This window comes from Streptomyces sp. NPDC048507 (assembly GCF_043199995.1).
Taxonomy (GTDB): domain Bacteria; phylum Actinomycetota; class Actinomycetes; order Streptomycetales; family Streptomycetaceae; genus Streptomyces.
The window spans coordinates 1-56620 of the sequence record NZ_JBICWZ010000010.1; the positions used below are offsets into that span (position 1 = coordinate 1).

Genomic DNA, 56620 nt, shown 5'->3' on the forward strand with positions numbered 1-56620 from the left:
GGGGGGGGGGGGGGGGGGGGGGGGGGGGGGGGGGGGGGGCGGCCCGGGGGGGCGGGGGGGGGGGGGGGGGGGGGGGGGGGGGGGGGGGGGGGGGGGGGGGGGGGGGGGGGGGGGGCGGGGGCGGGGGCGGGGGGGGGGTGTCGTCCGGGGCGGGCTTCGATGTTCGGCGCCTCGGGGTGGTCGGAGCGGCGGGCGGGGCCACGCGCCGAAATCATCTCGTTTTGGCCCCGGACGACACCCCACCCCGACCCCGGCCTCCTGTGCGTCCCCGGTGCCGAGTGGGCTCCTGCCGTGCCGACGTCATCTCGTTTTGGCCCCGGACGACACCCCGCCCCGACCCCGGCCTCGGGTACGTCCCCGGGGTGACGGGTGCGCCCGTACCGGCCCCGGGCTGGTTACGGCTTGGGGGGCTTCGTCCAGGGCCAGCGGGGCTTCGGCTTTTCGCCCGTCGGGGAGAAGGCGTACTTCCAGCCCTTCTGGAGGCCCAGCCGCTTCGAGTAGCCCGCCGGGACCCGCTCGTACAGCAGGACCGTCGGGGGGCCGCCGTCCGGGTCGGGGACGGGGATCTCGTACCACTTCGGCGGGTGGCCGGTCGGGCCGAGGAGGATCGGGAGGATCCGGCCGTCCATCGGGCCGCCCTCGAAGGGGGTCGCTTCGCTTCTCACCCCACCAGTGTCACAGCAGGTGGGCCGCCTCGGAGACCACGGGGATCACGCGCCGGGCGAGCACGCCGACGGGGCCGTCCGCCGACTCCAGGGCCAGGGCGCCCCGGGCGGCCGCCGCCGTCTCGGGGTCGGTGGCGGCGGTGGCGGTGAGCAGGGCGATGAACTGGTCCAGCAGCCAGTCGCGCAGCTCGCCGGCCTCGGGGTGCCTGCCCTCGTCGATCCAGATCAGCGAGGCGGCCTCGACCGCCGTGATCCAGGTGCGGACCATCATCCGCAGCCGCGGGCCGGGGCTCGGGGTGCCCAGGTGGAAGAGGATCTGCTCGGCCGCCGCGCGGCGGATCCCGTCGACCGTCGCCGTGGTGCGGGAGGTCTCGACGACGCTGCCGCCCTGGAGGAGGGCGGAGAAGCCGGTGTGGTGCTCGTCGACGAAGGCCAGGTAGCGGTCCAGGGCCCGGGAGAGCCGCCGGGTGAGGGGGCCGTGCTGGGGCTCGGCGAAGCAGAGTTCGAGGACGTCCGCGGCGGAGCGCAGGGCGGCCTCGTAGAGCTGCTGCTTGCCGCCGGGGAAGTAGCGGTAGACGAGCGGGCGCGAGACGCCGGCGGCCTCCGCGACGTCGTCGAGGGAGACCTCCTCCGGCGCCCGGTGCGCGAACAGCGACAGGGCCGCGTCGAGGAGTTGGGCCCGCCGCTCCTCGACGCTCAGCCTGCGGTACGCGCGTACGGTCATGCACGCAGGGTAGACGACGCCCCCTCAGGCCAGCAGGCCCGAGCTCTTCCACAGCCGGCGGCCCACACCGCGCAGCACGCCGATGTCGTCGAGGAAGTCGGTGAGCCGCTTGGCGCCGGTCTGCATCACCTCGCGGCGGTGGCCGCTGGCCCGGACCTGGGCGACGGCTTCGCGCCGGTCCAGGCCGATGTTGTCGTAGACCTGGGGGTTGACGAAGGCGAGCGAGAAGACGCGGGCGGCCTCCCCGCAGCTGATCCGGGTGAGTTCCTGCTCCCAGCGCGGGGCCGTCAGCATCTGGCGGCGCAGTTCCTCCCGGGCGTAGCGGACGTGCCGGGCCTCTTCGATGACGTGGATCCGGGTGACGCCGCGCACCAGGGGCTGGATCCGCTCGTCCGGGAAGGTCAGGCGCTGCATCCAGTCGAGGATCTCCTCGCCCAGGAGGGTGCAGGCGAAGGAGCCGGGGGTGGTGGAGACCGTCTTGAGGACGCGGGCGAGGTTGTGGTTGACCCGGGAGACGGGGTAGGCGGGGGTGCCGCTCTCGCGGATCATGCGGGCGAACATCATCGAGTGCCGGCACTCGTCGGCGATCTCGGTCAGCGCGTAGCGGACGTGATTGCTGGTCAGCGACTTGTCGTAGATGTGCCGGACCAGCAGCTGCATGAGGATGATCTCGAACCAGATGCCGAGCGAGCCGAGGGCGGCGGCCTCGTGGCGGGAGAGGTCGATGCGCTGTTCCTCCCCCATCTTCTTCCACAGCGGGGTGTCGTAGAGGGAGAGCAGCTCGGGCGGCCAGTAGTACTTGCCGTCGATCGGCGGGGCGTCCCAGTCGAGTTCGGTGTCGGGGTCGAAGGAGTGCTTCGCGGAGGATTCCAGCAGTCGTTCGGCGATCTGCTCGCGGTCCTTGAGCGGGCCGAGGGCGTCCCTCAGCGCGGCTCGCTGCGTCACGGTCGTCATGGCTTCGGGCACCTCTTGGTCGGGTTACCTGCGGTCACCTCTTATGAGACTGCTTGTCAGCAAGGTCGTCAATCCCTCGCGCACGACTTGTTGACCCCGCGTCTACCAACGTGTGACGCTGCCAACCACCGAGTCCCGCAAGGCAGTCGAGGAGGCGTCAGTGTCGACGCACGAGCTCTACACCACATCCCCGGGCGAGGGCGTCTGGCAGGTCCCCGCCTCCGGCGCGGCCCGCTTCAGCTGGGAGTACGACGAAGGCCGCGAACGGCTCCTCGCGCTCTACCAGAAGGGCAAGGACAAGCAGTGGGACGGCGCCAAGCGCATCGACTGGGGCGTCGAGGTGGACCCGTACGACCCGCTCGGCACGCCCGACGACGTGCTCACGCTGTACGGGACCCGGTACTGGGCCAAGATGACCGACCGGGACAAGGGCGAACTGCGCCGGCACTACAGCGCCTGGAACTTCAGCCAGTTCCTGCACGGCGAGCAGGGCGCGATGGTGTGCGCGGCGCGCATCGTCGAGTCGGTCCCGGACCTGGACGCGAAGTTCTACTCCGCCACCCAGACCATGGACGAGGCCCGGCACGCCGAGGTCTTCGGGCGCTTCCTGCACGAGAAGGTCGGGATGCTCTACCCGGTCAACGACAGCCTCCGGGGACTGCTGGGCGACACCCTGAGCGATTCCCGCTGGGACATGCCGTACCTGGGCATGCAGGTGCTCATCGAGGGGCTGGCGCTGGCCGCGTTCGGGATGATCCGCGATACGACGGACAAGCCGCTGCCCAAGCAGATCCTGGCGTACGTCATGCAGGACGAGGCCCGGCACGTGGCCTTCGGGCGGATGGCGCTGCGGGACTACTACAAGCAGCTCACGGACGCCGAACGGCGCGAGCGCGAGGAATTCGTGATCGAGGGCTGCTACCTGATGCGGGACCGGCTGCGCGGGGTGGAGGTGCTGGAGAACTTCGGGATCCCGAGGCGGGAGGCGGAGGAGTTCAGCGAGCAGTCGGAGTTCCTGCACCTGTTCCGGAAGCTGCTGTTCAGCCGGATCGTGCCCTGCGTCAAGGACATCGGGCTGTGGGGGGAACGGCTCCAGAAGGCCTACCTGGACATGGGTGTCTTCGACATGGGCGACTCCAATCTGGACCTGCTGATGAGCCAGGACGAGGAGATCGCCGAGGCCCTCGACCGCGAACGCTTCGCCGCGGAGGAGCGGGAGCGGGCGCAGGAGGTGGCGGAGGTGATCCGGGAAGGGGCGGGCGGGGAGGGGCCGGCTTAGGAGGGGCCCGGGCCGCGGGTGCGGGGGCTTCGGGCGCGGGGGCTTCGGGCGCGGGGGCGTCAGCGGGGCGGGCCCGCCAGGGCGGCCTGCATCACCGCGCGGGCGATCGGGGCCGCCGCGCCGTTGCCGCTGATGTCGCCGCGGACGGCCGACGCGTCCTCGACCACCACCGCCACCGCCACCGCCGCCTGCGGCGCCTGCCGGGCGCGGGCCCAGGAGATGAACCAGGCGTACGGGGTGCCCGCGTTGCCGACGCCGTGCTGGGCCGTGCCCGTCTTGCCCCCGACGACGGCCCCGGGGATCGCCGCGTTGCGGCCGGTGCCGTTCTCCACGACCTTGACCATCAGCTCCTGCATCAGCAGCGCCGTGGCCGGGCTCATCGCGCGGCTGAAGGTGTGCTCGGCGGTCCGGCGGACCCGGGATCCGTCCGCCTGGGTGGTGCCCTCGACCAGGTACGGGGTCTTGAGGTCACCGCCGTTGGCGACCGCCCCGGCCACCATCGCCATCTGGAGCGGGGTCGCCTTGGTGTTGAACTGCCCGATCGAGGAGAGCGCCAGCTGGTCGGGGCTCATGTCGGTGTCGAAGTTCGACCGCGACACCCAGGAGGGCACGCGCAGCCCGGCGTCGTTGAAGCCGAAGCGGTCCGCCGCCGCGACCATCCGGCGCAGGCCGACCTGCACCCCGATCTTCGCCATCACCGTGTTGCAGGAGAACTGCACCGCCTCCGCCATGGAGGCGTCCTGGCAGCCGGTGCCCGCGTTCGGCAGCAGGGTGCTGGTGCCGGGCAGCGGGTACGGGTCGGGGGTCTGGGTCGGGGCGTCCACATCGGTGACCACCCCCGCGTCGAGGGCGGCGGCGGCCGTCACGATCTTGAAGGTGGAGCCGGGCGGGTACGTCTCGCGCAGCGCCCGGTTGAGCATCGGCTTGGCGGGGTCCGCGTTCAGCCGCTGCCAGGCGGCTTTGACCTTCGTACCGGTCCCGGAGAGCAGGCCCGGGTCGTAGGAGGGGCTGCTGACCAGGGCCAGGATCCGCCCCGTCGCCGGTTCCACGGCGGCGACGGCGCCGCGCTTGCCGCCGAGCCCCCGGTAGGCGGCCCGCTGCACGGCGGCGCGCAGGGTGGTGACGGCGTCGCCGCCGCCGGGGCGGCCGCGCGAGAGCTCGTACCAGAGGGGGAAGGCGGAGAGCCCGGGGTCGGTGCCGGACAGCACGGCGTCCTCGGCGCGCTCGACGAAGCTGGTCCCGTACGTCTGGGAGGAGAAGCCGGTGACGGGCGCGTAGAGCGGGCCGTCGGCGTACGTCCGCTCGTAGCGCAGGAGCTGGCCGCTGTCGCGGGAGCCGGTGACCGGCCTGCCGTCGACGAGGACGTCCCCGCGCGGTTCGGCGTAGCGCGCGACGGCGGGCCGCTTGTTCGCGGGGTTGGCGCCGTAGGCGGCGGCCTCCCAGACCTGCACCCGGCCCACGTTGACCAGCAGGGCCACGAGCAGCAGCGCGCAGAAGTACGCGCACCAGCGGATGTAGCGGATCACGCGGCGGCCTCCTCGGCGGGGCGGGGCCGGCGGGCGTTGTCGCTGAGCCGGACCAGCAGCGCGACGATGATCCAGTTGGTGACGACGGAGGAGCCGCCCTGGGCGAGGAAGGGCATGGCCATGCCGGTCAGCGGGATCAGCCCGGTCACCCCGCCCGTGATGACGAAGACCTGGAGGGCGACGATCGAGGCGAGCCCGGTGGCGAGCAGCCGCCCGAAGGGGTCGCGCAGCGCGAGCGCGGCGCTGAAGCCCCGGGACACGAGGAGCCCGTAGAGGATCAGGATCGCGGTGAGGCCGACGAGGCCCAGCTCCTCCCCGGCGGTGGCGAGGACGAAGTCCGATTTGGCGGCGAAGCCGATGAGGAAGGACTGGCCGTGGCCGAGGCCGGAGCCGAGGAGTCCGCCCGCGGCGAAGGCGAAGAGGGACTGCGCGAGCTGGCCGGGCCCGTCGCCGCGCTCGATGGAGGCGAAAGGATTCATCCAGTCGTCCACGCGGCCGTGCACGTGCGGTTCGAAGGTCCCGACGGCGTAGGCGCCGAGCGCGGCCAGGAGCAGCCCGATGGCGATCCAGCCGATCCGGCCGGTGGCCGTGAACAGCATGATCACGAAGAGGCCGAAGAAGAGGAGCGAGGTCCCGAGGTCCCGCTCCAGGACCAGCACCCCCACGCTGAGCAGCCAGATCGCCAGGATCGGACCGAGGACGCGGCCGGGCAGCAGGCGCAGCTTCCACAGGAGCCGGCGGCCGGTGAGGGCGAGGGCGGTGCGGTTCGCGGCGAGGTAGGCGGCGAAGAACACCGCGAAGAGGATCTTGGCGAACTCCCCCGGCTGGAAGGAGAGCCCGGCGAACCGGATCCAGATGTGCGCGCCGTTGACGGCCGGGAAGAAGACCGGAACCAGCATCAGGACCAGCGCGACGGTGACGGAGAGGTACGCGTACTTCTGGAGCGCCCGGTGGTCGCGCAGCGCCGCCACGACCAGCACGAAGAGGGCCACCCCCAGCGCCGACCAGCGCAGCTGGTCGCCCGCGCCGCTCTCGCCGGGGGTGGCGAGGTCGAGGCGCTGGATCAGGACCAGGCCGAGGCCGTTGAGCAGGACGGCGATCGGGAGCAGGAGGGGGTCGGCGTAGGGGGCCCGGAAGCGGACGGCGAGGTGCGCGAGCAGCGCCGCCCCGCCGAGGCCCGCGGCGTACCGGGCGGCGGGGCGGGGGGTGTGGCCGGTGTCCGCGAGGCCGACGTAGAGGTGGCCGAGCACGGAGATCAGGACCGCGCCGGCGAGCAGTGTCAGCTCGATGCCGCGGCGCTTGGCGGCGCGGACATCGGGGGGCGGGGGCGGAGCGGGCTCCGTCACCTTCGCCGTCAGAGCGGTCATACGGGGAAACGTAGCAAGGCTGAGGCAGGTATGTCCGGTTATGTCATAGTGTGCCGAAGAGTCGTCAGAAACGGTCAGGAGTGGGGAGCCCCGGCTCATGGGACCTGTGGAATTCATCGTCCTCGCCTTCCCGGAGGAGCAGCTCCGGGTCCCGGCGGTCGAAGCCGTGATGGGCCTGCGCAAGACCGGGGTGGTCCGGCTGATCGACGGCCTGGTCACGACGAAGACGGCCTCGGGCGAGGTGAGCGCGGCGGAGTTCGACGCGTACGTGGAGCTACGGGGCCTCCTGGCGGGCCGCGACGTGGCCCGGCTGATCGGCCCGGAGGACGTACGGGAGGCCGCCGAACTGCTGGAACGAGGCAGCTGCGCGCTGCTGCTGGTGGTCGAGCACGTCTGGGCACAGGACGCGGCGCTGGCCGTACGGGCGGCGGGCGGACGGATCGTGGGCTCGGTCAGGATCCCGGCGGAGCGGGTGGAGGTGGCGTGATGTTCATCCGGCCGGTGGGCGCGACGGTGCCGGCGGCCAGCCGCCCGGCGGGACACCCGCTGCTGCGCGGCCTGCTGCGGCGGGCGGCGGGAGCGGCGGAGTGGGCGACGCCGGAGAGCGCGGCGGAGGACCTGGAAGCGGCGCTGGACACCCCGGACCCGGGGGAGGAACCCTTCGGCCGGCCGGTACCTCCCCCGGCGGCCGAACCGGAGCCGGAGCCGGAGGCGGAGTCCCTGGCGGAGCCGCAGGCCGGACCCCCGACCACGGCGAAGCCCCCGTCACCTCCACCCCCGGCCACCCTGGCGGCGGAGCTGACCCAGCTCGCGGACCTGACCACCCGGGGCCTCCTGACACCGGAGGAATTCACCCTGGCGAAGGACCGCCTGCTGCGAGGGTGAGGGACCCGAGCCGATCCGGATCAGGGAGGGTTTGGCGGTCTCCCGTCAGTCTCATCGTCCTTCCGCGTCGGGCCGGCCCCTCAAGGGCGCTCCTTCGTCGCGTCGCTTCGCGATGGCCTTCGGCCACCCTTGACCGACCGTCCCGCCACGGAAAAACGAAGACTGCCGGGAAACCCCCAAAAGAACGTTCACGGGGCAGGACAAGGGGAGGAGCGACCTCGTCAGGGACCCTCGACCCCTCCCCGCCTGGCCCAACCGGGCACCCGGGCCTTGGACGTGGCGATCCGCGCCCGGGCGGCCAGACCACCCGAAACGGCGACCAGGGCAGCCAACCGGCACCTCAGACGCGTCAGATCGCTACGCGCTTCGCTCGGCTTGGCGTCTGCGGTCCGTCTGGGGCCGCGCAGGGACGACTGCTGCGACTCTTGGTTACACGGCTGGATACCCGGCCGTCAGCGAATGGCCGGGCCCTGGGCGGCGCGCCAGTCGTCGATGCGCTTGCGAATGCTCGGCACCATCGCGAGTCCGTCCGTTGCCTCGGGCGCGAACCAGGCGACTTCGAACGACTCGTCCGATGCCCGCAAGGTTCCGCCGACGGGCCGGGCCAGGAAGCAGATGGAGAACTCCTGCCGCACCTCGCCGTCGTCGTACGCGAACACGTGGCCCGGATTCGTGTAGGTGCCGACGATGCCGGTGATCTCGACGGCGATCCCCGTCTCCTCAAGGGTTTCCCGGACCGCGCAGTCGCCGATGGACTCACCCAGTTCCATCTTTCCGCCCGGCAGGGCCCACATTCCGTTGTCGGTGCGGCGCTGCAACAACATCCGCCCCTCCGTATCCACCACGACGGCAGAAGCCGCAGGCACCAAGCTGTTCGCCTTCGGCGCTGCGGGATCGTCCTCGTAGTCACGCCTGGCCATCGCCGCTCACCTCCCTGATGTCGCGGCCCCGACCCCACAACTCTTCGACATGCGCGGCGAACCGATCGAACATGCCGTCCGCCTGGCGTCGTCGGAGATGCATCATCGGGGAGTCGTGCCCGATCTTTCGGGCCAAAATCGGCGTCACGATCATCTCATCGTCGAAGCGGAAGACCGAGAGGTTCACGTGGCCGGTCTCAAAGCGCCCTTCGATGCCCGTGACGTCGCGCAGCTTCTCCAGTTCGCTCAACGTCACGGCTATACGGGTCGAGACCGTCAGGGGAACGCCCTCCTCGGCTTCCCTGGCCGCAGTGACGGGGCTTTCCGGATCGCCGACAAGGAACCGGATGCGGCAACCGCTCTGCGCTTTGCGGCGCAGAGCGCTCCCCAGGTTGGCCTGCTCAAGCCACAGGAAGTAATTGGTGTATCCCGCGAACACCAGCTCACGCTGTGCCTTCGTCACCAGTGAGCGCCAAAGGCTGGCTGGTGCTGCCGATCTATAGGGGAAGACCTGCACGATCTCCCGATCCGGCCCGGTGGCGAGGGCGGCACTGACTGCGTTGGGCCACATGTTTCCCTCCTCCCCTAACGCCTCGCAGACCGCCCACCGATGGCGGGCGTGCGGGACGCGATGGGGCTCGGTGATCCACCGTCCCACTGTCTTCGCGTCGACCCCGCAGTGCTCTGCGAGCTGCCTCTCGGTCATCTTGGCAGCCGCCATCGCACGACGCAGTGCGTGGTTCACAATCCGCTCCGTGGGCTCTTGGTGACGGAACAGACCGTAGCGGCGAAGCGTCCCAAACGTCCTGCGAACGGTGTAGCAACGCCTTGACGTGCGAGCCAGCATGAGCAGCGGACTGGTGGGAGCGGCCAACGCTTCGTCCGCTGCGAGAAGGCGGTGCTTGCACATGGCGAGGAAAAAGACGGAACCGGCACGATGGCACGAGGCGGCGGTATCAATCCCCTTGAGGGAGCTCCAGACTCACCCCGAGCCGGCAAACGGATGCCCCGAATGTTTGCGGTTGGACCTGCTTCGGGCCTCAGCGGTCACCGAAACCTACGTCGACCACTCGCTCATCACCGATTGCAACGTTCTGCTGAGGATGCACGGGACGGGCCACTGATGGACATGCAGACGTGGCGGGACGGGCACGCGCGGGCGACGGATGCAGCCGAGTCGATCCGAACGGTTCTCACCGCCCTCGGCGTACCCGAATCCGCTTGGAGCGGCCTGCGCCCCACGGTGACGCCCTCAGGTCGTCCCTACGTCCACCTGGGCCAACTCCCTGCCGAGGTGATCGAACATCTCGCCGAGCTGCTTCGGTGCGCCGGTCCTTCCGCCTCCGAGACTCCAAGAACCGCAGCAGTCGTCCCTGCGCGGCCCCAGACGGGCCGCAGACGCCAAGCCGGGCGAAGCGCGTAGCGATCTGACGCGTCCGAGGTGCCGGTTGGTTGTCCTGGTCGCTGTTTGGGGTGGTCTGGCCGCCCGGGCGCGGGTCGCGACGTCCAGGGCCCGGGTGCCCGGCTGGGTCAGCGGGGAGGGGTCGAGGGTCCCTGACGGGGTCGCTCCTCCCCTTGTCCTGCCCCGTGAACGTTCTTTTGGGGGTTTCCCGGCAGTCTTCGTTTTTCCGTGGCGGGACGGTCGGTCAAGGGTGGCCGAAGGCCATCGCGAAGCGACGCGACGAAGGAGCGCCCTTGAGGGGCCGGCCCGACGCGGAAGGACGATGAGACGGACGGGAGACCACCAAACCCTCCCTGACACCGCCCCGCTGGACCCCGCCCTCCCCCGGCCCCGCCCCCCAACCGGGTGAGCCCGGGCGTTCCTGCGACGTGGTCGGGCGGAACGGGGGTGAGGGCGTGGGAGATTGGGCGCGGAGGGTGATTAGATGACTAAACGACTGGTGTGGGCCGTTTGTCTTGCCGCAGCGTTCGGCGTCGTCGCGCCGCCGCCGACCGTCGCGCGGGCCGAGCCCGTCGGGGAGTTGCTGACGCGGCTCCAGGGGCTTTACCAGAAGGCCGAGGAGGCCAGTGAGGCGTACAACGCCACCGAGGTCGCCCTCAAGGCCCGGCAGGACGAGGAGCGGCGGCTGGCCACCGAGCTGGGGCGGACCCGCAGCTCGCTCGGCGCCGAGCGGGCCATGGCCGGGCGGCTGGCCCGGGAGCAGTACCAGGGGACCCTCGGCTTCTCCCCGTACCTGCGGATGCTGCTCTCCGGCGACCCTCAGCAGGCCGTCGACCAGCGTCGGATCGCCGCCCGCCAGGGTGCCCGGCAGGCCGGGGTCGTGACGCGGCTGGAGCAGGGCGCGCAGCGGGCCGACGCCCTGGCCGCCGCGGCCCGCAAGGCGCTCGACGCCCAGCAGGGGCTCGCCGCCGAGCGGCAGCGGCAGCAGCGGGAGGTCGCGGGCCGGCTCAAGGAGGTCGAGCGGCTGCTGGCGGCGCTCACCCCCGAGGAGCTGGCCGGGCTGGACCGGCGCGAGGCGGCCGTCACCGCCGGGGCGCAGCGGGAGCTGGTGGACTCCGGCCGGCTGCCCGCCCGTACGGGTACGCCGACGGCCGCGGGGGGCTCGGCGCTGCGGTACGCGACGGCGCAGATCGGCAAGCCGTACGTGTGGGGGGCGCAGGGCCCGGCCGCGTTCGACTGCTCCGGGCTGACCTCGCGGGCGTGGCAGCAGGCCGGCCGGGCCATTCCCCGGACCAGCCAGGAGCAGTGGGCGCAGCTGCCCCGGGTGCCGCTGGACCGGCTGCGGCCGGGGGACCTGGTGGTCTACTTCCCGAAGGCGACCCACGTGGCGCTGTACATCGGGGGCGGCAAGGTGATCCAGGCACCGCGTCCGGGCGCCACCGTCAAGGTGTCGCCGATCGCCGCGAACCCGCTGCTGGGGGCGGTGCGGCCGGATCCCGACGGGGTGCCGCTGGCGGAGTTCACCCCGCCGCCGCTGCCCGAGGGCGCGACGGCGGGGGACGACACCGGCTACTCCTCCGAGGGCCCGGACCCCGACGCCGACCCCGACGCCGACGCCGACGCCGACGCGACCTCGGCGAGGTAGTCGGCCGCGTCCTCGGGGTCGTAGAAGTAGCCGTCGAAGTCGGCCGGGTTGTCGAAGCCATTGGCGAAACGATCCGCCACCGGCTGGAGCTGCCCGGCCGCGCCGATCAGGTTCAGCACGTGCTCCGGCGGGACGCCGAGCATGGCGTTGCTCCACTCGGTCACCGGCTTGCCGGTCTTGAACCAGTACTTGTCGAAGGTGGCCTTCATCCACGCCTCGTCGAACGGCTCGTCCCCGTGCATCAGGATCGAGGACAGGTACGAGGCCGCGCACTTGGCGGCCGCGTTCGAGCCCTGACCGGTGATCGGGTCGTTGGCGACGACCACGTCGCCGACGCCCAGGACCAGTCCCCCGCCGGGCAGGCGGCCGACCGGGTTGCGGACCACCGGCGCGTAGCGGCCGGCGAGGGTGGCGCCCGCGTCCGTCAGCTCGACGCCCTTCGCGCGGGCGTGCTCCCAGGGCGTGAACTTCTCCATCAGCTCCAGCGTGAGCGCCAGGTGCCGGGCCGGGTCGCTCACGCCGCGGAACACGTCGAGCGGGCCGCCCGGGACGCCCTCCCAGAACAGGATGTCCGCCCGGCCCGAGGTGGTGAGGGTGGGCATCACGAACAGCTCGCCGACGCCCGGGACCAGGTTGCAGCGCACGGCCTCGGTGCCGGGGTGTTCGGGACGCGGCCCGAGCCCGTGGACGTAGGACACGGCGAGGGCGCGCTGCGGGGCGTCGTACGGGGAGCGGGCGGCGTTCCGCTCGAACATGGAGACCAGCTCGCCCTTGCCCGCGGCGACCAGCACCAGGTCGTAGGTGCGGGAGAAGAAGTCGAGGTCGGCGACGGACGCGCCGTGGATCACGAGCTGGCCGCCGCGCTGCGTGAAGGCGTCGAGCCAGCCGGACATCTTCAGGCGCTGGTCGACGGACTGGGCGTGGCCCTTGAGCCGGCCGAGCCAGTCGACGGGGCGCGAGGAGTCGGGGGCGGCGACGGAGACGCCGACCCCCTGGATCCGGGGGGCCTGGCGCTCCCAGAAGTTCAGTCCGAGGTCGCGCTCGTGCTGGAGCGCCGTGTCGAACATGCACTGCGTGGACATGACCCGGCCGGTGCGGATCTCCTCCGCCGTCCGGTTGGACATGAGGGTGACCTCGTAGTCCTTCGCCTGGAGGCCGAGGGCGAGCTGGAGGCCGGACTGACCGGCTCCCACGACAAGTATCCTGCGCATCTGACGATCTCAATCTGCGGAGTCCGCGGGGCGGTTCGGGCTATTCGGGGGTGGCGTCCAGCACGTGGTCCACCAGGGTCAGCAGGGATGAGACGACCGTGTCCCGGCGCCGGGCGTCCATGATCACCACGGGGACCCGGGGCGGGATGGTGAGCGCCTCGCGGACGTCCTCCACCTCGTACGCGCGGGAGCCCTCGAAGTGGTTGACGGCGACGGCGTACGGGAGCCCGCAGCTCTCGAAGTAGTCGAGGGCCGGGAAGCAGTCCCGCAGCCGGCGCGTGTCGGCCAGGACGAGCCCGCCGATGGCGCCGCGCACCAGGTCGTCCCACATGAACCAGAACCGCTCCTGGCCCGGCGTCCCGTACACGTACAGCACGAGGTCGTCGGCGAGGGTGATGCGGCCGAAGTCCATGGCGACGGTGGTGGTGTTCTTGTCCGGGGTGCCGGAGAGGTCGTCGGTGGGGGCGCTGGCCTGGGTCATCACCGCTTCGGTGCGCAGCGGGGCGATCTCGGAGACGGAGGACACGAAGGTCGTCTTGCCGACGCCGAAGCCGCCCGCGACCAGCACCTTCACGGCGACGGGCGCGCGCGAGCGGTCGTACTGCCAGGGCTGGGCGGGCTCGTCGGACGGCAGGACGGCGGCCGGGGCGAAACCGGCGTCCGTCCCCGAAGCGGCGCCCGGAGCGGCGCCCGGAGCGGTCCCCGGTACGGCCCGGTCAGAGACGGCGGAGCCCACTGGCCACCCTTTCCAGCAGCGCGCGTTCGGGACGGCCCGTGCCGTGCCCGCCGGCGTACACGCGGATCCGGCCCTGGTCGGCGAGGTCGCTGACGAGGACCCGGACCACGCCGAGCGGCAGCTTCAGCAGGGCCGCTATCTCGGCGATGGTCCGCATGCGGCGGCACACCTCGACGATGGCCCGCATCTCGGGCGTGCGGTCCGGGGTCCCGGCCGGGCCGGTGTCGAGGGCGGCGACGAACGTCTCGACCAGCAGCACCTGCGTGAAGCGGGTGCGGCCGCCCGTGAGGGAGTACGGGCGGACGCGGGCGGGGCGGCGGTCGGCGCCGCGTATCGGCAGCCGGTCGGAGGCCGTACTCCTCACGGGGTCTTCTCCATCGACTGGCGCAGCTCACTGCGGACTTCGGGGGTCAGGACGTGTCCGGCGCGGCCGACGAACAAGGCCATGTGGTAGGCGACGACGCCCATGTCGCAGTCGGGCGTGGCGTGCACGCCGAGCAGCGAGCCGTCGCTGATGGACATGACGAAGACGGAACCGTTCTCCATCGCCACCATCGTCTGCTTGACGTGGCCGAACTCCATGAGGGCGGCCGCGCCCGTGGTGAGGCTGCCGAGGCCGGAGACGATCGTCGCGAGGTCGGCGGAGGCGCCGCGGGGGCCCTTGGGCCGGTCGCGGCCCTGCGCGGACTCCCCCGCCGGGGCGGAGGAGAGCAGCAGCAGCCCGTCCGAGGAGACGACGGCCACGGAGTTGACCCCGGGCACCTCCTCGACCAGGTCGGTCAGCAGCCACTGCAGGTTGCGGGCCTGGGTGCTCAGTCCGTACGTACTGGGCGCGGTCATGTGCGGGCCTCCTGTGCGGTGTCCCCCTGGTCGGTGTGTCCCTGCCCCTGCCCCCGGTCCTGCGCGAGCTCGGCGGCGGCGACGCGCCGCCCGTCCTGGGCGCCCTGGTAGAACCCGCCGAGGCGGCGGCGGAGCTCGTCGGCGTCGACCCGGCGCGGCTCGGGGCGGGCCGCGGCGGGGCGTCCGGCGACGGGGCCGGGGACGGATCGGGGGGTGCGCTTGGGCAGGCCCTTGTCGGTGACGGGGGCCGCCGCCGGAGCGGCGTCCGCGGCGTGGCCGGGGTGGCTGCCCTGGCGGGGCACGAAGCCGTCCTCGGCGTCGGCGGTGCGCAGGTGGGCCGTGGGTTCGGCGTCGGGCGCGGCGGCGGTGCGCGTGGGCGCGAGCAGCGACAGTCCCTCGTCGTGTACGGAGACCGCCGGTGCGGCGTCCGGTCCCGCGGCGGGCTCCCCCGGCGCGGGGTCGGCCGCCGCGAAGGCCTCGCCGTCCGCGTCGGCGGCGACCCGCGCGAGGAGCTCCTCCCCGGGACGGCTCCCGGCGTCGGCCCGGCCGTCGGCCGGGGTCACGGTGAAGACCTGCTCGGCGGACGGCGGCTGCGCGTCCTCGAAGCCGTCCGGCTGCGGCACGACCCGGGCCAGCAGCTCCTCGGCCGGGGTCTCGGCGAAGGGGTCGGCGGACGCGGTGAAGACCTGGTCGGCGGGGGGCGGCGGGGCGTCCTCGAAGGCCTCGCCCAGCGGCACCACCCGCGCGCCGACGGCGGCTTCGGGGGCGGCGGGGCCGGCCAGGTCGGGCCCGCCCTCGAAGGCGGCGTACGGCTCGGCCGCGGGGCCGTCGGTGCCGTGGGGCCGCGCCGCGGAGCCCGCCTCCTCGACGGCTTCGCGCGCCCCGGCGGCATCCGCACCGGCTTCGGCCGCACCGGCCCCGGGCACACCGGCGGCATCCGCTCCGGCGGCGTGCGTCCCGGCCCAGGCCGTCCCGGCCTCGCCCGCACCGGCCGCATCCGCACCGGCCTCGCCCGCACCGAACGCATCCGCTCCGGCGGCGTGCGTCCCGGCCCAGGCCGTCCCGGCCGCATCCGCACCGGCCTCGCCCGCACCGGCCGCGTCCGCACCGGCTTCGTGCGATCCGTCGGCGGCGTCCTCGTCCGCGGGGCCCTGCGGCTCCGGGTCGAAGGCCTCGGCCAGGGTGACGACGCGGGCAGGGGCGTCCGGCTCCACGGGGTCCTGGCCGGCCGCGGCGGTCGGCCGCCCGGCCGCGGCGTCCGCGTCCGGCTCGGGGCGCCTGCGGGGCGGGAGGGTGTTCTCGTTGGCCTCGGCGACCACCCCGGGCAGCAGGAGCGCGGGCGCTCCGGGCGAGGCCAGGGTGTGCACCGGGGAGAGCGGCGGGGCGCTGGGCAGCAGGGACGCCGGGACGACGACCAGTGCCTCGGTGCCGCCGTGCCGCGGGGCGCGCAGCTCGGCCGTCACGCCGTGGCGCCCCGCGAGGCGCCCGGCGACGTACAGGCCGAGGCCCAGGCCGTGTTCGGCCTCGGGCTCCTCGTCGTAGGCCTCGGGGGTGGACAGGCGCAGGTTGAGCGCGGTGAGCCGGTCGCCGGTGACGCCGATGCCCTCGTCGACGACGGACAGCACCACTTCGCCGGAGTCGTGGAGCCGGCCGGTGACCTTCACCTTGACCTCGGGCGGGGAGAACGTGGTGGCGTTCTCCAGGAGTTCGGCGAGGACGTGCGAGATGTCGTCGGCGGCGTGGCCGGCGACCTGGATGCCGCCGGGGAGGGTGGCGAGGTCGACGCGCTCGTAGCGCTCGATCTCGCTGACGGCGGCGCGCACGACGTCGACCAGCGGCACCGGCTGGCTCTGTCCGTGGCCGTGTTCCTGTCCGGCGAGTACCAGCTGGTTCTCGTTGTGGCGGCGCATCACGGTCGCCAGGTGGTCCAGCTTGAAGAGGGTGGCGAGCCGGTCGGGGTCGTCCTCCTTGGACTCCAGCTCCTCGATGACGGTGAGCTGGCGCTCCACCAGGCCGAGGGTGCGCCGCGAGAGCGAGACCGAGGTGGTTGACATGACGCGGCGGTGTTCTTCGAGTCCGGCGCGCAGTTCGGCCAGTTCCGCTTCCAGGGCCTCGCGGCCCGCGGAGAGGGCTTCGCCCCGGCCGATGAGGCGGCGGCGGTCGGCGTCGAGTCCGGCGATCTTGGTGTGGAGGGAGACCGTCTGGTCCCGTACGGCGTTGAGGTGGCGGACCACCTCGGCGAACTCGTCGTTGCGGCCGGTGAAGCGGACCGGTTCGACCGAGCCCTCGGCCGTGCTCAGTCGCTCGGCGCCGCGGCGCAGGACCGAGAGCGGCCGGGTCAGGGAGCGGGCGATGGCGGTGGAGAAGCCGATGACGAAGAGGAAGAGCACGCCGATTCCGGCGACGACGAGTTCGAGGCGGGTGACGTCGTCGTCGCGCAGGGCGGCGAGGGCATTGGCCCGCTGCCCGGCGAGGGTGGATTCCACCGAGCGCATCCGGTCGAGGCGGCCGGTGAGGGCGGCGCCCACGGCCGCGGCGTCGACCTTGCGGTCGGCCGGGGTGAGGGTGGGCCGGTCGGTGAGCCGCTTGAGGTGGTCCTCGGCGGTCTTGACCTCGGTGCCGGTGACGGTGGCGGCGAGGGTCTGGCGCACGTCGGGGCGGGCCGCGCGGTTGAAGTCCTCCAGCGCGGCCTGTTCCCGTACCCGGGAACGCTGTGCTGCGGTGGTGAGTTCGTCGGCGACGGCGGAGTTCGGGAGCTGCTCGCCGCGGGGGACGGCCAGTGCGGCGAGCAGCAGTCCGCGGGTGGCGGAGGCCTGGTCGACGGCCTGGCCCAGGGGGGCCATGGGCCGGGTGACGGCGAGGGCGGCCTCCGCGCGGGGCGGGGTGAGTTCGGCGAGCCGGTCGCCCGGGGCGAGGAGTTCGGCGATGAGGCCGGAGTAGGCCTGGTGGGCGGCGAGGGCGGTGCCCTTGCCGTCGACGGCCTCGGTGCGGACGCCCTTGATCCGGCCGAGGGCGCGGGTGACGTCCGCGTCGGCCTCGGGCTGGAGCTCGGCGATCTGGCGGTCGGTGCGCGCGGTGCGCTCGTCGACGGCCGCCCTGGCGGCGGCGGACCGGCCCCTCGCCGCGTATTCGGTGACGGCGTCGCGCTCGTCGCCGAGGAGGTGGGCGAGGGTGAGGGCGTGCTGCGTCTGTTCCGCGAGGGTGACCAGGCGTTGGGAGTCGTTCAGTTCCCTGCTGGCGGAGACCACGGCGGGGGCGCCGGCCGCGAGGACGGTGAGTCCGGCGACGGCCACTCCGACCACCAGCCTGCTGCGGACGCGGACGCGCCGTCCTGCGTTGGCGGGTCCGTCGGCGCTGGCGGTGCCGTTCTTCCGAGACCGCTTCTTCTGCACCGGTGCTCGCAATCCTGTACGTGTGCTCGTGCTCGTCTACTCGTGTGGCCGAGGTAACGGCCGGTCAACAAGTAAACGCCCCCTGCCCCCTCGTACCGCCTCAGACCTTCGCAGTGTGTTGGGAGGAGAGCCGCACATCGCCCACCCGGCCACTCGAAGGAGTGAACATCACGGAGGAGTGGCCGACCAACTCGGGCACCCGGTGTCAGAGGGCGTCCGTGGACGGGTGGTTGAAAGATCGAGCCGGGCTTTGGCAGTATGCCCGCCCACATCGGCGCGGGGCGGTGGGCCCGGGCGTCCGGACGGCCGCCCCACGCCCCCGGGCATTGGTACAGACCTCCCGCCGTACGGGAGTTCCGCACGGGCAGAATGTCCCCATGCGCATCGACCTGGCCTCGGCCCCCGGTGATCCGGAACGCCCCAATGAGGACTGGGTGTCGGCCTCGGCACCTGCGGCGGGCGGTGGCGTCCTGGTGGTCCTGGACGGGGTCACCCCGCCGCGCGGCGACGACGGCTGCGTGCACGGAGTGCCGTGGTTCGCGGCGCGGCTGGGCGGCCGGTTGACCGAACTGTCCGGATCGCGGCGGGACATGCCGCTGGACCGGATCCTGGCGCGCGCCATCGGCGACACGGCCGACGCCCATCGCGGGAGCTGTGACCTTTCTCACGTCCGGACCCCGCAGGCGACGGTCGTCGTGGTGCGCTGGGACGCGTCCCGCGTGGAGCACCTGGTGCTCTCGGACTCCGTGCTCCTGCTCCGCGCGCCCGGGGGCGCCGTCACGGCGGTGCTCGACGACCGGCTGGACCGGATCCCGCGCGAGGTGCTCGGCTCGGTGGCGGCGACCGACGCGCTGCGCAACGCGGACGGGGGCTTCTTCACGGCCGCCGCCGATCCGGCCGTGGCGGTCCGGGCGGTCTGCGGGAGCACCCCGCGCGAGCGGGTCGGGGCGGTGGCGGCGCTCACGGACGGGGCGAGCCGCTGGACGGACACCTTCGGGGCGGGCGACTGGGCGGCCTGCCTGGACGTGCTGCGCGCGGAGGGCGCCGCCGGGCTGATCGGGCGGGTGCGGGCCATCGAGGCCGATCCGCTGCGCCCGCCGGCCCGCCACAAGCGCCACGACGACGCCTCGGCGGTCTACGCGGAACTCTGAGCCGGGAGGCCCTCCCGGCCGGGCGCGGCCGGGCGCCCCGCCGGGGCCCGGCTCACTCCTCGCCGGAGTTCAGCTGGTTGAGCAGCCGGGCCAGTTCCGCCACTTCGCCCCGGTCCCAGTCGGCGAGCTTGCGCATGTACTGCTCGCGCCGGGCTCCGCGTACGCGCAGGAAACGGGCCCGGCCCTCGTCGGTGAGGCCGACGAGGAAGGCGCGGCCGTCGGCGGGGTCCGGCTCGCGGGCCACCAGGCCCAGCAGCTCCAGAGCGCGCAGCTGGCGGCTCATGGTGGCCTTGCCGACCCCGAAGTAGGCGGCGAGCTCGGTGGCCCGCTGGCGCCCGGCCGCCTCCAGCCTGACCAGCAGCCCGTACGCGGCGGGCTCCAGCTCGGGGTGCAGGGCCCGGGCCATCTCGCCGGAGGAGGCGCGGGCCCGGCGGAGGAAGACGGACAGTTCCCGCTCCAGGGCAAGGAACTCCTGGTCTTCGCTCCCGTGCACGTCCGGCTCCGCTCTCTGGTGGCTCAGGGGTGTCTTCGGGCGCCCGTACGGGATCCCGGTACGGGCTCCCGTACGGACCCAGTATTTCGCAGCGGGCGCGCCCGCGGCCCGGGGCCCCGCCGAAGCGGGTCCCCGGGCCGCGGGCGGTCCCGGTCGCAGGTCAGGCGGCCTTGGTGAAGGAGACCTCGGCGGCGGAGAGGGCCAGCTCCAGCACCTGGCGCACGTCCGTCACCGGGTGCACCTCCAGCGTCTCCAGCACCTCGGCCGGGACGTCGTCCAGATCGGCCTCGTTGCGCTTCGGGATGATCACGGTGGTCAGGCCCGCGCGGTGCGCGGCGAGCAGCTTCTGCTTGACCCCGCCGATGGGCAGCACCCGGCCGGTGAGGGAGACCTCGCCGGTCATGGCCACGTCGGTGCGGACCTGGCGGCCGGAGAGCAGCGAGGCGAGGGCCGTGGTCATGGTGATGCCCGCGCTGGGGCCGTCCTTGGGGACCGCTCCGGCCGGGAAGTGGATGTGCACGCCCCGGTCCTTGAGGTCGGCCACGGGCAGTTCCAGTTCGGCGCCGTGCGAGCGCAGGAAGCTCAGCGCGATCTGCGCCGATTCCTTCATGACGTCGCCCAGCTGGCCGGTGAGGGTGAGCCCGGCGGCCCCGGTCTCGGGGTCGGCGAGCGAGGCCTCGACGAAGAGGACGTCGCCGCCCGCGCCGGTCACGGCGAGACCCGTGGCCACGCCGGGGACGGCGGTGCGCCGTTCGGCCGGGTCCTGGGCGGACTCGGGGACGTGGTGCGGGCGTCCGATCAGGGCGCGCAGACCGTCGGCGCCGATGCGCAGCGGCAGTTCGCTCTCGCCGAGTTCGTGCTGCGAGGCCACCTTGCGCAGCAGCCGCGCGAGGGACCGCTCCAGGGTGCGCACGCCCGCCTCGCGGGTGTACTCCCCGGCGAGGCGGCGCAGCGCGTCCTCCTCCAGGACCACTTCGTCGGCGCCGAGTCCGGCGCGCTCCAGCTGGCGGGGCAGCAGGTGGTCGCGGGCGATGACGACCTTCTCGTCCTCGGTGTAGCCGTCGAGGCGGACGAGTTCCATGCGGTCGGCGAGGGCTTCGGGGATGGCTTCCAGGACGTTCGCGGTGGCCAGGAAGACGACGTCGCTGAGGTCCAGTTCCACCTCCAGGTAGTGGTCCCGGAAGGTGTGGTTCTGGGCCGGGTCCAGGACTTCCAGGAGGGCGGCGGCCGGGTCTCCGCGGAAGTCGGACCCGACCTTGTCGATCTCGTCGAGGAGGACGACGGGGTTCATGGAGCCGGCTTCCTTGATGGCCCGGACGATGCGGCCGGGCAGGGCGCCGACGTAGGTGCGGCGGTGGCCGCGGATCTCGGCCTCGTCGCGGACTCCGCCGAGGGCGACGCGGACGAAGGTGCGGCCCATGGCGTGGGCCACGCTCTCGCCGAGGGAGGTCTTGCCGACGCCGGGGGGCCCGACGAGGGCCAGGACGGCCCCGCCGCGGCGGCCGCCGATGACGCCCATGCCGCGTTCGGAGCGGCGCTTGCGCACGGCGAGGTACTCGGTGATGCGGTCCTTCACGTCGCCGAGCCCGGCGTGTTCGGCGTCGAGGACGGCGCGGGCGCCGCGGATGTCGTAGGCGTCCTCGGTGCGCTCGTTCCAGGGCAGCTCCAGCACGGTGTCGAGCCAGGTCCTGATCCAGGAGCCCTCGGGCGACTGGTCGCTGGAGCGTTCCAGCTTCTCGACCTCCTTGAGGGCGGCCTCGCGCACCTTCTCGGGCAGGTCGGCGGCCTCGACGCGGGCGCGGTAGTCGTCGGACTCCTCGCCGCCCTTCTCGCCGCCGAGCTCGCGCAGTTCCTTGCGGACCGCTTCGAGCTGGCGGCGCAGCAGGAACTCGCGCTGCTGCTTGTCGACGCCGTCCTGGACGTCCTTGGCGATGGACTCGGCCACGTCCTGTTCGGCGAGGTGGTCGCCGAGCGCCTTGACGGCGAGCCTGAGGCGGGCGACGGGATCGGCGGTCTCCAGCAGTTCGACCTTCTGGGCGACGCTCAGGAAGGGCGAGTAGCCGGAGTTGTCGGCGAGGGCCGAGACCCCTTCGATCTGCTGGACCCGGTCCACGACCTGCCAGGCCCCGCGCTTCTTGAGCCAGCTGGTGGCGAGGGCCTTGTACTCCTTGACGAGCTCGGTGACGGCTCCGGGCAGCGGATCGGGCACCTTCTCGTCGACGGTTTCGCCCTCGACCCACAGCGCGGCGCCCGGGCCGGTGGTCCCGGCGCCGATGCGGACGCGGCCGCGGCCCCGGATGAGCGCGCCGGGATCCCCGTCGGAGAGCCGTCCCACCTGCTCGACGGTCCCCAGCACACCGGTGGCGGCGTACTTGCCGTCGACGCGGGGCACGAGCAGGACCCGGGGCTTGCCGCTCCCGGCCGCCGCCTGCGCCGCCTCGACGGCTCCGCGCACCTCGGCGTCGGACAGATCGAGCGGTACGACCATCCCAGGCAGCACGACCTCGTCGTCGAGCGGCAGTACGGGCAGGGTGAGCGTTACGGACGTCGAAGCCATGATCTTCCCTCCGGCAGTGAAGTTGAGCTATGCCGACTCAATGCATGTGCGCCCCCCGATGTTCCCCCCACCCCGTTCGCCGGCGGCGAACACCAAGGATTGCCGTCCGGTACTGGTCGACCTTTCATTGACCAGCTTCAGGCTGCACGTGATCTTGCACAGGTCAGCGTGACGTTGCATGAGAGGCGGAGTTAGCTGGTCGTAGTGCATGCGTTAGGTGGTACCGGGCCGTGTGGCAGGGCCTCCGGCGGAGGGCTTCGAGGTCGGGTACATCGATCCGGGTGGGTCGGAGTTCCGACGCCCCCTCGCGGATGTGTGGGCGACGCGGTTCGAGGTCTTAGTGCTGGACTGAGGCGGGCATACGGACTGGCATCACTCCAAGGATGAGGTTCTCCATGGCCTCGGGCATACGACCAAACCTGGCCAGCCAGTTGGCGACGACATACAACTCGCCATGCTCATCCAGGCCGAGGAACGAACGGCCGTGGTCAAGTTCCCCCAACGGAAAGAGGTGGCACCCGATCTCCTCACCCCATTCACCGAATCGGCCCTCTTCGCCCAGCGCAAGCAGCGGGTCGAGTTCGAACGGTTCCCTCGCTCTCGTGATCCCGGAGCCACTGCCAACCACAGTCAGCCCGCCGAACTCACGCAGGAAATCCTCGGCGGCGGAATGAACACGGAAGCCGTCGGCTTCCAGACGCTCTCGCCGCGTTGTCACCTCAACATTTCGCCCCGGATACCAGCCCGCATCACGCAGCACTGACTCCACCTCGGCCGACCAGACGTGGGACTCCCTCTCCTGAACTGCACGCCGGCCACGCACCAAACGGGCGGCGAACGCGACTACCTCGGCTGGATCGGCTGCCTCGAAAGCGACACGATCTCCCCGTTCGCCGCGGTCCACTACGGAGTAACGATCCGGACGGGCGAACATCGCCGGGAGCGGTTCACGCCCCCAGTCCTCCCAGTTGTCTGATGCCGACACGCTCAGCTGCTGCATCGAGATCCACGGATACATCGCGCTCAGCAACGGGTCACTGGCAGCCGCCTGCAACAGCGCCCCCAGGGACGGGGAGGACTGGTCGCCCACAGCTGGAGGGAGGGTATTCCTCCAAGAGCACCGCCCAAGCCTCCGCATGACTGCGCTTCGCACCTTCAGACCCCATGCCCCGACGATGCTGCACGCTCGCCGACGGCGTCAACGACGAAACCGCTCAAGGGCCGACTACGCGAAATGCAAGGTTGTTCTGGGCAACCGGGCCACGCATCGCCCAGCTCAACTCTTCACCACGCACCTCACCACGCAGGCCTCTCGCAACTTCACATTGGATCGGACAATTGCGACGAGGAGAGGAGGGCGGTCGTGGTCGTTCCAGGGTGCCCGCGCTGTGGGCGGGAGCTGATGGCGTTCGAGGTCCTGCGGCGCGGGAGCCTCTGGGGTGGCGGCGGGCCGCGCCCGCGGTCCGGGGAGTCGTGGTGGGAGTGCCCCGGCTGCGACTGGCTGGGCGTCCGGCGCCCGCCGGACGGGCCGCTGCGGCCGATGCGGCGACTGGAGGGGGCGGAGGAGACCTGCGTGTTCTGCGGGTTCGAGGGGAACGTCGCCGGAGTCCCGTGGCGGGCGGAGGACGGCGGCTGGCGGGACTGGATCGTCTGCCTGAGCTGCGGCAGGAGCAACCAGCGTCGCGTCGGGCCGCCGGACGGCCCCGCCCGGGCCGACGAATAGGAAACGAGACGTCGCGTCTTGACGATCTCGCCGGCCCGGGGCACAGTGAACCCAGAAAGCGAGACGGTACGTCTCGTCTCATCAGTGACGGGAGCATCCCCATGCGCACTTCAGCCACCGGCACCGGCCGCGTCTGGTTCGTCACCGGCGCCAGCCGCGGTCTCGGGCGCGCCTTCGCCGAAGCGGCGCTGGCCGCCGGTGACCGCGTCGCCGCCGCCGCGCGCAGCACCGGGCCGCTGGCGGAGCTCGCCGCCGCGCACCCCGGCCGGGTCCTGCCGCTCCCCCTCGACGTCACCGACCGCGACGCGGTCTTCGCGGCCGTCGAAACGGCCGTCGGCCACTTCGGCCGGCTCGACGTCGTCGTCAACAACGCCGGGACGCTCACGATGGGCATGGTCGAGGAGTTCACCGAAGCCGAGGCCCGCGCCCAGCTGGACGTCAACTTCTTCGGGGCGCTCTGGGTGACCCAGGCCGTGCTGCCCGTACTGCGCGGCCAGGGCTCGGGACACCTCGTCCAGATCTCCAGCATCGGCGCACTCGCCGGTTTCGCGAGCACCGGCCTCTACAGCGCGAGCAAGTGCGCCCTGGAGGGGATGAGCGAGGCCGCGGCCGCGGAGGCGGCCGGCTTCGGGGTGAAGGTGAGCATCGTCCAGCCCGGGGGGTACTGGACCGACCTCTACACGGCCATGGGCTCCACCACCCCCCGGCAGGTGTACGGCCCGCTGCGCGCCGAGCTGGAGGCGCGGTTCTCCGAGGGGTCCGTCGACAGCGACCCGGCGCTCGCCGCGCGGGCGCTGCTCGCGCTGGTCGACAGCGACGAGCCGCCGCTGCGCCTGCTGCTCGGGAGCATGGTCTACGACCTGGCCTTCGACATCGCCCGGCGCCGGATGGACACCTGGGCGGGCTGGGAGCCCGTCAGCCGCGCCGCGGAGGCGGCCGTGCCCGCCCCGCGCGCCTGAGCGGCGCGGTCGGCGGGAGACGTAACGGAGCCGTCCGCCACCGGGCCCGTGGGGGTACCGGGACGCCGCGGCCTCGCCTCGCCCTCCCCCGCCCGAGACGGCCATGCGCCCCGGTCCGGGGCCGGCCCCGGACGTCGGGATGCGGGCCGGACCCAGGGCCGGGGTGCTCACGCGGGCCCCGGGCCCCGGGCTCCGGGGGCGGGCTGCCCGGGGGGCCGTCAGGGGCCGGTGGCGACCGGACGGTCCGGCGAGGGGAGGCCCCACTCGCTCCAGGAGCCGTCGTATACCGCCGTGTCCCGGTATCCCGCGAGCGCCGCCCCCAGCGCGAGCACGCACGCCGTGACCCCGGACCCGCAGCTGAACCGGAGCCGCTCCCGGCCGCCGGTCACCGCCTCGAAGGCGCTGCGGAGCCCGACCGGCGGCAGCATCCGCCCGTCCGGGCCCAGGAGTTCCCCGAACGGCAGGTTCACCGCGCCCGGCATGTGGCCGCCGCGCAGCCCCGGCCGGGGTTCGGGGGCCGCGCCCTCGAAGCGCTCGCGGGTGCGGGCGTCGAGCACGGCGGCGGCCGGGTCGGCCAGGGCCGCCGAGACGTCGGCGGCGTCCACCAGCAGCCCGGCGCGCGGCCGGGCGGTGAAGGAGCCGCGCGGGCCCCCGTACGCCGCCGCCCCGGGCTCGACGGGCAGTCCGGCGGCGGCCCAGGCGGGCAGGCCCCCGTCCAGGACGGCCGCCCGCTCGAAGCCCATGGCGCGCAGCATCCACCAGGCGCGGGCGCTGGAGTAGATCCCGGCGGCGTCGTAGACGACCACGGTGGCGCCGTCGTCGAGGCCGAGCCCGCGCATCGCCTCGGTGAACTCCGGGGCGCCGGGCATGGTGTGCGGGGCGGCGGCGGTGTGGTCGCTGAGGGCGCCGTCGAGGTCGAAGGGGCGGGCGCCGGGGATCCGGGCGGCGGCGCCCCGGTGCGCGCCGACGGAGGCGTCGAACAGGACGGGCCCGTCGCGGCCGGTCCGCTCCGCGAGCCACTCGACCCCGACGAGCGGTCCGAAGCCGGGGCCGTCCGGCCCGGCGGTCGCGGAGGGGGTCGGTCCGGGTGTGGGCATGCGGCACCTCCGAGGGTGCGACGGGCCCCGCCCGCCGGGGCGCCGGGCCCGCCGGGTGTCTGACGCGGGCCGCCCCATCCTCCCCCGCCCCGGGCCCCGTCCTACCCGCAGCCCCCCGGTCTCGCGTACACCGCCACGCGCGCCCCCCGCACCGCGGTGAGCGAGCAGCGTTCGAAGGAGGTGGCCAGGGCGTCGCGTTTGGCGGCCTCGCGGGGGTACGGGTCCAGGGGCTGGTCCGGCGGGTCCAGGAGGGCGATGACCCGGGGGGCGCGCAGCAGGGCCTCCCGGATCCGCTCCGGCGGGAGTTCGGTGCCGTGGAGGGTGCGCGAAGCGGCCGGGGAGCGGTCCAGGGCCACGTCGCGCAGGCCGGCGTAGACGGTGGGCGAGGACAGCAGCCACTCGCGCCGCCGCGCGGGCAGGAACAGCACCGCGTCCCCGGGCCGCGCCCGCTCCCGTACGGCGGCGGCCACCGCGAGCACGTCGTCCTTGCGGCTCTCGGGGGTCCGCAGCCACGCCGACCACCAGCCGAACGGCACCAGCAGCGCCGCCGCCAGCAGCCACGGCCCCCACCCCCGGGCCCGCGCCGCCCGGCCCCCGGCGAGCAGGGCGAGCCCGGTCAGCGCGTAGAGGACGTAGCGGTCGACGTACCAGGGGTGCACCAGCGAGAGGGCCATCAGCAGCCCCGGCGGCAGCAGCGCGAGCGGTACGGCGACCCGTACGAGGGCCGTGAGGTCCCGCTCGGCGGCGCCCCGCGCGAGCAGCGCCGCCGCGCCCGCGAGCACCCCGTACGCCGCCCAGTCCTGCCAGGACGGCCGGCCGAGCCAGCCGAGCTGCGCCTGCGCCTGCCGGGCGCTGACCAGGGCGAGCGGCAGCAGCCCGGCGGCGACCGCGGCGGCGGCACGCCGCCAGCCGCGCGAGCTGCGGGCGACGGGGGCGTGCGCGAGCAGGGCGAGGGCGGCGAACTCGTGCAGCCAGCAGCCGAGGAGCAGCACGGCGGCGTACGCGGCCCACCGCTCGCGCAGCATCAGGTAGGTGGCCCAGACCACGGCGGCGGCGACGAGGGCGTACGAGCGCCCCTCCTGCGCGTAGGCCTGGACGGGCGGGAGCAGGGCGTAGGCGGAGCCGGCGAGCAGCGCGGCCCGCTCGCCCGCCAGCCGGTGCGCGACCGCGGCCACCCCGGCGGCGGCGAGCGCGGCGCCGGCCACGGACGGCAGCCGCAGCGCCCACAGGCCCCCGTCCCACAGCCCGAACACCCCGTGCATCAGCAGGTAGTAGAGGCCGTGGACGGCGTCGACCTGTCCGAGGAGCGCGGCCAGGTCGCTCAGGGGGCGGTGCGCGACCTGCCAGGTGGTGGACTCGTCGCGCCACATGCTGCCGCCGTCGGGGCCGCGTTCCAGGGCGAGCAGGCCGAGGAGCGCGGCGAGGAGCGGCGGCAGCCAGCGCCAGGGGGCGGTGCGGCGGATGTCGGCCTCCGGGGTGCTCGGGGGGGGCGGGTGCGCGGGCGGGCGGGGGGCGCGGGGGCTTTCCGTGGCGGGGCGGGGACTCCATACTCGGGGTTCGGCCGAGTCCCCGCGGAGGTGGGTGTGCGAGCGTCCCGAACGTGTGCCGCGGTGGCGGCGGCACTGGTGGCCGCGGCGGCCGCGGCCGGCTGCGGATCCGGCGGTTCCGGCGGTTCCGGCGACGGGTCGGCCTCCCCGCCCCCGGCGTCCGCCACCGCCTCGCGCTCCGCCTCCGGCTCCCCGTCCGCCTCCGCGAGCCCCCCGGCGCGCACCCCGCCCGCGAGCCCCTCCGCGAGCCCCTCCACCACCGTTGCTCCCCCGGCGTCCGAGACCCTGCTGCGGGTCTCGCGCACCGGCGGCTACGCGGGCCGGCCCCACACCCTGCGCATCGCCCCGGACGGCTCCTGGACCCGGCTCGGCGCCGATGACCGGCCCGAGGGGTCGGGCACGCTGGACCCGGCCGGGCTGGAGGCGCTGCGGGCGGCCCTGCGGGCGGCGGACCTTCCCCGGCTGCCCCGGACCGCGAGGGCGGACCCGCCGGTCAGGGACGGTTTCACGTACTCCTTCGCCCACGGCGGCGTCGAGGTGTCCGCCGACCAGGACGTCCTCGCCCCGGGGCTGGCGAAGGTGCTGGCCGCCCTCCCGGGCTTCGACCCGGAGCCGTAGGACCCGCCGCCCGGTGCCGCCGCCGCGGCCGGGGGTACTCCGTACGGGGGTCACGGGGTGCGGGGCCGCCCGGGGCCGTACGCCGTCCGGCGGGCCTCCCGCGGGCCGGGCGTCACCCGGCGGTCACTGTCCGAACCGCACATAGCCGCAGGCCGGTGCCTCCTCTACGCTGCACCCCAACACGCGACACGCGGGATCTTCAGGGGCGGGACATGGAACAGACACACACCACCCACAGCGGCGCCGCGGCCACCCCCGGCGCCCAGCGGCGCGTGCTCGTGGTCGAGGACGACCGCACCATCGCCGACGCCATCGCGGCCCGGCTGCGGGCCGAGGGCTTCCAGGTGCAGACGGCGTACGACGGCCCGGCCGCCGTGGCGGCGGCCGAGAGCTGGCTGCCCGAGCTGCTGGTGCTGGACGTCATGCTGCCCGGCTTCGACGGGCTGGAGGTGTGCCGCCGGGTGCAGGCGCAGCGGCCCGTCCCGGTGCTGATGCTCACCGCCCGCGACGACGAGACGGACATGCTGGTCGGTCTCGGGGTCGGGGCCGACGACTACATGACGAAGCCGTTCTCGATGCGCGAGCTGGCCGCGCGGGTCCACGTCCTGCTGCGCCGGGTGGAGCGGGCCACGCTGGCCGCGCACACCCCGCGCGGGGCGACGCTGCGGCTGGGCGACCTGGAGATCGACCACGCGCAGCGCCGGGTGCGGGTGCAGGCGGAGGACGTGCACCTGACGCCGACGGAGTTCGACCTGCTGGTGTGCCTGGCGGGGACGCCGCGCGCGGTGCTCTCGCGCGAGCAGCTCCTCGCGGAGGTGTGGGACTGGGCGGACGCGTCGGGCACCCGTACGGTCGACAGCCACATCAAGGCGCTGCGCCGGAAGATCGGCGCGGAGCGGATCCGTACGGTCCACGGCGTCGGGTACGCCCTGGAGACCCCGGCGCAGCCGTGAGCGGCCGGTCCCCCGGCCCGGGGCTGCGGCCCTATTCGCCGTTCTCGATCAAGACGAAGCTGGGCACGCTCGTCGTGGTGTCGGTGTTCATCACCACGGGTCTGCTGATGGTGGCCCTGCGCACCGCGACGGAGCTGCGGTTCATCACGGTGTTCTCGGTGATCGCCTCGATGCTGATCACCCAGTTCGTGGCGCACAGCCTGACGGCTCCGCTGGACGACATGACGACGGTGGCCCGGGCGATATCCCACGGGGACTACACGCGCCGGGTGCGCGGGGCGGGCCGCCGGGACGAGCTGGGCGACCTGGCCTCGACGATCAATCTGATGGCCGACGACCTGGAGGCCGTGGACAGGCACCGCAAAGAACTGGTCGCGAACGTCTCGCACGAGCTCCGCACGCCGATCGCGGCGTTGCGGGCGGTGCTGGAGAACGTCGTGGACGGGGTCTCGGAGGCCGATCCGGAGACGATGCGCACCGCGCTCAAGCAAACGGAACGGCTCGGCCGGCTGGTGGAGACCCTGCTGGACCTGTCCCGGGTGGACAACGGGGTGGTGCCGCTGAAGTGCCGCCGCTTCGAGGTGTGGCCGTACCTGTCGGGGGTGTTGAAGGAATCGGGGCTGGCGGCCGCGGGGCGGCCCGGCCTGGCGTCGGGTTCGGGCGGGCACACCCGCAACGACGTGCACCTTCACCTGGACGTGTTCCCGACCGAGCTGACGGCGTACGCGGACGCGGAACGGCTGCACCAGGTGGTCGCGAACCTGATCGACAACGCGGTCAAGCACAGTCCGCCGCACGGCCGGGTGACGGTCCGGGCGCGGGCGGGCGGGCCGGCCGGGAGCCTGGCCCTGGAGGTCGTCGACGAAGGACCCGGAATCCCGGAGGCCGAGCGCCACCGGGTCTTCGAGCGTTTCAACCGGGGCGCGGCGCGGGGCGGGGACGGGGGCACCGGGCTGGGCCTGGCCATCGCCCGCTGGGCCGTCGGCCTGCACGGGGGCCACATCGGCGTGGCCGAATCGTCACGGGGTTGCCGAATCCTCGTCACTCTTCCGGGCAGCTCACCGGCATCGTCTTGACGTAGGGTTCTGAAGGGAAGGACATGATCTCGGCCACACGTGCCCGGGGTCGTCAGGGGTGCGAGGCCGTGGGGGTCGCAACCTGGATGCCCCCTACCCGAACCACGCTTGTTTCCCGCCATTCCACGCGATGAAACCCGCCGTTCGGTGTGACCTGCGCGACGGAAGTCCCGCCCGGCCTGCATCACACCGCCCGGGAGGCGTAGCCTTTATTCCCGCTGTCCATACCTTGTGAAGCGGAAGAGGGCGGTTGCCGCCGTGTCGCCACAGTCCCCCAGTAACTCGAGCACCACGACCGACGCAGCAGAGGGCGGGAAGACCCCTGCCTCAGGCTTCGGCGCGAATGAGTGGCTCGTCGACGAGATCTATCAGCAGTACCTCCAGGACCCGAATTCGGTCGACCGGGCCTGGTGGGACTTCTTCGCCGACTACAAGCCGGGGGGCGCTGTCGCTCCGGTGAAGGCGGACGGTCCCCAGAAGTCCACGACGACGGAGGGCGCCTCCGCACAGGCCGCCACCTCCGCCACAGCCCCTCAGGCCACCGTCGCCGCCGCCACGGGGGCGGCGCGCGCCGTGCCTCCCGCAGCCGGCAACGGCGGCACGGGAGCGGCTCCGGCCGCCCCGGCCCCCTCGCCTGTGTCAGCTCCTGCCCCTGCTCCTGCCACCCCCTCTGGTGCCCCTGCTGTGACTGTCACCTCCCAGGCCCCGGCCGCCGCACCGGCCGCTCCTGCCCCTCAGGCTCCGGCCGCCGCCGCTCCCGCAGCCCAGAAGGCCGCGCCCGCCACCGAGGCCCCCTCCGGCCCCGAACTGGTGACGCTCCGCGGCCCTGCCGCTGCCGTGGCCAAGAACATGAACGCCTCGCTGGAGGTGCCGACGGCCACGTCCGTGCGCGCCGTCCCGGTGAAGCTGCTGTTCGACAACCGCATCGTGATCAACAACCACCTCAAGCGCGCCCGGGGCGGGAAGATCTCCTTCACGCACCTCATCGGCTACGCGATGGTGCAGGCGATCAAGGCCATGCCGGCCATGAACTACTCCTTCGCGGAGAAGGACGGCAAGCCGACCCTGGTCAAGCCGGAGCACGTGAACTTCGGCCTCGCGATCGACCTGGTGAAGCCGAACGGCGACCGCCAGCTCGTCGTCGCCGGCATCAAGAAGGCCGAGACCCTCAACTTCTTCGAGTTCTGGCAGGCCTACGAGGACATCGTCCGCCGGGCCCGCGTCGGCAAGCTGACGATGGACGACTTCACCGGCGTCACCGTCTCGCTGACCAACCCCGGCGGTCTGGGCACCGTGCACTCCGTGCCCCGCCTGATGCCCGGACAGTCGGTCATCATGGGCGTCGGCTCCATGGACTACCCCGCCGAGTTCCAGGGCACCTCGCAGGACACCCTGAACAAGCTGGGCATCTCCAAGGTCATGACCCTGACCTCGACCTACGACCACCGGGTCGTCCAGGGCGCGGCCTCCGGCGAGTTCCTGCGCATCGTCGCGAACCTGCTGCTGGGCGAGAGCGGCTTCTACGACGACGTCTTCGAGGCGCTGCGCATCCCGTACGAGCCGGTCCGCTGGCTCCGGGACATCGACGCCTCGCACGACGACGACGTCACGAAGGCCGCCCGCGTCTTCGAGCTGATCCACTCCTACCGGGTCCGCGGCCACGTCATGGCCGACACCGACCCGCTGGAGTACAAGCAGCGCAAGCACCCCGACCTCGACATCACCGAGCACGGGCTCACCCTGTGGGACCTGGAGCGCGAGTTCGCCGTCGGCGGGTTCTCCGGCAAGTCGATGATGAAGCTCCGCGACATCCTCGGCGTGCTGCGCGACTCGTACTGCCGCACCACCGGCGTCGAGTTCATGCACATCCAGGACCCGAAGCAGCGCCGCTGGATCCAGGACCGCATCGAGCGCCCGCACACCAAGCCGGAGCGCGAGGAGCAGCTGCGCATCCTGCGCCGCCTGAACGCGGCGGAGGCCTTCGAGACGTTCCTGCAGACGAAGTACGTCGGCCAGAAGCGCTTCTCCCTGGAGGGCGGCGAGTCCGTCATCCCGCTGCTCGACGCCGTCATCGACTCGGCCGCCGAGGCCCGCCTCGAAGAGGTCGCGATCGGCATGGCCCACCGCGGCCGGCTGAACGTGCTGGCGAACATCGTCGGCAAGTCGTACGCGCAGATCTTCCGCGAGTTCGAGGGCAACCTCGACCCGAAGTCCATGCACGGCTCCGGCGACGTCAAGTACCACCTGGGCGCCAACGGCACCTTCACGGGCCTGGACGGGGAGCAGATCAAGGTCTCGCTCGTCGCGAACCCCTCGCACCTGGAGGCGGTGGACCCGGTCCTGGAGGGCGTGGTCCGCGCCAAGCAGGACATCATCAACAAGGGCGGCACGGACTTCACGGTCCTGCCCATCGCCCTGCACGGCGACGCGGCCTTCGCGGGCCAGGGCGTCGTCGCCGAGACGCTGAACATGTCGCAGCTGCGCGGCTACCGCACCGGCGGCACCGTGCACGTGGTCATCAACAACCAGGTCGGCTTCACCGCCGCCCCGGAGTCCTCGCGTTCCTCGATGTACGCGACGGACGTGGCCCGCATGATCGAGGCGCCGATCTTCCACGTGAACGGCGACGACCCGGAGGCCGTGGTCCGCATCGCGCGGCTCGCCTTCGAGTTCCGTCAGGCGTTCAACAAGGACGTGGTCATCGACCTCATCTGCTACCGCCGCCGCGGCCACAACGAGTCCGACAACCCGGCGTTCACGCAGCCGCTGATGTACGACCTGATCGACAAGAAGCGCTCGGTGCGCAAGCTGTACACCGAGTCCCTCATCGGTCGCGGCGACATCACCCTGGAAGAGGCCGAGCAGGCCCTCCAGGACTTCCAGGGCCAGCTGGAGAAGGTCTTCGCGGAGGTCCGCGAAGCCGCCACGCAGCCCGCGGTCGCCCCGCCGGCCCCGGTCTCGCAGGCCGACTTCCCGGTCACCGTGAACACCGCGGTCTCCCAGGACGTCGTCAAGCGGATCGCCGAGTCCCAGGTCAACATCCCCGACGGGGTCACCGTCCACCCGCGTCTGCTGCCGCAGCTGCAGCGCCGCGCGGCGATGATCGACGAGGGCACGATCGACTGGGGCATGGGCGAGACCCTGGCCTTCGGTTCGCTGCTGATGGAGGGCACCCCGGTCCGGCTGTCCGGCCAGGACTCCCGCCGCGGCACCTTCGGCCAGCGCCACGCGGTCCTCATCGACCGCGAGACGGGCGAGGACTACACCCCGCTGCTGTACCTGGCGGACGACCAGGCCCGCTACAACGTCTACGACTCGCTGCTCTCCGAGTACGCGGCGATGGGCTTCGAGTACGGCTACTCGCTGGCCCGCCCGGAGGCGCTGGTCCTGTGGGAGGCGCAGTTCGGTGACTTCGTCAACGGCGCGCAGACCGTCGTCGACGAGTTCATCTCCTCCGCCGAGCAGAAGTGGGGCCAGACCTCCGGCGTCACCCTGCTGCTGCCGCACGGCTACGAGGGCCAGGGCCCGGACCACTCCTCGGCCCGCCCGGAGCGGTTCCTCCAGCTCTGCGCGCAGAACAACATGACGGTCGCGATGCCGACGCTGCCGTCGAACTACTTCCACCTGCTGCGCTGGCAGGTCCACAACCCGCACCACAAGCCGCTCATCGTCTTCACCCCGAAGTCGATGCTGCGTCTGAAGGCGGCGGCGTCGAAGGCGGAGGAGTTCACGAACGGTTCGTTCCGTCCGGTCATCGGTGACGCGACGGTGGACCCGAACGCGGTCCGCAAGGTCGTCTTCTGCGCGGGCAAGGTCTACTACGACCTGGAGGCCGAGCGGGAGAAGCGCGGCATCACGGACACCGCGATCATCCGCATCGAGCGCCTGTACCCGCTGCCGGGTGCGGAGCTCCAGGCGGAGATCGCCAAGTTCCCGAACGCGGCGAAGTACATCTGGGCCCAGGAGGAGCCGGCGAACCAGGGTGCGTGGCCGTTCATCGCGCTGAACCTGATCGACCACCTCGACCTGGCCGTCGGCGCCGACATCCCGGCCGGCGAGCGCCTGCGCCGCGTGTCGCGTCCGCACGGCTCGTCTCCGGCGGTGGGCTCCGCGAAGCGCCACCAGGCGGAGCAGCAGCTCCTGCTGAACGAGGTCTTCGAGGCGTAGTCACCGCGCGCCCCGCCGTACCGCGGAAGGCCCGGCCCCCTCGGGGACCGGGCCTTCCGGCCGTCCACGGACCCGCGGGGGCGGGGGTCTACGGCTGGGGTTCGAAGTCCCAGTAGGGGCGGGTCTGCTGGCGGGCCGAAACGGTGTGGACGTGCTGGGGACCCAGGGTGCGGGTCAGGGACTTCAGGCCGGCCTCCTCGTGTTTGGAGGCCTCCGCGTCCTCCCGTACCGCGCGCAGGTCCGCGGCCAGGGCGATCTGGGCGCTCAGAGTCATCGGATGGTCGGGGCCGAGGACCCGTTCCGCGCCGCGCAGGGTCTCGCGGCTGAGGTCGACCGCGGATTCCAGCCGGCCGGTGATGTTGCGGTGCCCGGTGGCGTTCAGGGCGCAGCCCAGGGTCCAGGGGTGGCGGTCGCCGAGGGCGCCCCGCATGCCGACCAGGGCCTGTTCGGCGAGGTTCAGAGCCTCGGTCCGCTCGCCCTGGGCCCGCAGCACGAGGGCGAGGTTGCCGACGGTGCCGATGCTGTACGGGTGGGCCAGCCCCAGCTGGGTCTGGTAGCCGCGTACGACCTCCTCGGAGATCCGGCGGGCCTCCTCGATGTCCCCGTACTCGCGCAGGTAGGTGGCGTAGTCGGAGGCGACCATCAGGGTCCAGGGGAATTCGGCGCCGAACACCCGGGTGGAGCGGTCCAGGACGCCCCGCAGCCGGGCTCCGGCGCCGGGGATGTCGCCGGAGCGGCGCAGGCACATGCCGAGGTTGTGTTCGGCGCGCAGGGTCTGGGGGTGGTTGGGGCCCAGGACCTGGGTGTTGAGCTTGAGGCCCTGTTCCTGGCGGGCGAGGGCCTCGCGGTAGCGGCCCATGAGGCGCAGGCCCATCGCGCAGCCGATGCCGGAGGAGAGGGTGGCGATGTGCCGTACGCGCAGCACCCGTTCGCGGCGGCGCAGGGTGTCGAGGTCGGTGTCGTAGGCCTCCTGGTAGCGGCCGAGCAGGCGCAGCGCGACGGCGACGTTGTTCTGGGCGTTGAGGGTGGTGGAGTCGTCCTCGCCGAGCAGTTCGCGGTAGGTGGCGAAGGCGTGCTCCAGCAGTTCCCTGGCCCGGTCGAACTTGGCGGTGCTGAGCAGGACTCCGGCGTAGGTGCTGGTGGCGCGCAGGGTCTCCAGGTCGCGGTGGCCGCGTTCGGCGACGAGCCGGTCGGCGACGGAGCGGGCGAGGGTCTCGGCGTGCCGGAAGTGGCCGAGCATGCGCAGGGCGCCGCCGTAGTGGTAGCTGAGCTCGCGGACCTGGTCGTGGTCGTCGCCCAGCATGGCCCGCCAGACCCCGTCGGTCTGTTCGGACAGGCGCAGGCACGTGCGGTACTCGCCGGCCAGGATGAGGTAGCGCAGGCAGTGCAGCAGGAAGTTCTGGATGCGGGGGTTGCTGCTGGTCAGGACGCCGGCGGAGTCGAGGTGGGGGATGAGTTCGGCGTACCTGGGCCAGAGCCGGGAGTCGGTGGGGCGGCCGGGGTCGGCGGCGGCGAGGACCTGGCGTACGGCGCGGGAGAGCTGGTCGGCCTCGTCGTCGGCGAGGTTGCCGCGGACGATGTTGTGGACCATGCGGTGCAGTTGCACGGTCTCCAGTCCGCCGCCCTCCTCCACGGCGAGGTCGGAGTACTCCAGGCGGACGACGGAGAACTGGACGAGCTTGTTGAGGGCCGCGTTCCAGCGGACCTGGTCGTGGATCAGCCCGGCCAGGTGCTCGGGGACGTCGTCGGCGGGGAACTCGCGCAGCAGCCGCAGCGGGACCCGGCCGGGGGCGAAGAAGACGAACAGCCGTAGCAGGGCGAGGGCGTCGGGGAAGCTCTCCCGGACGTTGTTGAGGAGTATCGCCAGTGCGGTCGGGAAGGGCAGCGGGTAGTCGTCGGAGAGGGTGACGGCCTCGTGGGAGTCCAGCCGGTGGCGCAGGAGTTCGAGGTATTCGCCGACGCGCATCGGGGAGTCGGCGAGCCAGCCGGCGGTCTGGTCGAGGGCGAGCGGGTAGTCCTCCAGGGCCTCGGCGAGCTGGTCGGCCTCCTCACCGGTCAGGCGCAGGGCCCGGCGGCGGATGAAGGTGACGGACTCGGGGCGGGCGTAGAGGGGGACTTCGACGAGGCTGGTGTGCCGGGCGGCCCATTCGCGGTTTCGGGAGGTGATGATCACGTCTCCGGCGCCGGAGGGCAGCAGGTCGGTGAGGTCGTCGGGGCTGTCGCAGCCGTCGAAGACGATCAGCCACCGGTGGTACGGGGACCCGCGCCGCAGCGCCTCCAGTACGGCCCGGATCTGTTCGCCGTAGCTGCCGGCGCCGCGCGGCAGGCCGAGGGCGGGCGCGAGGTCGGCGAGGCGTTCGCGCAGGGTGGGCCGGTCCTCGGCGGGGACCCACCAGACGACGTCGTACTCGGAGGCGAAGCGGTAGGCGTACTCGGTGGCGACCTGGGTCTTGCCCACGCCGGAGAGGCCGAGCAGGGTGACGGTGGAGGCGCCGGGCGGGGCGTCGGTGAGGGCGGCGCGCAGCCGGCCGATGACGTCGTTGCGGCCCGTGAAGCGCGGGTTGCGGCGCGGGACGCGGCCCCAGATCTCGGGCGGGTCGTTGGGGAAGCGGGGGCCGCGGCGGCCGCTCTCGGTGCCGATCCGGTCGGTGGGCAGCTCCAGGCGGCGCAGCACGCGGTACTCGGCCTCGTAGGAGTCCAGGCCCCACAGGTCGGTCTTCTCCAGCGCGGCGACGGCGCTGGGCAGCGGGGCGTCGGTGAGGCAGACGGCGGCGAACCGGTCGGGGTGGGCCTCGGTGACGGTACGCAGCGCGGTGTTCCACTCGTCGTCGGTGTGGGTGCCCGCGGAGAAGTAGCGCTCGCTGAGGACGAGGACGACCTTGCCGCCGGCCCGGGGCAGGTCGTCCAGGGCCTCGGTGAGGCCGGGGCTGGTCTGCGGGTCCCAGCGCTGGAGCGCGACGCGGTGGCCGTGCTCTTCCAGGCGGTGGGCGATCCACGCCGCCCAGGGGCGGTTGAAGCCCGCGAAGCTGATGACGAAGCGCTGCGGCGGGGCGGCTCCGTCGCGGTCGAGTCGCGTACCGGTACCGGTCATGCGGCCGTCTCCCTGGGGTCCGGGCGGTGGACGGGGTGTGAGGCGGTGCGGAGAGGGGCGGGGTTGAAAGGTACCGCAGCGGACGGCCCCTCAGACCTGTACGAATGGGGCGAGTTCGGGGTGGGCCTCGCACCAGGTGCGACGCTCGCGCTCCAGGGCCCGGCGGGCGGTGGCGTGCTGGTCCCCGGGGGGCGGCAGTTCGTCCATGGCCCGCTCGGCGGCGATCATCCCGTCGACGAACTCGGCTCCGGTGACGGTGAGTTGGGGATGGGCCCGCAGGACCGGGAGGACGGCGGCGACCTGGGCGCGGATCCGGGCGTGCTGGGCCCAGGCGCCGCGGGCCCCGTAGAGGGCGGCGCGCTGCCAGTAGCCGGCCAGGGCCAGGTGGGCGTACGCGCCGTGCAGGAGCCCCTCCAGGGGCCTGGGGTCGCCGCGCCAGGGGGCCCAGTGGCGGGGGGTGCGGTCGGCGGTGTGCAGGGTGAGGACGTCGGTGAGCGCGGCGAGCTTGCCGTGCTGGATCTCGTGGACCAGGGTCGCGGCCAGCGCGGGCGGCGCCTGTCCGCGGGCCAGGACGGAGCCGGCGGCCGCGGGGAGGGTGGCGCCGCTGGAGCGGGTGCCGCCGGCGAGGGGGACCACCGAGCGCAGCAGCAGGCCGGCCTCCTGCGCGCGGGCGGAGTCGTAGCGCTCCAGCAGGGTGAGCGCCCCGGCCCACTGGGTGTCCCAGCGCTTGTGGCCCTTGGGGGTGAGCCGGCGGGCCGGACGCACGGCCGCCGGGGGCGGGGCGGCCGGGGCGCGATAGGGGTCGAGGTCGTCGAGGGAGGTGCGGCCGCCGGGCAGGGCGTGCAGGGGGAGGGTGGCGCCGGTGTCCCAGGAGCGGTCGGTCAGGGCGAGCGGGCCGGGCCGGTCGGGGCGCAGCAGCCCGAGGGTGGGCAGGGCGAGGCGGCCGCCCACGGGGCGCAGGGTGGTCTTGAAGGCGATCCGGGCGCGCAGGGCGGCGGCGACGGCGAGCGCGCCGAGGTGGCCGAGGTCGGGCGGGGGCCCCTGGGGGGTGTGCAGGCGGCGCAGGGTCTCCTCGGCCCAGACCCCGGTGGCGGGGTAGTGCAGGACGTCGCGCACGGCCTCGGGGTCCTGGTGCTCGGCCTCTTCCAGCAGGGCCCAGCGCTCGGCGCTCTCGGCGCCGGGGGCGGCGTCGAGCACGGCGCGCAGCAGCAGGAGGCGCTTGGAGCGGCGTACGTCGCACACCAGGCGGCTGCCTTCGGGCGTGGGCTCGGTGGAGGCGAGCTCGCGCAGGACGCGGGAGCTGACGGCGAACGGGGGGAGCTCGGTGGGGGGCGCGGGGTCCGCGGGGGCGGGGTGCGCCGGGTGCACGGGGGCGGCGGGGCTGCCGGGGCCGTGGGAACTGCCGGGGCTGCCGGGGCTCGGGGAGCCGGTGGGGCTCGGGGAGCCGGTGGAGCGGGGCGGGGGGACGGGGGCGCCGCCCGACGGCGGCTCGGGGGACGGCCCGGCCTGCGCGCCCGCCCCGGGGGCCGCGGCTCCGGTGCGCTGGGTCATGACGCGGCCCGCCCCGTCGTCGCGGTCGCGGCCGTGTGCAGGGCCCCGGCGATGTGCCGGATGACGGCCTGGAGGTCGGCGCAGTACACGGACGGTCCGCGGAAGCCCTCCCCCGCCCGGTAGCGGTGCGGGTAGTGCCCGCCGCCGCACACCTCGACGAGCTCACAGGCGCGGCAGCCCGCCGCGAGGGCGTCCCGGCCGAGCTGGCGGGCGGCGAAGCCCGGGTGGTCGAGCAGCTCGTCGAAGCTGTGGGTGTCGAGGGTCATGCCGGTCGCGGCGGCCCCTTCGTAGGCGGACTTCAGGGAATCGGCCTGCTCGATGGCGCCGTCGGTCTCCACGACGGCGGTCGTGGCGGGGGCCAGCCCCAGGGTCTCGGTGGCTTCGGGCAGACCCAGCAGCAGGGCGATGACCTCTTCGAAGAGCCGGATCCCGGTGCGCCGCACCCCGGCGTGCCACCAGTGTTCGAAGACGGCCAGCAGCCAGTCCGCGTACGGGGTCCCGTGCGCGGTGCCGCCGGGCGGCGGGGTGCTCCGGTTGGCCAGGGGCAGCAGCAGGCCGACGCTGGGCGGGGCGAAGGCCAGCAGGGACTCGTACGTCTCCACCGGGTCCTGGGCCAGGTCCACCACGCACAGCACCCCGGCGTAGCTCGCGGGGTGCCGGGCGAGCAGCCGCAGGCCCCGGGCGGCCGCGCCGAAGCCGGGCCGGCCGGCGTGGTCCACGCGGCGGGCGTTGTGCGCGGCCAGCCCGCCGTCGAGGCTGACGCCGACGCGGATCCCGGCGGCGGCCAGGGCGGCGAGCCGGCCGCGGGTCAGGAGCGTGCCGTTGGTCTGGACGCTCGCGGTGACCCGGGTGCGGGGCGCCCGGCGGGCCAGGGCCGCCCGTACCGCCTCGACGGGAGCGGCCAGTTCGGCGGGCGCGGCCAGGAGGGGTTCCCCGCCGTGCAGGACGAGGTCCACGCGGGGCAGCTCGTGCGCGGCGGCGTGCTCGGCGATCCGTTCGGCGGCGCGCAGGGCGGTGGCGGCGGACATGGCGGCGGGGCGGGTGCGCCAGCTCTGGTCGGCCATCTCGTAGACGTAGCAGTAGGTGCAGGCGAGGTTGCAGCGGCTGTGCGTCTTGAGGACGAACTGCCGGATCGGCCAGGCCTGGTGGCCCGCGGCGCGCAGGGCGGGGACGTCGAGCTGGGCGTAGGGCCAGGGGGCGTGGCGGGCGTGCCGGTCGGGGGTCCGGTGCGCGGGCGGCACGGGGCCGCTCGTGATCGCTGGGGTCATCGCTGTGCCTCCCTCCCCCGGCGGATTGCCCATCCCTGCCCTCCGGACGGGCCCGGCTAACGGCGGAAAGTGGTCAACTCCGGTGGGGGCGGGGTCAGGCGACGCCGGAGTCGAAGGCGTTGAGGATCTCGGCGGGGTGGGTGACCCGCTCCACCATGCCCGCGATGACCTCGGCGAGGACCGGGTGGTCGATGCCGCGCAGTGCGGCCAGGTCGAGCCCGGAGAGGTCCGGGAGCCGCCCCGGACACGGGCGGGCCGGCGCTGCCGCTTCCTGACGTCCGCTCACCATGGGCTGCCCGTTCCCCTGTCGTCGTGGGTGGTCGTGGGGTCGTGCGTTGGCCGTCGGATGGCCGCGAGTGACCGCGGGTGCCCGAGCGTTCGCACCTGGCCGCGCGGCCGTACGCGGTGGCGCGGTCGTACGCGGTGGCGCCTGGTCGTCCGGTCCGGCCCTCCGTGCCGCTCCCCTGCCTGCCCTTTCCCGCCGCCCGGCGGGGGGAAACGGATCACAGCGCCTCCTCCAGGGCCCGGATCCGCTCCTGGAGCACGGCGACCGCCGCAAGGGCGTCGGGGAGGCCGGCCTGCGGCGGGTCGAGGCGCCCGCGCAGTTCCAGGGCGGCCCGGTAGGCGTCGAGGGCGGCCCGGGGGCGGGCGAGTTGCTCCAGGACCTCCCCGCGCAGCTCCTGGACCCGGGCCGCCAGCCGGACCGCCGTGCCGGAGGACCGCCGTTCGTCCGGGTCGGCCTCCAGCGCGGCGCGCCAGGCCCGGCGGTAGGAGTCCGCCGCGCGGTCGAGGCGGTCCGCGGCGCGGGTGTGGGTGTGGATGTCCCGCTGGACGTCCCCGTGCTCCCGCCAGGCCAGGGCCCGCTCCAGCGGGCGGTGGCCCGGCCGGGCGGCCAGCTCCAGCAGGTACTCCGCTTCTCGGAGGTCCACGAGGTCCCCCTCGTAGGAGTGCCGCAGCCGCAGCCCGGCGGCCAGCCGCAGCAGCCGGTGCGGGGCCCGGGGGTCCGACTGGGGAACGGCCGCGCGGCTCTCGCGCAGCACCCGTACGGCGGTCGACGCGAAGGCCCGCCCGTCGGCGGACCGGGCCCGGTCCAGGAGTACGTCGCCCCACTCGGGCAGCAGCTCCCCGAAGGCCTCCTCGTCGCGGGGGATCAGCCGCCGGGCCCGCCCGTAGGCGTCGGCGGCCGCGTCCAGGGCCGCCGGGTCCCCGTCGCGGGCGTACCGGGCGCGATGGACGCGGGCCAGGCAGACCAGGGCGGCGAGGCGCGGCCCGGGCTCGTCTGCGGCCTCGCGCAGGGCGTGCACCAGGTGCCCGGCCGCCTCCTCCAGGCGGGCGGGCAGGTGGCGCAGCGCCTCGGCGAGGTCCACCCGGACCCGCGCGACCCGCCGCGCCACCACCGCCCCCCGGCCGCCGCCCGACGCGGCCACCACCCCCCGCGCCTCCCCGGCGCCCCCGTCCCCGGCCCGGCTGGCGCCGACACCGCCGTCCGCCACCTCCGGCACCCGCCCGGCGCCCACGTCCCCGGCCCGGCTGGCGCCGACCCCACCGTCCGCCACCTCCGGCACCCGCCCGGCGCCCCCGTCCCCGGCCCGGCTGGCGCCGGCGCCGTCGTCCGGGGGCGCGCCACCGCCCACCGCGTCCGGCACCGGCCCGGTGCCGGCTCCCGGGCCCTGGGTCCGCGGTAGCTCGGGGGCTCCGCCGGGGTCGGCGGCCGCGGGCCTGCCTCCACCGGCGCCCGCACCCCGGGCCCGGCCCGCCCCGCCACCCTGCGGCGCCGGCGCGGGGGTGCCCGCCGTGCCGGGGGCGGCTCCCGTGCCGCTCCCGCTCGGGCGTCCGGCGGCGTCCGGCGCACCGGGGTCCCCTCCGGCCCGGTCGGCAGCGGAGCCGGCGGCGGCCCCGCCCGGGCGCTGCGGCCCGGACCCGGCCGGGTCCGCCCCGGGGCCGCCGCCCAGCAGGGCGGTCAGGGCCGCCGACAGGTGGGCGGCGGCCCGTTCGGCCAGGGCGGTGCGGGCCGCCGGGTCCGGGGTGTGGGGCAGCAGCGCCAGCAGGACGCGTCCCAGGGCGAGGTCCGGCTCCGGCTGCCCGTCGGCACCGGGGCCCGGGCCGGCCAGGGCCTCCAGCGCGGACCGGGCCTCGTGCAGCGGCCCCGCGTCCTCGTACAGCGCGCTCATCCGGATCAGGGTCCGCGCCCGCCGCACCGCGCAGTCCAGCCTCAGCTCCGGCCCGGCCGCGGCGGCGCCCGCCACCGCGAACTCCCGGTCGGCGGCGGCCAGCAGCTCCGCGTCCGGTGCGCCCGCCAGCGCCCGCTCGTACAGCACCCGGCCCCGGGCCGCCCCGGCCGGCGGGGTGCCCAGCCCGGCCAGCGCCCGCCCGGCCTCGGCGAGGAGTGCGGGGTCGCGCTGGAGCGCCCACAGCCGCAGCAGCGCCCCGGCCAGCTCGGTCTCGGCCTCCTCCGGCGGGTCCCCCGGCCCGGCCGGGGCCGCCACGGCGTGCCGCAGGAGGGCGGCGGCCTCGTAGAGCGCCCGGGCGTCGCCGTCCGCGAGGCGCTCGCGCGCCGCCCGTACCCCGGCCGCCCGGCCGCTCCCGGCGGACCCGGGCGGCTCCGGCTCCGGGACCGGGACCGGCGCATCGGCTTCCGGGTCCTCCTGCGGGGGGCCCGGCAGGTAGCGGCGTACGACCTTCGCCGAAACGAGCGCGAAGGCCTGCGGGAGCGGCCCGGCGGGCACCCGGCCCTCGCCCGCCCCGTCCTCGGGATCCACCGCGGGGATGCCCGTCAGCTGGGAGACGGCGAGCGCGGGGAAGTTCCGTACGCCCCGGCCGAAGTGCGCCAGCACGTACTCCGAGCAGTGCTTGAGCACCAGCGCGGCCTCATCCCGCCCCAGCGGCCCCAGCAGCACGTCCTGCACCCCGGGAACGAACTCGTACCACTGTCCGGGGGTTTCCCCGCTGCGCCGCAGCAGTCCGCCGAGCAGCACCTCGGCCAGGTCGGACGGCTCCGAGTCGGGCAGCATCGTGCGCTGGACGAGCCGCATCACGGGCAGCGTCAGCGGCGCCGCCGCCAGGTAGACGGCGAGCTGTACGGCACCGGGCGCGGCGGCTGAGCGGAAGCGCCGCACCAGTTCGCCCGGCGGGCGGGCGGTGGGCGGCAGCGGTACGGGGGCGGCGGGGTGGCGGGCGAGGACCCGGCCGACCTCCGCGGGGACCGGGCCGGTGCCGAGCCCGGCGACGAGCCGGGCCCAGGCTCCGAGGGCGGTCGCGTGGGGCGGCAGCACGGGCACGGTGAGCCCGCCGGTGCGCTGCCCGGGCCGCGGCGGCCGGTCCGAGCGGAACCTCAGCCTCGTCCCGCCGCCGCCCCCGCCGCCGGCCCGCTCCAGCACCCCGCGCTCGGTCGGCAGCCAGCTGCGGCCCCACAGCCGCTGCGGGAGGGGCTGGACGACCACGCAGGGCGAGCACTGCACCCACCGGTGGAGCAGCCGCTGGGCCTCGCCCTCGCGCCACACGGGCCCGGCGCAGTCGGAGACCACGATGGTCAGCACCCGTCCGGTGGGGTCGCGCAGCTGGTCGCCGGAGCGCAGGGCGCCACCGGCCGAGGGGCCGCGTCCGACGGCCACGGTGCCGTCCGGAAGCCGGTGCAGGTAGTGCGCCTGGACGTCCCGGAAGGCGCCCAGCCGCTCGCAGACGGACCGCAGTTCCTCGAACATCTCCTGCCACACCGCCATGGAGGGCGAGGCGTCCATCACCAGGCGTACGGTCGCCTCGCGCCGGCTCTCCGGCCGGAGCACCGGGACGAGCAGCCCCAGGGCCCGGGCGCTGGCCTCGGCGGTGGCGCTCTCGTCGAGGACGGTACGGGCGGGCGGGCCGGGCGGCCGGTGCCGCTGGAGGGCGCGCAGGGCCCGCTGGATGTCGAGGATCCGGGGCAGGGCGGCCGCTCCGGGCACCCGGACGGGCACCCCGCCCCCGACGGGAATTTCAGCGTCCGGATCGAGCTCGGAGCCCTGCCGGGCCCCGGCCGCGTAGAGCCTGACCGGATCCTCAGCCGCCGCTTCCTCCCGCGGACGTGGCACGGGGCCCGTCCGCGCCACCGCCTCGCCGGGCGCCTCGGCCCCGGTCCGTTCCTGCCCGGCGCGTACGGGTTCCGGTGGCGGGCCGGCCGCCGGTGACAGGGCGGCGGGGCGGGTGTGCCCGGCCAGCCAGAGGGCGTCGGCCAGCTCCCCGGCGTCGGGATCGAGCCCGGCCCCCCGCAACAGCCCGGCCAGCGCCCGGATCCCGAGCTCGGCGGCCCCGGCCCCGGCGCCGTCCCCGGCCGCTTCCGGCCCGTGCCGTCCCAGATCATGCCGTTCCGGGTCAGGAGGTCCGTTCACGGGGCCTCACCTCGGACGGTCGAGCCGCTGGATGAGCAGGTCCGCCAGGTCCTCCCGGGTGGGCGGGGCGGCGTAGTGCGTCAGGTAGATGGCGTTCAGCAGCTGGTCCGCGGCCACCAGCTCCGAGCGGGAGCGGCTGAGGAACTCCCTGATCAGGTCCGCGCCCAGCCGGGCGGCCTCCTCCCCCAGGTGGGCCCGGACCATGGTCGCCAGCCGCTTCTCCCCCGGCTGCCCCAGCTTGAGCTGGATGCACCGGCGCAGCAGGGCGGCGGGGAAGTCCCGTTCGCCGTTGCTGGTCAGGATGATGAACGGGAAGGCCCGGCAGCGCACCCGGCCGCCCCGGACGGTGACCTTTCCGCCGTCGTCGGTGAGCACCTCCACCTCCGGCTCGGAGTCGGCGGCCCGCTCCAGCTCGGGGAGGGTGAACTCGCCCTCCTCCAGCACGTTCAGGAGGTCGTTCGGCAGGTCGATGTCGCTCTTGTCGAGCTCGTCGACGAGCAGCACCCGGGGCTTCGCGGCCGGCAGCAGCGCCGTCCCCAGCGGCCCCAGCCGCACGTACTTCCCGATGCCCGCGCCGGGCCCGCCGCCCGGCCCCGCGCCCGGCCGTCCGCTCCCGCCACCGGCGGCGATCTGTACGTCCTGGAGCCGGGCGAGCGCGTCGTAGCGGTAGAGGCCGTCCTGGAGCACCGTCCGCGACACCACCGGCCAGCGCAGCACCCGGCCGAGCTTCAGCTCGTGGGCGACGGCGTGCGCCAGGGTGGACTTCCCGGTCCCGGGGTAGCCGGTGACCAGCAGCGGCCGGCGCAGGTACAGCGCGGCGTTGATGGCCTCCAGCTCCTCCGGTTCGGGCCGGTGCAGTGCGGCGGCCTGCCGGTGGGCGCCGAGCCGGCGGGCCACGTTCCCGTCGGCGGTCCCGGCCGCGGCGCCGGGTCCGGCGACGGGCCCGCCGTCGAAGTCCCGCCACGGCGGCGGATCGGGCAGTGCCGCGATCCCGTCGTGGGGTTCGCCCACGCCCCGGTAGATGAGCCATTCGTCGTTCACGGCCGCTCCCTCCCACGAAGCACGCGGCTCACAGGTCCCCCTGCAACGGTTCGTCCTCGGGCAGTGCCCGCTCCGGGTCCTCCCATACGAGGGCCAGCCCGGCCGCCCAGTAGGCGTCGGGGTCCGCCCCGTGGGCCCGTACCCGCAGCGCCTGGACGCGCTGCGGCAGCAGCGCGCCCCGCCCCGCCTCGGCCAGCTCCTCCCGCAGCCCGCGGTGGTACGGGGCGCAGGAGGTCCCCGGGTCGGCGGGGGGCCGCCGGGCCACCACGGCCCCGTAGCCCGCGTCCCGCAGGACGTGCAGCGCGCCCAGGGTCGGTTCGGCGGCGGCCTCCCGGCACAGCACGGGCAGGGTGTTGTCCGCCAGCCCCGCCGCCCAGTCGGGCGAGGGGCTGCGGGGGCGGCCGCGCGAGCAGTCGGCGCGCTGGTCCAGGAGCGGTCCGCCCTGCACCCGCGCCCACCGCGCGGCGGCCCCGCCGACGCCGGAGCCGCCCGCCCCGGGAGCACCGGGAGCACCGGCCGCCTCGACTCCCCCGGAGGCGCCCGCCCCGCCCTCGAACCGGAACACCACCGGCCGCTGGACCCCCACCGGCACCCCGCCGGACACCGTCCAGGTGTCCACTGCGAGCCCGAACAGGCCCGGCGCGGCCGCCACTTCGAGGAGCGCGGCCGCCTCGTGGGTGTCGCAGCGGCGGAAGCCCTCGGCGAGCGGCGTCCGCAGCGCCTCCGGCAGCCGGTCCAGCCGGGTGCGCACTCCCGCCTCGACGGGGGTGACCCGGCCGGGCCGGGCGGGGCCCGCCAGGACGGAGACCCGCCAGTCGTAGACCTCCTCCCAGCCGTGCGCCCACACCTCCAGCAGCACCGACGGCCCGGCCGGCAGGGTCCGCGCCCGGCGGGCCGGTCCGTGTGCCGAACGCCCGGCGAAGGCGCGCCGGCGCCGGTCCCGCTCGGCGAGGCCCCGCTCGTGCCGCTCGCCCAGCTCCCGGCGCAGCGGGCGCCACAGCCGTTCCGCGGTGGCCCGCACCCAGTCCCACAGTTCCTCGTCGGCGCCGGGCGCCGGGGGTTCGCGGTGGTCGGCCACGCTCACGTCGGCCGCGTACCGGAGCATCGCGGCGGCCTCCCCGCCCGCGCCCGGCGGGTCGTGGAGCAGCCCGAGTCCGTCGCGCCAGCTGAGCGGGGCCGGCAGCCCCGGGTCGGGTTCCTCACCGCGGGCCCGTTCGGCCAGCTCGCGGACGGCCTCCGAGGAGCCGGGCGGCGGCAGTTCGGCCAGCAGCCCGCACAGGGTGGTGCGTTCGCCCGGGGTGAGCCTGCCGCGGCCGCCGCCGTACGGGTCCCCGTCCCCGGCCGGGAGCTCGTCGTGGACGTCGGTCCAGGTCCGGCGGCTGTCGAGGTCGCTGAGGTGGCGGTCGTAGTGGTAGAGGTCGTGGGCCTGCATGACCCTGCGGTAGAGCCCGGTCTGGCCGGTCGCCGCCAGCGGCAGGGTCCGCAACTGGGCGACGGACACCGCGAGCCCGCCGCCACCGCCGTGCCGCCGGGCCTTGACCACCCCGACGACCTCGCCGCGCGCCAGGTCCACCACGGGCCCGCCGGACATGCCCGCCTCGATCTCGTCGTCGTCGCCGAGGCGGATCGCGGCGCCGTTCGCGGCGGTGCCCCGCAGTCGGGTGGTGCGGCCGGTGATCTCGCGGATGCCGAGCTCCTCGGTGCAGCCGAAGTACGCGGCCTCGTCCATCCGGGGTCTGGCCCGGTCGGTCAGCCACACGCAGGCGTGGGAGATCGGCGAGAGCACCCGGACCAGCGCCAGGTCGGGCAGGTCCCACAGGGCCCGGCGGCCGGGCCGGCGCTCGTCCAGCCGCTCGGGCAGGACGCACTCCACGCGCCCGGTGACCGTACCGGTGCCCGCGTCGCCCCCGTACCCGTACGCGCCGGCCGGGGGCCCGGCGCCGCGGACCGGTCCGGAGAAGAAGCTGATGCCGACCTCGCGCCCTGACAGAGGCACCGCCGCACCACCCCCTTCGCCGACCACGTGCGCACACGTCAGGACCCAGCCGGGGGCGATGAAGAAGCCGCTGCCCCAGGTGGGTCCGGTCACGTCGTTGCCGGAGTTCTCATACCCGGCCGGGGGCGCGTGGACGCGTACCGTGGCGGCCCGGACCAAGGGTTCCAGGAGCTCGTAGGCGCGCGCGGAGCCCGCCGTGCGCCCGTCCGGCATCCCGTGCCCCCCGTCCCCCGCGCGTCCCACCGAGGCCGTCCACGCTAGCGCTGCGGGCGGGACCGCGGGAGGTGTCGCCGGGACCCGGCTTATCCTGGCGGGAAACACCCCATCACCCCATGGCACGGAGCCCGACTTGTACTTCACCGATCGCGGCATCGAGGAGCTGGAGAAGCGGCGCGGCGAGGAGGAGGTCACCTTCGAGTGGCTGGCCGAGCAGCTGCGGACCTTCGTCGACCTCAACCCGGACTTCGAGGTCCCGGTGGAACGCCTGGCGACCTGGCTCGCCCGCCTCGACGACGAGGACGAGGACGAGGAATAACGGCGCCCCGCCCGGGCAGCCCCCACCCGGCCGAGGGGCCCGACCGTGCGCGGTCGGGCCCCTCGATCGTCCCGGGCGGGACCGGAATCGGACGGCCCGGACCTCCCCACCGCCTGCTGGCGCTGCCGTTCAGGCCCCGACGAGCCGATGGGGATCGGGTATCCGGCCCCCAAGACCTCCGCCGGGTCGGGAAAGCCCAACGGCCCGGCCGCGGAGAGCGGTCGGGCCGTTGGCATGTGCGCTCTGAGCAGCAGCGCGGGGAGATCCTCGGGGCGCCCAAGATCAGGCGGCCTTGGTCTCCCAGAAGATGCGGTCGATCTCGGCGATCAGTTCGAGCGCCTTGGCACCGGTCGCCGGGTCGTTCGACGCCTTGGCGGCCGAGAGGGCCTTCAGGGTGTCGTTGACCAGGGTGTGGAGCTGCGGGTACTTCTCGAAGTGCGGGGGCTTGAAGTAGTCGCTCCAGAGCACCGACACGTGGTGCTTCGCGAGCTCGGCGCGCTGCTCCTTGATGGTGATGGCGCGGGCGCGGAAGTCGGCGTCCTCGTTGGCCTGGTACTTCTCCTGGACGGCCTTGACGGACTCGGCCTCGATACGGGCCTGGGCCGGGTCGTACACGCCGCAGGGCAGGTCGCAGTGGGCGGAGACCTTCACCTTGGGGGCGAAGAAGCGGGAAAGCATGGAGTGGGTCCTCCTCGTGATCGTCTTCTCAAGGGTGGAGGTTACTCGCTGAGAATCCGGAAATCGCGGGCGCCCCCATGGGCTTAGGACAAAAGTCCAGCGGCGGCCGGGGAGCGGTGAGCGAACGTACGGGACCCTGCGGCAGCATGCGGGGAGGCAGAGGAGGCCTTACATGGCGGAGAACAAGCGCACGCGGGGGCGCATCGGCATCAGCGAGGTGACGGGCCCGTCGATGGTCCCCACCCTGGACGACGGGGACCGGATGGTGGTCCGTTACGGGGCGCTGGTCCGGCCGGGTGACGTGGTCGTCTTCCGCCATCCGCTCCAGCAGGACCTGCTGGTCGTCAAGCGGGCGGCCGAGCGCCGTCCGGGGGGCTGGTGGATGCTCGGCGACAACCCGTTCAACGAGACCGGGGACAGCACCGACTACGGCGCGGTCCCCGAGGAGCTGGTGCTGGCGGTGGCCCGGCTGCGGCTGCGGCCGCGCCCGGAGGGTCAGCGCTCGCTGAGGGCGTGGCTGTCCTGGGCGGTCTCGGCGGTGCGGCCGATGCGCGCGGACTCTTCGGCCTCCAGCCGCTTGCGGGCACGGTAGGCGGCGACGTTGGCGCGGGTGGCGCAGCGGTCGGAGCAGTAGCGCCGGGAGCGGTTGGTGGAGGTGTCGAGGTAGGCGTTGCGGCAGGGCGGCGCCTGGCACAGGCCGAGCCGGTCGGGGCCGTGCTCGGTGAGGTGGAAGGCCAGCCCCATGGAGGCGATCGCGGCGTAGCCGGCGGAGGCGTTGGAGGGGTGGTCCGCGAGGTGGATGTGCCAGTCGGGGCGGCCGTCCGGGCCGACGAGCTCGTGGCCGGAGACCTGGGGGCTGACGGGGAACTCCATGAGCAGGGAGTTCAGCAGGTCGACGGCGAGGACGTGGTCGCCGCCGTCGGCCGCCTCGAAGACGGCGCGCAGCCGGCCCCGGACGTTGCGGAAGCGGGTGACGTCGGTGTCGGTGACCCGGCGGGCCATCTGCACGCTGGCCCCGAAGAGGGCGCGGACGTCGTCCACCGAGGTGAGGGCGTCCTTGTTGCGGGCCGGCTCCTCGGTGTTGACCAGGCGCACGGCATAGTCCGAGTAATGGGCCAGTTCCACTTGTAGTCCTTACGGATGCGGATTAGTGTCTGCGACAGCCGCGCGGTAACGGCTGGTATTGGTTCGAGGGTATTACGTAGGAGGGGTTCTCGATGGCGGATACGGTGACCGGTTCGTTCGGTACGGACTGGCAGGCCTGGCAGGACAGCTGGGACCGCCAGCAGGAGTGGTACATGCCCGACCGCGAGGAGCGGTTCCGGGTGATGCTGGACATGGTCGAGGCCCTGGTGGGCCCCGCCCCCCGGGTCCTGGACCTCGCGTGCGGTACGGGAAGTATCACGGACCGGCTGCTCAAGCGGTTCCCGCTGGCCTCCAGTACGGGGCTGGATCTGGACCCCGCGCTGCTGACGATCGCCCGGGGCCACTTCGCGGGCGACGACCGGGTCACCTTCGTCACCGCCGACCTCAAGGACCCCGGCTGGCGCTCGGCGCTCCCCCACGAGACCTACGACGCGGTGCTGACCGCGACGGCCCTGCACTGGCTCCCGAGCGCGGACCTGGCCGTCCTGTACGGGCAGCTCGCCCCGCTGGTCCGCCCGGGCGGGGTCTTCATGAACGCCGACCACATGCCCGACCCGGCCACCCCGCGCATCGGCGCCGCCGAGCACGCCCACCGGCACGGGGTCATGGACGCGGCCCGGGCCCGCCTCGGCGTCCCGGACTGGCGCGAGTGGTGGGCGCTGGCGGCGGCCGACCCGGTGCTGGCCGGTCCCACGGAGGCCCGGTTCGCGATCTACGGGGAACACGCCGACGGCGACACCCCGGACGAGGCCTGGCACGCCCGCACCCTGCGCGAGGCCGGCTTCGCGGAGGCCCGCGCGGTCTGGCGCTCGCCGTCGGACGCACTGGTCCTAGGACTGAAGTAGGAACTTCGGCGACCCGGGGGCGTCGCGGCCGCCGGGCGCTCCCGGCGGGGCCCGGGCACGGCGGAGGGGCGGTACGGGATCCCGTACCGCCCCTCACACCTCACCGTTCTCACGCCCCGCGCCGCGGGGCGGGGATTGCGCGGGGCTTACAGCACCTTCGACAGGAACGCCTTCGTCCGGTCGTGCTGCGGGTTGCCCAGGACCTCGCGCGGGTGGCCGGATTCGACCACGACACCGCCGTCCATGAAGACGAGGTTGTCGCCGACCTCGCGGGCGAAGCCCATCTCGTGGGTCACCACGATCATGGTCATGCCCGACTCCGCCAGGTCCCGCATGACGTCGAGGACGTCACCGACGAGCTCCGGGTCGAGCGCCGAGGTGGGCTCGTCGAAGAGCATCAGCTTCGGTTCCATGGCGAGCGCGCGGGCGATGGCCACGCGCTGCTGCTGGCCGCCGGAGAGCTGGGTGGGGTAGTTCCCGCCCTTGTCGCCGAGGCCGACCCGGTCCAGGAGCTTGGCCGCGCGCTCGCGCGCCACCGCCTTGGACTCTCCCTTGACCATGACCGGCGCTTCCATGACGTTCTCTATGGCCGTCATGTGCGGGAAGAGGTTGAAGCGCTGGAAGACCATGCCGATGTCCCGGCGCTGGGCCGCGACCTCGCTGTCCTTCAGCTCGTAGAGCTTGTCGCCCTTCTGCTTGTACCCCACCAGCCGGCCGTCGACCGAGAGCCGGCCGGCGTTGATGCGCTCCAGGTGGTTGATGCACCGCAGGAAGGTGGACTTGCCGGAGCCGGACGGGCCGACCAGGCAGAAGACCTCCCGGGGGGCGACCTCCAGGTCGATGCCCCGGAGGATGTGGGCGGCGCCGTACGACTTGTGGACGCCTTCTGCCTTGACCATCGGCTGGGCGGTCACTTCGCCACCTCCGTACGGCGGAACATGTTCAGGTTGGCCTTGAGCCGCTCGAACGGCGTCGGCGGCAGGCTGCGCAGCGAACCGCGGGCGTAGCGGCGCTCCAGGTAGTACTGACCGACGCTGAAGATGCTGGTCAGGGTCAGGTACCAGATGGACGCCACGAAGAGCATCTCCATGATGGCGCCGGCCGTGGTGCCGATGTTGGAGCTGGCCCGCAGGAGTTCGGGGTACTGCACCGCCGAGACCAGGGAGGAGGTCTTCAGCATGTTGATGAACTCGTTGCCGGTCGGCGGGATGATCACGCGCATCGCCTGCGGCAGCACCACGCGGCGCATCGTCTGCATCCGGGTCATGCCGAGCGCGTGCGAGGCCTCGCTCTGGCCCTCGTCGACGGACTGGATGCCGGAGCGGACGATCTCCGCCATGTAGGCGCCCTCGTTCAGGCCGAGGCCCAGCAGGGCGACCATGAACGGCGTGAGGACGTCGACCGTCTCGTTCTTGTAGATCGGCCCCAGGTTGATGTACTGGAAGATCAGCGACAGGTTGAACCACACCAGCAGCTGGACGTAGACCGGGGTCCCGCGGAAGAACCAGATGTAGAGCCAGGACACGAAGCTCGTGACCGGGTTCTTCGACAGGCGCATCACGGCGAAGAGGATGCCGAGCACGAGGCCCAGGGCCATCGACGAGACGCTGATGACGACGGTGTTGCCGAGGCCGCTGAGGACCGAGGGGTCGAACAGCTTGTCGCCGACCGTCGCCCAGATGATCTTGCCCTGGGAGAAGGCGTAGACGAGCCACGCGAGCAGTACGGCCACGACCACGCCGCTGATCCAGCGGCCGTAGTGGCGTACGGGAATTGCCTTGATGGCCTCGTAGGGGGTGGTGCCCGAGGCGCCGGGCCCGGCCGGCGGAGTGTCGGCCGGACCCTTGTCGATCTTGTCAGTCACAATGACTGCCCTTCAGTGGAGCGCTCGGTGTTACTTGCCCGCGTTGACCGTGGCGGAGGGCACGGCGCTGTCCTTGACGTTCCACTTCTCCAGGACCTTGGCGTAGGAGCCGTCCTTGATGATGGCGTCGAGCGCTTCCTTGAGGGCGTCGCGCAGCTGCGCGTTGTCCTTGGAGACCGCGATGCCGAAGAGGCCGACGTCGGCCTGCTGGCCGGCGACCTCGAAGTCGTTGCCGCCGCCCGAGGTCTTCGCGGTGTACGCGGTGACCGGGTAGTCGTTCAGGTCGGCCACGGCGCCGCCGGCCTTGACGCGGGTCTGCGCCTCGGCGTCCGTGTCGAAGGCCTCGATGGTGAGCTTCTTGTCCCCGCACTTCTCGGCCTGCGCCTTGAAGGTGTCCTCGTACGTGGTGCCGCGCTGGACGGCGACCGTCTTGCCGCACAGGTCGTCGAGGGTCTTGATGTTCTGCGGGTTGCCCTTCTTGACCAGCAGGGAGACGCCGGAGGAGAAGTAGTCGACGAAGTCGACGCCCTTGCCGATCTTGGCGCCCTTGTCGTCCAGGCCCTCCTGGCGCTTCTTGTTGTCGGTGATCGACGACATGGCGACGTCCTGGCGGCCGGTCTCCAGCGAGGTGATCAGGCCGTCGAAGGTGCCGGAGGTGAACTGGAGCTTCACACCGAGCTGCTTGCCGAGCGCCTCGGCGATGTCGGGGTCGACACCGACGATCTTGCCGCCGTCGACGAACTCCATCGGTGCGTAGGCCGTGTCGGAGCCGACCTTGATGACACCGGCGTCCTGGATCTTCTTCGGGAGCTTCGAGAACAGCGGGGCGCTGTTGTCGGTCTTGCCCGAGGGGGTCGAGGAGCCCTTGTCGGTCTGGTCGCCACAGCCGGTGAGGATCAGGGCGCCGGCGACCGCGATCGCGCCGACCGCGGCGATCCGGGGCCGGGCGGCGGTCGTACGACGGGTGGTGCTTGCGGTCATGAGCTGGTTCCTCCGACAGGGGTGGAAAAGCATCCGAGAGAGGTCGGGCACGCACCATCGAGTGTCGCGACCTTGTGTGATTACGGCATCTTGCCATTCGGACTGACGCATTCAGGCTGCCCATCAGGTCAAAATCAGATAACGGGCGCCCCCGACTACCCAACAGGACTGCGGGCAAGGGCCCTCGGAGCGACACAAACCGCCGTGACCAGCCCTTTTGCCGCCACTATTTGCGGCGCGTCTCACCCATCGGACAGGGGGCTTTGGACTTTTAGCCAAAAACCGGACAGTCGGCCTACAGTTGAGCGGGAATCGACTCGTCTGGGCGTGCGTTCTTCCGGTAGAACAGATCCTTACACCCCTCATCCGGGGCTCAGGGCGCGCGTGCGGCGCGCCCGCGCGTACGAACCTCCCCTTCGCGGAGGCGGGCCAACCGCCGAGGCGAAGAACGGACGCGGTGCCCGCCCACCCCTTAACCAGGAGTGGCCACCCTCAACGATTCAAAGGACTTAAGGGGTCACACAAAGTGGCAGCGGAGATCGTCAACCCTCGCAGTGACAGTGCGACGGACAACAACCCCGACGCGGTGTTCGCGCTGCACCGGGGCGGCAAGATGGCCATTCAGGCCACGGTGCCGGTCAACGACAAGGACGACCTGTCCCTGGCGTACACGCCCGGCGTGGCGAAGGTGTGCAGCGCCATCGCCGAGCAGCCCGAGCTCGTGAACGAGTACACCTGGAAGTCCAACGTGGTCGCCGTCGTCACCGACGGTACGGCCGTGCTCGGACTCGGTGACATCGGTCCCGAGGCCTCCCTCCCCGTGATGGAGGGCAAGGCGATTCTCTTCAAGCAGTTCGGTGGGGTCGACGCGGTGCCGATCGCGCTCGCCACCAAGGACACGGACGAGATCATCGAGACGGTCATCCGCCTCGCCCCGTCCTTCGGCGGGGTCAACCTGGAGGACATCTCCGCGCCCCGCTGCTTCGAGATCGAGCGCCGCCTCCAGGAGGCGCTGGACATCCCGATCTTCCACGACGACCAGCACGGCACCGCCATCGTGACGCTGGCCGCCCTGCGCAACGCCGCGAAGCTCACGGGTCGCACCCTCGGCGACCTGCGCGCCGTCATCTCGGGCGCGGGCGCGGCGGGCATCGCCATCGCCAAGATCCTCGTGGACGCCGGCATCGGCGACGTGTGCGTCACCGACCGCAAGGGCGTCGTCTCGGCCTCCCGGTCGGACCTGACGGACGTCAAGGCCGAGATCGCGGGCCTGACCAACAAGTCGGCCCTCAACGGCTCCCTGGAGGAGGCCCTCGCGGGCGCCGACGTCTTCATCGGCGTCTCCGGCGGCACGGTCCCGGAGGAGGCGGTGGCCTCGATGGCGAAGGACGCCTTCGTCTTCGCCATGGCCAACCCGAACCCGGAGGTCCACCCGGACGTCGCGCACAAGTACGCGGCGGTCGTGGCCACGGGCCGTTCGGACTTCCCGAACCAGATCAACAACGTGCTCGCCTTCCCCGGCATCTTCGCCGGTGCCCTGAAGGTGCGCGCGACCCGGATCACCGAGGGCATGAAGATCGCCGCCGCCGACGCCATCGCCGGCGTCGTGGGTGACGAGCTCGCGGCCGACTACGTGATCCCCTCGCCGTTCGACGAGCGCGTCGCCGAGGCCGTCACGGCCGCGGTCGCCGCCGCGGCGAAGGCCGACGGGGTGGCCCGCCTGGCCTGAGCGCCACGCTGAGCTGTACGGGTGAGGCCCGGCCGGATTCCTCCGGCCGGGCCTCTTCGCGTACGACGCACCCTCCCGGCCCCCGAACCGGGAGGGGTCGCCACGCCACGGGGAGCGGCATGACAGGCTCATGCCGAGCGTGCCGCATGGCTTGAATATTACCCCCCTCCGGCGGCCCTTCCTGCGTTCCGGTTAGGTGCATAGGGCCGCTAAATCGCCTGCTACCGGGTGCGGTTGAGGCTCGAACATGAGCTTCCGCTCCGGCGTGGCGGCGATCTCCCGCCACTGGCCAGGCAGCCCTACCGACCGGTAGCCTCTGGCGCCATGTTCGCTGCCTACGCCGCCCGTATCGACCGTGACCAGCCGCTGAGCGGCCTCGTGCTGGGCGACCGCCCCGCGCCCGAGGCCCGTCCCGGCTGGGTGACCGTCAACGTCCGCGCCGCCTCCCTCAACCACCACGACCTGTGGTCCCTGCGGGGAGTCGGCCTGGGCCAGGAAAAACTCCCGATGATCCTCGGCTGCGACGCCGCCGGGACCGACCAGGACGGCAACGAGGTCGTCCTGCACTCCGTGATCGGCCAGAGCGGCCACGGGGTCGGCCCGGACGAGCCGCGCTCGATCCTGACCGAGCGCTACCAGGGCACCTTCGCCGAGCAGGTGAGCGTCCCCGCGTGGAACGTGCTGCCGAAGCCCGCCGGACTCTCCTTCGAGGAGGCCGCCTGCCTGCCGACGGCCTGGCTGACGGCCTACCGGATGCTCTTCACCAACGCCGGGGTGCGCCCCGGCGACTCGGTGCTCGTCCAGGGCGCGGGCGGCGGCGTCGCCACCGCCGCGATCGTCCTCGGCAAGGCGGCCGGCCTGCGGGTCTTCGCCACCAGCCGGGACGCCGCCAAGCGCGCGCGGGCCGTGGAGCTGGGCGCCCTGGAGGCGTACGAGCCCGGCGCGCGGCTCCCGCAGCGGGTGGACGCGGTCATCGAGACGGTGGGGGCGGCGACCTGGTCGCACTCGGTCAAGTCCCTGCGTCCGGGCGGGACCCTGGTGATCTCGGGCGCCACCAGCGGGGACCGGCCCGCGCACGCGGAGCTGACCCGCATCTTCTTCCTGGAGCTGAAGGTGGTCGGCTCCACGATGGGCACCAAGGACGAGCTGGAGGACCTGCTGTCCTTCTGCGCGGCCACCGGGGTCCGCCCCGTCATCGACCAGGTGCTGCCGCTGGACCGGGCGCGCGAGGGCTTCGAGAAGGTGGAGGCGGGAGACCTCTTCGGGAAGGTGGTCCTGACGGTCTGAGCCCGCCGGACGTTCGTCAACTTGGGTTGACACTCCTCCCGTGTCAACCTACATTGACAGGCATGACGGAAGCCACGGATCTCGCCGCACAGGCCGGGGACCAGGACCCGCGCGTGGGCCTGCGTTCCGTCGCCGCCCTCCGGCGGCTGCTGGAGCAGCTGGAGGCGGTACAGGTGCGCAGTGCCCGCGCGCAGGGCTGGTCCTGGCAGGAGATCGCGGCCGAACTCGGCGTCAGCCGGCAGGCCGTGCACAAGAAGTACGGGAGGCTCTGATGTTCGAACGCTTCACCCGGGACGCCCGGGACGCGGTGACGGGCGCGGTCGACGAAGCCCGTGGCGCCGGGGCCGCCGCGGTCACCGA

Annotated in this window: 47 protein-coding genes (1 of these 47 cut by a window edge); 18 read left to right on the forward strand and 29 right to left on the reverse strand. The window is 73.7% G+C overall.

All coding sequences use genetic code 11. The features are described from left to right. Positions 1-395 precede the first annotated feature (395 nt). From ACGFXC_RS25335 to ACGFXC_RS25345, 3 genes are read right to left on the reverse strand one after another with little or no spacing between them, the layout of a single operon-like run. On the reverse strand, positions 396-665 hold the full coding sequence (locus ACGFXC_RS25335) for a hypothetical protein (RefSeq protein ID WP_393716399.1): 270 nt from the start codon (positions 663-665) through the stop codon (positions 396-398). A gap of 10 nt (positions 666-675) precedes the next feature. Next, on the reverse strand, positions 676-1389 hold the full coding sequence (locus tag ACGFXC_RS25340; RefSeq protein ID WP_393716400.1) for a TetR/AcrR family transcriptional regulator: 714 nt from the start codon (positions 1387-1389) through the stop codon (positions 676-678). A gap of 24 nt (positions 1390-1413) precedes the next feature. Further along, positions 1414-2343, reverse strand: coding sequence for a diiron oxygenase (locus tag ACGFXC_RS25345; RefSeq protein ID WP_393716402.1), 930 nt, complete (start codon positions 2341-2343; stop codon positions 1414-1416). A gap of 160 nt (positions 2344-2503) precedes the next feature. Between ACGFXC_RS25345 and ACGFXC_RS25350 the strand changes: the two genes are divergently transcribed. Next, entirely contained in the window at positions 2504-3622 is a 1119-nt protein-coding gene (locus ACGFXC_RS25350) for a ferritin-like domain-containing protein (RefSeq protein WP_393716403.1), read from the forward strand. 59 nt (positions 3623-3681) lie between these two features. Here ACGFXC_RS25350 and ACGFXC_RS25355 read toward each other — a convergent pair whose 3' ends face one another. Both ACGFXC_RS25355 and ACGFXC_RS25360 read right to left on the reverse strand, forming a co-directional pair. Next, positions 3682-5148 carry a penicillin-binding transpeptidase domain-containing protein gene (locus tag ACGFXC_RS25355; protein WP_393716405.1) on the reverse strand — a complete coding sequence of 489 codons (1467 nt, stop codon included), beginning with the start codon at positions 5146-5148 and terminating at the stop codon, positions 3682-3684. Further along, positions 5145-6515, reverse strand: a complete 1371-nt coding sequence (locus ACGFXC_RS25360; protein WP_393716406.1) for an FtsW/RodA/SpoVE family cell cycle protein — start codon at positions 6513-6515, stop codon at positions 5145-5147. The genes ACGFXC_RS25355 and ACGFXC_RS25360 overlap by 4 nt, the downstream gene beginning before the upstream one ends. Positions 6516-6612: 97 nt before the next feature. Between ACGFXC_RS25360 and ACGFXC_RS25365 the strand changes: the two genes are divergently transcribed. Then, positions 6613-7002 (forward strand): DUF6325 family protein, encoded by a 390-nt coding sequence (locus tag ACGFXC_RS25365; protein WP_393716408.1) that lies wholly within the window; start codon positions 6613-6615, stop codon positions 7000-7002. Beyond that, entirely contained in the window at positions 7002-7400 is a 399-nt protein-coding gene (locus ACGFXC_RS25370; RefSeq protein ID WP_393716410.1) for a hypothetical protein, read from the forward strand. The genes ACGFXC_RS25365 and ACGFXC_RS25370 overlap by 1 nt, the downstream gene beginning before the upstream one ends. A gap of 452 nt (positions 7401-7852) precedes the next feature. Here ACGFXC_RS25370 and ACGFXC_RS25375 read toward each other — a convergent pair whose 3' ends face one another. Next, the gene (locus tag ACGFXC_RS25375; RefSeq protein ID WP_393716412.1) at positions 7853-8320 is read right to left on the reverse strand and encodes an NUDIX hydrolase; all 468 of its coding nucleotides are present in this window, start codon (positions 8318-8320) and stop codon (positions 7853-7855) included. Further along, the gene (locus ACGFXC_RS25380) at positions 8307-9065 is read right to left on the reverse strand and encodes an XRE family transcriptional regulator (RefSeq protein WP_393716414.1); all 759 of its coding nucleotides are present in this window, start codon (positions 9063-9065) and stop codon (positions 8307-8309) included. The genes ACGFXC_RS25375 and ACGFXC_RS25380 overlap by 14 nt, the downstream gene beginning before the upstream one ends. A 1141-nt stretch (positions 9066-10206) precedes the next feature. Between ACGFXC_RS25380 and ACGFXC_RS25385 the strand changes: the two genes are divergently transcribed. Next, a complete protein-coding gene (locus ACGFXC_RS25385) occupies positions 10207-11367 on the forward strand; it encodes a C40 family peptidase (protein WP_393716415.1) in 1161 nt (386 codons plus the stop codon). Here ACGFXC_RS25385 and ACGFXC_RS25390 read toward each other — a convergent pair. The 5 genes from ACGFXC_RS25390 to ACGFXC_RS25410 all read right to left on the reverse strand — a co-directional run bounded on the left by ACGFXC_RS25390 (position 11292) and on the right by ACGFXC_RS25410 (position 17546). After that, a complete protein-coding gene (locus ACGFXC_RS25390; protein ID WP_393716417.1) occupies positions 11292-12578 on the reverse strand; it encodes a styrene monooxygenase/indole monooxygenase family protein in 1287 nt (428 codons plus the stop codon). The genes ACGFXC_RS25385 and ACGFXC_RS25390 overlap by 76 nt on opposite strands. A gap of 40 nt (positions 12579-12618) precedes the next feature. Then, entirely contained in the window at positions 12619-13212 is a 594-nt protein-coding gene (locus ACGFXC_RS25395; RefSeq protein WP_393716735.1) for an ATP/GTP-binding protein, read from the reverse strand. A gap of 82 nt (positions 13213-13294) precedes the next feature. Next, positions 13295-13678 carry a DUF742 domain-containing protein gene (locus ACGFXC_RS25400; protein WP_393716419.1) on the reverse strand — a complete coding sequence of 128 codons (384 nt, stop codon included), beginning with the start codon at positions 13676-13678 and terminating at the stop codon, positions 13295-13297. Then, complete coding sequence (locus ACGFXC_RS25405; protein ID WP_393716421.1) at positions 13675-14154, reverse strand: roadblock/LC7 domain-containing protein; 480 nt, start codon at positions 14152-14154, stop codon at positions 13675-13677. Before ACGFXC_RS25405 ends, ACGFXC_RS25400 begins: the two co-directional genes overlap by 4 nt. Further along, positions 14151-17546, reverse strand: a complete 3396-nt coding sequence (locus tag ACGFXC_RS25410; RefSeq protein WP_393716423.1) for a nitrate- and nitrite sensing domain-containing protein — start codon at positions 17544-17546, stop codon at positions 14151-14153. The genes ACGFXC_RS25405 and ACGFXC_RS25410 overlap by 4 nt, the downstream gene beginning before the upstream one ends. Before the next feature lie 377 nt (positions 17547-17923). Between ACGFXC_RS25410 and ACGFXC_RS25415 the strand changes: the two genes are divergently transcribed. Then, positions 17924-18697 carry a hypothetical protein gene (locus ACGFXC_RS25415; protein ID WP_393716425.1) on the forward strand — a complete coding sequence of 258 codons (774 nt, stop codon included), beginning with the start codon at positions 17924-17926 and terminating at the stop codon, positions 18695-18697. 52 nt (positions 18698-18749) lie between these two features. Here the strand turns inward: ACGFXC_RS25415 and ACGFXC_RS25420 are convergent, their stop codons facing one another. The 3 genes from ACGFXC_RS25420 to ACGFXC_RS25430 form a co-directional block, all read right to left on the reverse strand. Next, positions 18750-19190, reverse strand: coding sequence for a MarR family winged helix-turn-helix transcriptional regulator (locus ACGFXC_RS25420; RefSeq protein WP_100862876.1), 441 nt, complete (start codon positions 19188-19190; stop codon positions 18750-18752). A 160-nt stretch (positions 19191-19350) separates the two neighbouring features. After that, on the reverse strand, positions 19351-21747 hold the full coding sequence (lon, locus tag ACGFXC_RS25425) for an endopeptidase La (RefSeq protein WP_393716427.1): 2397 nt from the start codon (positions 21745-21747) through the stop codon (positions 19351-19353). 337 nt (positions 21748-22084) lie between these two features. Beyond that, entirely contained in the window at positions 22085-22885 is an 801-nt protein-coding gene (locus tag ACGFXC_RS25430) for an SUKH-3 domain-containing protein (RefSeq protein WP_393716737.1), read from the reverse strand. Between the two features lie 225 nt (positions 22886-23110). Between ACGFXC_RS25430 and ACGFXC_RS25435 the strand changes: the two genes are divergently transcribed. Both ACGFXC_RS25435 and ACGFXC_RS25440 read left to right on the forward strand, forming a co-directional pair. Then, on the forward strand, positions 23111-23470 hold the full coding sequence (locus ACGFXC_RS25435; RefSeq protein ID WP_393716429.1) for a hypothetical protein: 360 nt from the start codon (positions 23111-23113) through the stop codon (positions 23468-23470). Positions 23471-23571: 101 nt separating this feature from the next. Continuing rightward, on the forward strand, positions 23572-24429 hold the full coding sequence (locus ACGFXC_RS25440) for an SDR family NAD(P)-dependent oxidoreductase (RefSeq protein WP_393716431.1): 858 nt from the start codon (positions 23572-23574) through the stop codon (positions 24427-24429). Between the two features lie 218 nt (positions 24430-24647). On the opposite strand, the gene ACGFXC_RS25445 is transcribed toward ACGFXC_RS25440, so the two are convergent. After that, the gene (locus tag ACGFXC_RS25445; protein ID WP_393716433.1) at positions 24648-25526 is read right to left on the reverse strand and encodes a sulfurtransferase; all 879 of its coding nucleotides are present in this window, start codon (positions 25524-25526) and stop codon (positions 24648-24650) included. A 101-nt stretch (positions 25527-25627) separates the two neighbouring features. Next, a complete protein-coding gene (locus tag ACGFXC_RS25450; RefSeq protein ID WP_393716434.1) occupies positions 25628-26896 on the reverse strand; it encodes a hypothetical protein in 1269 nt (422 codons plus the stop codon). A gap of 213 nt (positions 26897-27109) precedes the next feature. Here ACGFXC_RS25450 and ACGFXC_RS25455 point away from each other — a divergent pair, with 213 nt between their 5' ends. The 4 genes from ACGFXC_RS25455 to ACGFXC_RS25470 all read left to right on the forward strand — a co-directional run bounded on the left by ACGFXC_RS25455 (position 27110) and on the right by ACGFXC_RS25470 (position 33887). After that, the gene (locus ACGFXC_RS25455) at positions 27110-27691 is read left to right on the forward strand and encodes a hypothetical protein (RefSeq protein WP_393716436.1); all 582 of its coding nucleotides are present in this window, start codon (positions 27110-27112) and stop codon (positions 27689-27691) included. Positions 27692-27903: 212 nt separating this feature from the next. After that, complete coding sequence (locus ACGFXC_RS25460) at positions 27904-28644, forward strand: response regulator transcription factor (protein WP_362124241.1); 741 nt, start codon at positions 27904-27906, stop codon at positions 28642-28644. Continuing rightward, on the forward strand, positions 28641-29720 hold the full coding sequence (locus ACGFXC_RS25465) for an ATP-binding protein (protein ID WP_393716438.1): 1080 nt from the start codon (positions 28641-28643) through the stop codon (positions 29718-29720). The genes ACGFXC_RS25460 and ACGFXC_RS25465 overlap by 4 nt, the downstream gene beginning before the upstream one ends. Positions 29721-29978: 258 nt before the next feature. Next, entirely contained in the window at positions 29979-33887 is a 3909-nt protein-coding gene (locus ACGFXC_RS25470) for a multifunctional oxoglutarate decarboxylase/oxoglutarate dehydrogenase thiamine pyrophosphate-binding subunit/dihydrolipoyllysine-residue succinyltransferase subunit (protein ID WP_393716440.1), read from the forward strand. Between the two features lie 88 nt (positions 33888-33975). On the opposite strand, the gene fxsT is transcribed toward ACGFXC_RS25470, so the two are convergent. From fxsT to ACGFXC_RS25505, 7 genes are all read right to left on the reverse strand, one after another. Continuing rightward, the gene (gene fxsT / locus ACGFXC_RS25475; protein ID WP_393716442.1) at positions 33976-36978 is read right to left on the reverse strand and encodes an FxSxx-COOH system tetratricopeptide repeat protein; all 3003 of its coding nucleotides are present in this window, start codon (positions 36976-36978) and stop codon (positions 33976-33978) included. A gap of 90 nt (positions 36979-37068) precedes the next feature. Beyond that, on the reverse strand, positions 37069-38529 hold the full coding sequence (locus ACGFXC_RS25480) for an aKG-HExxH-type peptide beta-hydroxylase (protein WP_393716444.1): 1461 nt from the start codon (positions 38527-38529) through the stop codon (positions 37069-37071). Then, entirely contained in the window at positions 38526-39797 is a 1272-nt protein-coding gene (locus tag ACGFXC_RS25485; protein ID WP_393716446.1) for an FxsB family cyclophane-forming radical SAM/SPASM peptide maturase, read from the reverse strand. Before ACGFXC_RS25485 ends, ACGFXC_RS25480 begins: the two co-directional genes overlap by 4 nt. 94 nt (positions 39798-39891) lie before the next feature. After that, positions 39892-40086 (reverse strand): FxSxx-COOH cyclophane-containing RiPP peptide, encoded by a 195-nt coding sequence (fxsA, locus tag ACGFXC_RS25490; protein ID WP_393716448.1) that lies wholly within the window; start codon positions 40084-40086, stop codon positions 39892-39894. Positions 40087-40300: 214 nt separating this feature from the next. Then, positions 40301-44158 carry an SAV_2336 N-terminal domain-related protein gene (locus ACGFXC_RS25495; RefSeq protein ID WP_393716450.1) on the reverse strand — a complete coding sequence of 1286 codons (3858 nt, stop codon included), beginning with the start codon at positions 44156-44158 and terminating at the stop codon, positions 40301-40303. 6 nt (positions 44159-44164) lie between these two features. Continuing rightward, positions 44165-45199 (reverse strand): AAA family ATPase, encoded by a 1035-nt coding sequence (locus tag ACGFXC_RS25500; protein ID WP_393716451.1) that lies wholly within the window; start codon positions 45197-45199, stop codon positions 44165-44167. 28 nt (positions 45200-45227) lie between these two features. Beyond that, a complete protein-coding gene (locus ACGFXC_RS25505) occupies positions 45228-47408 on the reverse strand; it encodes a trypsin-like peptidase domain-containing protein (RefSeq protein ID WP_393716453.1) in 2181 nt (726 codons plus the stop codon). Between the two features lie 136 nt (positions 47409-47544). Here ACGFXC_RS25505 and ACGFXC_RS25510 point away from each other — a divergent pair, with 136 nt between their 5' ends. Beyond that, complete coding sequence (locus tag ACGFXC_RS25510; protein WP_030190019.1) at positions 47545-47730, forward strand: DUF6104 family protein; 186 nt, start codon at positions 47545-47547, stop codon at positions 47728-47730. A 282-nt stretch (positions 47731-48012) separates the two neighbouring features. Here the strand turns inward: ACGFXC_RS25510 and sodN are convergent, their stop codons facing one another. Further along, positions 48013-48408 carry a superoxide dismutase, Ni gene (gene sodN / locus ACGFXC_RS25515; protein WP_007266490.1) on the reverse strand — a complete coding sequence of 132 codons (396 nt, stop codon included), beginning with the start codon at positions 48406-48408 and terminating at the stop codon, positions 48013-48015. A 136-nt stretch (positions 48409-48544) separates the two neighbouring features. Here sodN and sodX point away from each other — a divergent pair, with 136 nt between their 5' ends. Then, the gene (gene sodX / locus ACGFXC_RS25520) at positions 48545-49000 is read left to right on the forward strand and encodes a nickel-type superoxide dismutase maturation protease (protein ID WP_393716739.1); all 456 of its coding nucleotides are present in this window, start codon (positions 48545-48547) and stop codon (positions 48998-49000) included. Here sodX and ACGFXC_RS25525 read toward each other — a convergent pair. Beyond that, on the reverse strand, positions 48904-49533 hold the full coding sequence (locus ACGFXC_RS25525; RefSeq protein WP_362124271.1) for a CGNR zinc finger domain-containing protein: 630 nt from the start codon (positions 49531-49533) through the stop codon (positions 48904-48906). The two genes, sodX and ACGFXC_RS25525, sit on opposite strands and share 97 nt — an antisense overlap. Before the next feature lie 92 nt (positions 49534-49625). Here ACGFXC_RS25525 and ACGFXC_RS25530 point away from each other — a divergent pair, with 92 nt between their 5' ends. Further along, a complete protein-coding gene (locus tag ACGFXC_RS25530) occupies positions 49626-50399 on the forward strand; it encodes a methyltransferase domain-containing protein (RefSeq protein WP_393716456.1) in 774 nt (257 codons plus the stop codon). 146 nt (positions 50400-50545) lie between these two features. On the opposite strand, the gene ACGFXC_RS25535 is transcribed toward ACGFXC_RS25530, so the two are convergent. From ACGFXC_RS25535 to ACGFXC_RS25545, 3 genes are read right to left on the reverse strand one after another with little or no spacing between them, the layout of a single operon-like run. Next, positions 50546-51298 (reverse strand): amino acid ABC transporter ATP-binding protein, encoded by a 753-nt coding sequence (locus tag ACGFXC_RS25535; protein ID WP_393716741.1) that lies wholly within the window; start codon positions 51296-51298, stop codon positions 50546-50548. 11 nt (positions 51299-51309) lie between these two features. Then, complete coding sequence (locus ACGFXC_RS25540; RefSeq protein ID WP_393716458.1) at positions 51310-52263, reverse strand: amino acid ABC transporter permease; 954 nt, start codon at positions 52261-52263, stop codon at positions 51310-51312. Positions 52264-52293: 30 nt separating this feature from the next. Then, positions 52294-53244, reverse strand: coding sequence for an ABC transporter substrate-binding protein (locus ACGFXC_RS25545; protein WP_393716459.1), 951 nt, complete (start codon positions 53242-53244; stop codon positions 52294-52296). A 526-nt stretch (positions 53245-53770) separates the two neighbouring features. Here ACGFXC_RS25545 and ACGFXC_RS25550 point away from each other — a divergent pair. The 4 genes from ACGFXC_RS25550 to ACGFXC_RS25565 all read left to right on the forward strand — a co-directional run. Next, positions 53771-54973 carry an NADP-dependent malic enzyme gene (locus tag ACGFXC_RS25550; protein ID WP_393716461.1) on the forward strand — a complete coding sequence of 401 codons (1203 nt, stop codon included), beginning with the start codon at positions 53771-53773 and terminating at the stop codon, positions 54971-54973. Between the two features lie 324 nt (positions 54974-55297). After that, positions 55298-56260, forward strand: coding sequence for a zinc-binding dehydrogenase (locus tag ACGFXC_RS25555; protein WP_393716463.1), 963 nt, complete (start codon positions 55298-55300; stop codon positions 56258-56260). Between the two features lie 62 nt (positions 56261-56322). Beyond that, positions 56323-56532, forward strand: coding sequence for a helix-turn-helix domain-containing protein (locus ACGFXC_RS25560; RefSeq protein WP_267012281.1), 210 nt, complete (start codon positions 56323-56325; stop codon positions 56530-56532). Next, positions 56532-56620, forward strand: partial view of a Clp protease N-terminal domain-containing protein gene (locus ACGFXC_RS25565; RefSeq protein WP_393716466.1) — the beginning only. 481 nt of this gene lie beyond the right edge of the window; only the first 89 of its 570 coding nucleotides appear in the window; it begins with the start codon at positions 56532-56534; the stop codon falls past the right edge of the window. Before ACGFXC_RS25560 ends, ACGFXC_RS25565 begins: the two co-directional genes overlap by 1 nt.

Excerpts from the sequence above, each read along its gene's own strand:
- ACGFXC_RS25340 (WP_393716400.1), bottom strand. The coding sequence starts at position 1,389 with ATGACCGTACGCGCGTACCGCAGGCTGAGCGTCGAGGAGCGGCGGGCC.
- ACGFXC_RS25345 (WP_393716402.1), bottom strand. The coding sequence starts at position 2,343 with ATGACGACCGTGACGCAGCGAGCCGCGCTGAGGGACGCCCTCGGCCCG.
- ACGFXC_RS25360 (WP_393716406.1), bottom strand. The coding sequence starts at position 6,515 with ATGACCGCTCTGACGGCGAAGGTGACGGAGCCCGCTCCGCCCCCGCCC.
- ACGFXC_RS25365 (WP_393716408.1), top strand. The coding sequence starts at position 6,613 with ATGGGACCTGTGGAATTCATCGTCCTCGCCTTCCCGGAGGAGCAGCTC.
- ACGFXC_RS25370 (WP_393716410.1), top strand. The coding sequence starts at position 7,002 with ATGTTCATCCGGCCGGTGGGCGCGACGGTGCCGGCGGCCAGCCGCCCG.
- ACGFXC_RS25375 (WP_393716412.1), bottom strand. The coding sequence starts at position 8,320 with ATGGCCAGGCGTGACTACGAGGACGATCCCGCAGCGCCGAAGGCGAAC.
- ACGFXC_RS25385 (WP_393716415.1), top strand. The coding sequence starts at position 10,207 with ATGACTAAACGACTGGTGTGGGCCGTTTGTCTTGCCGCAGCGTTCGGC.
- ACGFXC_RS25390 (WP_393716417.1), bottom strand. The coding sequence starts at position 12,578 with ATGCGCAGGATACTTGTCGTGGGAGCCGGTCAGTCCGGCCTCCAGCTC.
- ACGFXC_RS25405 (WP_393716421.1), bottom strand. The coding sequence starts at position 14,154 with ATGACCGCGCCCAGTACGTACGGACTGAGCACCCAGGCCCGCAACCTG.
- ACGFXC_RS25415 (WP_393716425.1), top strand. The coding sequence starts at position 17,924 with ATGCGCATCGACCTGGCCTCGGCCCCCGGTGATCCGGAACGCCCCAAT.
- lon (WP_393716427.1), bottom strand. The coding sequence starts at position 21,747 with ATGGCTTCGACGTCCGTAACGCTCACCCTGCCCGTACTGCCGCTCGAC.
- ACGFXC_RS25430 (WP_393716737.1), bottom strand. The coding sequence starts at position 22,885 with ATGCGGAGGCTTGGGCGGTGCTCTTGGAGGAATACCCTCCCTCCAGCT.
- ACGFXC_RS25440 (WP_393716431.1), top strand. The coding sequence starts at position 23,572 with ATGCGCACTTCAGCCACCGGCACCGGCCGCGTCTGGTTCGTCACCGGC.
- ACGFXC_RS25445 (WP_393716433.1), bottom strand. The coding sequence starts at position 25,526 with ATGCCCACACCCGGACCGACCCCCTCCGCGACCGCCGGGCCGGACGGC.
- ACGFXC_RS25450 (WP_393716434.1), bottom strand. The coding sequence starts at position 26,896 with ATGTGGCGCGACGAGTCCACCACCTGGCAGGTCGCGCACCGCCCCCTG.
- ACGFXC_RS25460 (WP_362124241.1), top strand. The coding sequence starts at position 27,904 with ATGGAACAGACACACACCACCCACAGCGGCGCCGCGGCCACCCCCGGC.
- fxsT (WP_393716442.1), bottom strand. The coding sequence starts at position 36,978 with ATGACCGGTACCGGTACGCGACTCGACCGCGACGGAGCCGCCCCGCCG.
- ACGFXC_RS25480 (WP_393716444.1), bottom strand. The coding sequence starts at position 38,529 with ATGACCCAGCGCACCGGAGCCGCGGCCCCCGGGGCGGGCGCGCAGGCC.
- ACGFXC_RS25485 (WP_393716446.1), bottom strand. The coding sequence starts at position 39,797 with ATGACCCCAGCGATCACGAGCGGCCCCGTGCCGCCCGCGCACCGGACC.
- fxsA (WP_393716448.1), bottom strand. The coding sequence starts at position 40,086 with ATGGTGAGCGGACGTCAGGAAGCGGCAGCGCCGGCCCGCCCGTGTCCG.
- ACGFXC_RS25505 (WP_393716453.1), bottom strand. The coding sequence starts at position 47,408 with ATGCCGGACGGGCGCACGGCGGGCTCCGCGCGCGCCTACGAGCTCCTG.
- sodN (WP_007266490.1), bottom strand. The coding sequence starts at position 48,408 with ATGCTTTCCCGCTTCTTCGCCCCCAAGGTGAAGGTCTCCGCCCACTGC.
- ACGFXC_RS25530 (WP_393716456.1), top strand. The coding sequence starts at position 49,626 with ATGGCGGATACGGTGACCGGTTCGTTCGGTACGGACTGGCAGGCCTGG.
- ACGFXC_RS25535 (WP_393716741.1), bottom strand. The coding sequence starts at position 51,298 with ATGGTCAAGGCAGAAGGCGTCCACAAGTCGTACGGCGCCGCCCACATC.
- ACGFXC_RS25545 (WP_393716459.1), bottom strand. The coding sequence starts at position 53,244 with ATGACCGCAAGCACCACCCGTCGTACGACCGCCGCCCGGCCCCGGATC.
- ACGFXC_RS25555 (WP_393716463.1), top strand. The coding sequence starts at position 55,298 with ATGTTCGCTGCCTACGCCGCCCGTATCGACCGTGACCAGCCGCTGAGC.
- ACGFXC_RS25560 (WP_267012281.1), top strand. The coding sequence starts at position 56,323 with ATGACGGAAGCCACGGATCTCGCCGCACAGGCCGGGGACCAGGACCCG.